Origin of the sequence: Micromonospora sp. WMMA2032, from assembly GCF_002688545.1 — a bacterium.
GTDB lineage: Bacteria > Actinomycetota > Actinomycetes > Mycobacteriales > Micromonosporaceae > Micromonospora > Micromonospora sediminicola.
Map to the genome: position 1 here is coordinate 681479 of NZ_CP024052.1, position 55902 is coordinate 737380.

52 protein-coding genes, 2 pseudogenes and 1 riboswitch (2 of these 55 only partly in view) are annotated in these 55902 nt (G+C 75.3%); of the genes and pseudogenes, 27 read left to right on the forward strand and 27 right to left on the reverse strand.

The window, feature by feature from the left end; all coding sequences use genetic code 11:
* A protein-coding gene (gene htpG, locus CO540_RS03105) for a molecular chaperone HtpG (RefSeq protein WP_099160823.1) crosses the window boundary here: on the forward strand, positions 1–1217 show its 3' portion. The gene continues 676 nt to the left of window position 1, outside the view; the window shows 1217 of its 1893 coding nt (coding positions 677–1893); the start codon falls outside the window, past its left edge; it ends in the stop codon at positions 1215–1217.
* Positions 1218–1282: 65 nt separating this feature from the next.
* Here the strand turns inward: htpG and CO540_RS03110 are convergent, their stop codons facing one another.
* The 3 genes from CO540_RS03110 to CO540_RS03120 form a co-directional block, all read right to left on the reverse strand.
* Positions 1283–1981: an SDR family oxidoreductase gene (locus tag CO540_RS03110; RefSeq protein WP_099160824.1), complete on the reverse strand. Its 699-nt coding sequence runs from the start codon at positions 1979–1981 to the stop codon at positions 1283–1285.
* Between the two features lie 32 nt (positions 1982–2013).
* Positions 2014–2490 (reverse strand): helix-turn-helix domain-containing protein, encoded by a 477-nt coding sequence (locus CO540_RS03115; RefSeq protein ID WP_099160825.1) that lies wholly within the window; start codon positions 2488–2490, stop codon positions 2014–2016.
* A gap of 76 nt (positions 2491–2566) precedes the next feature.
* Positions 2567–4129, reverse strand: coding sequence for an LLM class flavin-dependent oxidoreductase (locus CO540_RS03120; RefSeq protein ID WP_099160826.1), 1563 nt, complete (start codon positions 4127–4129; stop codon positions 2567–2569).
* A gap of 216 nt (positions 4130–4345) precedes the next feature.
* Positions 4346–4511, forward strand: a riboswitch (cyclic di-AMP (ydaO/yuaA leader).
* A 3-nt stretch (positions 4512–4514) separates the two neighbouring features.
* Here CO540_RS03120 and CO540_RS03125 point away from each other — a divergent pair.
* A complete protein-coding gene (locus CO540_RS03125; protein WP_099160827.1) occupies positions 4515–5138 on the forward strand; it encodes a transglycosylase family protein in 624 nt (207 codons plus the stop codon).
* Between the two features lie 171 nt (positions 5139–5309).
* On the forward strand, positions 5310–5759 hold the full coding sequence (locus CO540_RS03130; RefSeq protein ID WP_091574263.1) for a YbaB/EbfC family nucleoid-associated protein: 450 nt from the start codon (positions 5310–5312) through the stop codon (positions 5757–5759).
* A 66-nt stretch (positions 5760–5825) separates the two neighbouring features.
* Here the strand turns inward: CO540_RS03130 and CO540_RS03135 are convergent, their stop codons facing one another.
* The 4 genes from CO540_RS03135 to CO540_RS03150 all read right to left on the reverse strand — a co-directional run bounded on the left by CO540_RS03135 (position 5826) and on the right by CO540_RS03150 (position 12710).
* Positions 5826–7889 carry a M4 family metallopeptidase gene (locus CO540_RS03135; RefSeq protein ID WP_099160828.1) on the reverse strand — a complete coding sequence of 688 codons (2064 nt, stop codon included), beginning with the start codon at positions 7887–7889 and terminating at the stop codon, positions 5826–5828.
* 373 nt (positions 7890–8262) lie between these two features.
* Entirely contained in the window at positions 8263–10503 is a 2241-nt protein-coding gene (locus CO540_RS03140; protein WP_253866400.1) for a transglycosylase domain-containing protein, read from the reverse strand.
* Positions 10504–10763: 260 nt separating this feature from the next.
* Complete coding sequence (locus CO540_RS03145; protein ID WP_099160830.1) at positions 10764–11423, reverse strand: hypothetical protein; 660 nt, start codon at positions 11421–11423, stop codon at positions 10764–10766.
* A 141-nt stretch (positions 11424–11564) separates the two neighbouring features.
* Positions 11565–12710, reverse strand: coding sequence for a hypothetical protein (locus CO540_RS03150; protein ID WP_099160831.1), 1146 nt, complete (start codon positions 12708–12710; stop codon positions 11565–11567).
* A 153-nt stretch (positions 12711–12863) separates the two neighbouring features.
* Between CO540_RS03150 and CO540_RS03155 the strand changes: the two genes are divergently transcribed.
* From CO540_RS03155 to CO540_RS03185, 8 genes are all read left to right on the forward strand, one after another.
* Entirely contained in the window at positions 12864–13799 is a 936-nt protein-coding gene (locus CO540_RS03155) for a diacylglycerol kinase family protein (RefSeq protein WP_099164566.1), read from the forward strand.
* A 42-nt stretch (positions 13800–13841) separates the two neighbouring features.
* Positions 13842–14612 carry a nucleotidyltransferase gene (locus CO540_RS03160; RefSeq protein ID WP_099160832.1) on the forward strand — a complete coding sequence of 257 codons (771 nt, stop codon included), beginning with the start codon at positions 13842–13844 and terminating at the stop codon, positions 14610–14612.
* 46 nt (positions 14613–14658) lie between these two features.
* A complete protein-coding gene (locus tag CO540_RS03165) occupies positions 14659–15627 on the forward strand; it encodes an ATP-binding cassette domain-containing protein (protein ID WP_099160833.1) in 969 nt (322 codons plus the stop codon).
* The gene (locus CO540_RS03170; RefSeq protein WP_099160834.1) at positions 15620–16420 is read left to right on the forward strand and encodes an ABC-2 family transporter protein; all 801 of its coding nucleotides are present in this window, start codon (positions 15620–15622) and stop codon (positions 16418–16420) included. The genes CO540_RS03165 and CO540_RS03170 overlap by 8 nt, the downstream gene beginning before the upstream one ends.
* Positions 16417–17205, forward strand: a complete 789-nt coding sequence (locus CO540_RS03175; RefSeq protein ID WP_091574271.1) for an ABC transporter permease — start codon at positions 16417–16419, stop codon at positions 17203–17205. The genes CO540_RS03170 and CO540_RS03175 overlap by 4 nt, the downstream gene beginning before the upstream one ends.
* 61 nt (positions 17206–17266) lie before the next feature.
* Positions 17267–19723 (forward strand): FAD-binding and (Fe-S)-binding domain-containing protein, encoded by a 2457-nt coding sequence (locus CO540_RS03180; protein WP_253866402.1) that lies wholly within the window; start codon positions 17267–17269, stop codon positions 19721–19723.
* Positions 19606–20055: a hypothetical protein gene (locus CO540_RS30725; protein ID WP_253866404.1), complete on the forward strand. Its 450-nt coding sequence runs from the start codon at positions 19606–19608 to the stop codon at positions 20053–20055. The genes CO540_RS03180 and CO540_RS30725 overlap by 118 nt, the downstream gene beginning before the upstream one ends.
* On the forward strand, positions 20055–20477 hold the full coding sequence (locus CO540_RS03185) for a glutaredoxin domain-containing protein (protein ID WP_099160835.1): 423 nt from the start codon (positions 20055–20057) through the stop codon (positions 20475–20477). Before CO540_RS30725 ends, CO540_RS03185 begins: the two co-directional genes overlap by 1 nt.
* A 31-nt stretch (positions 20478–20508) precedes the next feature.
* Here the strand turns inward: CO540_RS03185 and CO540_RS03190 are convergent, their stop codons facing one another.
* Positions 20509–21540 (reverse strand): nitronate monooxygenase, encoded by a 1032-nt coding sequence (locus CO540_RS03190; RefSeq protein WP_253866406.1) that lies wholly within the window; start codon positions 21538–21540, stop codon positions 20509–20511.
* A 72-nt stretch (positions 21541–21612) separates the two neighbouring features.
* On the opposite strand from CO540_RS03190, the gene CO540_RS03195 reads away from it, so the two are divergent.
* Positions 21613–21993, forward strand: a complete 381-nt coding sequence (locus CO540_RS03195) for a VOC family protein (RefSeq protein ID WP_099160837.1) — start codon at positions 21613–21615, stop codon at positions 21991–21993.
* Positions 21994–22035: 42 nt separating this feature from the next.
* On the opposite strand, the pseudogene CO540_RS30730 reads toward CO540_RS03195, so the two are convergent.
* Together CO540_RS30730 and CO540_RS03205 are read right to left on the reverse strand one after the other, a co-directional pair.
* Positions 22036–25550 (reverse strand): annotated as a pseudogene (locus CO540_RS30730) (glycosyl hydrolase).
* Positions 25551–25817: 267 nt separating this feature from the next.
* Positions 25818–26129 (reverse strand): hypothetical protein, encoded by a 312-nt coding sequence (locus CO540_RS03205; RefSeq protein WP_253866408.1) that lies wholly within the window; start codon positions 26127–26129, stop codon positions 25818–25820.
* 95 nt (positions 26130–26224) lie between these two features.
* Here CO540_RS03205 and CO540_RS03210 point away from each other — a divergent pair, with 95 nt between their 5' ends.
* Together CO540_RS03210 and CO540_RS03215 are read left to right on the forward strand one after the other, a co-directional pair.
* Positions 26225–26845 carry an L-threonylcarbamoyladenylate synthase gene (locus CO540_RS03210; protein WP_098744704.1) on the forward strand — a complete coding sequence of 207 codons (621 nt, stop codon included), beginning with the start codon at positions 26225–26227 and terminating at the stop codon, positions 26843–26845.
* 76 nt (positions 26846–26921) lie between these two features.
* Positions 26922–28496, forward strand: a complete 1575-nt coding sequence (locus CO540_RS03215; RefSeq protein WP_172967781.1) for a Na+/H+ antiporter — start codon at positions 26922–26924, stop codon at positions 28494–28496.
* A 39-nt stretch (positions 28497–28535) separates the two neighbouring features.
* Here CO540_RS03215 and CO540_RS03220 read toward each other — a convergent pair whose 3' ends face one another.
* Positions 28536–29468, reverse strand: a complete 933-nt coding sequence (locus CO540_RS03220; protein WP_099160838.1) for a superoxide dismutase — start codon at positions 29466–29468, stop codon at positions 28536–28538.
* 132 nt (positions 29469–29600) lie between these two features.
* Here CO540_RS03220 and CO540_RS03225 point away from each other — a divergent pair, with 132 nt between their 5' ends.
* A complete protein-coding gene (locus CO540_RS03225; protein WP_099160839.1) occupies positions 29601–30443 on the forward strand; it encodes a S1 family peptidase in 843 nt (280 codons plus the stop codon).
* A gap of 10 nt (positions 30444–30453) precedes the next feature.
* On the opposite strand, the gene CO540_RS03230 is transcribed toward CO540_RS03225, so the two are convergent.
* Both CO540_RS03230 and CO540_RS03235 read right to left on the reverse strand, forming a co-directional pair.
* Positions 30454–30786 carry a putative quinol monooxygenase gene (locus CO540_RS03230; protein WP_099160840.1) on the reverse strand — a complete coding sequence of 111 codons (333 nt, stop codon included), beginning with the start codon at positions 30784–30786 and terminating at the stop codon, positions 30454–30456.
* Positions 30787–30824: 38 nt separating this feature from the next.
* Complete coding sequence (locus tag CO540_RS03235) at positions 30825–31793, reverse strand: hypothetical protein (RefSeq protein ID WP_157779046.1); 969 nt, start codon at positions 31791–31793, stop codon at positions 30825–30827.
* 173 nt (positions 31794–31966) lie between these two features.
* On the opposite strand from CO540_RS03235, the gene CO540_RS03240 reads away from it, so the two are divergent.
* The gene (locus CO540_RS03240; protein ID WP_098744709.1) at positions 31967–32272 is read left to right on the forward strand and encodes a DUF1330 domain-containing protein; all 306 of its coding nucleotides are present in this window, start codon (positions 31967–31969) and stop codon (positions 32270–32272) included.
* A gap of 21 nt (positions 32273–32293) precedes the next feature.
* Here the strand turns inward: CO540_RS03240 and CO540_RS03245 are convergent, their stop codons facing one another.
* A complete protein-coding gene (locus tag CO540_RS03245; protein ID WP_253866410.1) occupies positions 32294–33037 on the reverse strand; it encodes an N-acetyltransferase in 744 nt (247 codons plus the stop codon).
* A gap of 242 nt (positions 33038–33279) precedes the next feature.
* Here CO540_RS03245 and CO540_RS03250 point away from each other — a divergent pair, with 242 nt between their 5' ends.
* Positions 33280–34920: an ABC-F family ATP-binding cassette domain-containing protein gene (locus CO540_RS03250; protein ID WP_099160842.1), complete on the forward strand. Its 1641-nt coding sequence runs from the start codon at positions 33280–33282 to the stop codon at positions 34918–34920.
* Positions 34921–34930: 10 nt separating this feature from the next.
* Complete coding sequence (locus CO540_RS03255; RefSeq protein WP_099160843.1) at positions 34931–35353, forward strand: thioesterase family protein; 423 nt, start codon at positions 34931–34933, stop codon at positions 35351–35353.
* Positions 35354–35358: 5 nt separating this feature from the next.
* On the opposite strand, the gene CO540_RS03260 is transcribed toward CO540_RS03255, so the two are convergent.
* A complete protein-coding gene (locus tag CO540_RS03260) occupies positions 35359–36018 on the reverse strand; it encodes a response regulator transcription factor (RefSeq protein ID WP_099160844.1) in 660 nt (219 codons plus the stop codon).
* Positions 36006–37295, reverse strand: coding sequence for a histidine kinase (locus CO540_RS03265; protein WP_099160845.1), 1290 nt, complete (start codon positions 37293–37295; stop codon positions 36006–36008). Before CO540_RS03265 ends, CO540_RS03260 begins: the two co-directional genes overlap by 13 nt.
* A gap of 173 nt (positions 37296–37468) precedes the next feature.
* Between CO540_RS03265 and CO540_RS03270 the strand changes: the two genes are divergently transcribed.
* From CO540_RS03270 to CO540_RS03280, 3 genes are all read left to right on the forward strand, one after another.
* Positions 37469–37756, forward strand: coding sequence for a DUF1905 domain-containing protein (locus CO540_RS03270; RefSeq protein WP_099160846.1), 288 nt, complete (start codon positions 37469–37471; stop codon positions 37754–37756).
* Positions 37753–38526, forward strand: a complete 774-nt coding sequence (locus tag CO540_RS03275; protein WP_099160847.1) for an NAD-dependent protein deacylase — start codon at positions 37753–37755, stop codon at positions 38524–38526. The genes CO540_RS03270 and CO540_RS03275 overlap by 4 nt, the downstream gene beginning before the upstream one ends.
* Before the next feature lie 161 nt (positions 38527–38687).
* Positions 38688–39896 carry a low temperature requirement protein A gene (locus tag CO540_RS03280; RefSeq protein WP_099160848.1) on the forward strand — a complete coding sequence of 403 codons (1209 nt, stop codon included), beginning with the start codon at positions 38688–38690 and terminating at the stop codon, positions 39894–39896.
* Positions 39897–39899: 3 nt separating this feature from the next.
* On the opposite strand, the gene CO540_RS03285 is transcribed toward CO540_RS03280, so the two are convergent.
* Positions 39900–40445 carry a hypothetical protein gene (locus CO540_RS03285; RefSeq protein WP_091574291.1) on the reverse strand — a complete coding sequence of 182 codons (546 nt, stop codon included), beginning with the start codon at positions 40443–40445 and terminating at the stop codon, positions 39900–39902.
* Positions 40446–40517: 72 nt separating this feature from the next.
* Between CO540_RS03285 and CO540_RS03290 the strand changes: the two genes are divergently transcribed.
* Positions 40518–41108: a TetR/AcrR family transcriptional regulator gene (locus tag CO540_RS03290; RefSeq protein ID WP_099160849.1), complete on the forward strand. Its 591-nt coding sequence runs from the start codon at positions 40518–40520 to the stop codon at positions 41106–41108.
* Between the two features lie 64 nt (positions 41109–41172).
* Positions 41173–42102 (forward strand): diacylglycerol kinase family protein, encoded by a 930-nt coding sequence (locus tag CO540_RS03295; RefSeq protein WP_099160850.1) that lies wholly within the window; start codon positions 41173–41175, stop codon positions 42100–42102.
* Between the two features lie 4 nt (positions 42103–42106).
* On the opposite strand, the gene CO540_RS03300 is transcribed toward CO540_RS03295, so the two are convergent.
* The 3 genes from CO540_RS03300 to CO540_RS03310 all read right to left on the reverse strand — a co-directional run bounded on the left by CO540_RS03300 (position 42107) and on the right by CO540_RS03310 (position 43184).
* Positions 42107–42367 (reverse strand): hypothetical protein, encoded by a 261-nt coding sequence (locus CO540_RS03300; protein WP_091574294.1) that lies wholly within the window; start codon positions 42365–42367, stop codon positions 42107–42109.
* 10 nt (positions 42368–42377) lie between these two features.
* Positions 42378–42776: a DUF2267 domain-containing protein gene (locus CO540_RS03305; RefSeq protein ID WP_099160851.1), complete on the reverse strand. Its 399-nt coding sequence runs from the start codon at positions 42774–42776 to the stop codon at positions 42378–42380.
* Between the two features lie 66 nt (positions 42777–42842).
* Positions 42843–43184 carry a hypothetical protein gene (locus CO540_RS03310; protein ID WP_157779047.1) on the reverse strand — a complete coding sequence of 114 codons (342 nt, stop codon included), beginning with the start codon at positions 43182–43184 and terminating at the stop codon, positions 42843–42845.
* Between the two features lie 106 nt (positions 43185–43290).
* Between CO540_RS03310 and CO540_RS03315 the strand changes: the two genes are divergently transcribed.
* The 4 genes from CO540_RS03315 (at position 43291) to CO540_RS03330 (ending at position 46842) form a co-directional block, all read left to right on the forward strand.
* Complete coding sequence (locus CO540_RS03315; protein ID WP_098744723.1) at positions 43291–44043, forward strand: dienelactone hydrolase family protein; 753 nt, start codon at positions 43291–43293, stop codon at positions 44041–44043.
* 5 nt (positions 44044–44048) lie between these two features.
* Positions 44049–44693, forward strand: coding sequence for a maleylpyruvate isomerase family mycothiol-dependent enzyme (locus tag CO540_RS03320; protein ID WP_216642330.1), 645 nt, complete (start codon positions 44049–44051; stop codon positions 44691–44693).
* A gap of 57 nt (positions 44694–44750) precedes the next feature.
* Complete coding sequence (locus CO540_RS03325; protein WP_253866412.1) at positions 44751–46046, forward strand: aromatic acid exporter family protein; 1296 nt, start codon at positions 44751–44753, stop codon at positions 46044–46046.
* 82 nt (positions 46047–46128) lie between these two features.
* Positions 46129–46842, forward strand: coding sequence for an RraA family protein (locus tag CO540_RS03330; RefSeq protein WP_099160853.1), 714 nt, complete (start codon positions 46129–46131; stop codon positions 46840–46842).
* A gap of 6 nt (positions 46843–46848) precedes the next feature.
* On the opposite strand, the gene CO540_RS03335 is transcribed toward CO540_RS03330, so the two are convergent.
* The 7 genes and pseudogenes from CO540_RS03335 to CO540_RS03365 all read right to left on the reverse strand — a co-directional run.
* The gene (locus CO540_RS03335) at positions 46849–47475 is read right to left on the reverse strand and encodes a response regulator transcription factor (protein WP_091574299.1); all 627 of its coding nucleotides are present in this window, start codon (positions 47473–47475) and stop codon (positions 46849–46851) included.
* Complete coding sequence (locus tag CO540_RS03340) at positions 47472–48698, reverse strand: sensor histidine kinase (protein WP_099160854.1); 1227 nt, start codon at positions 48696–48698, stop codon at positions 47472–47474. Before CO540_RS03340 ends, CO540_RS03335 begins: the two co-directional genes overlap by 4 nt.
* Before the next feature lie 9 nt (positions 48699–48707).
* On the reverse strand, positions 48708–49160 hold the full coding sequence (locus tag CO540_RS03345) for an ABA4-like family protein (protein ID WP_091574301.1): 453 nt from the start codon (positions 49158–49160) through the stop codon (positions 48708–48710).
* Positions 49157–50089 (reverse strand): hypothetical protein, encoded by a 933-nt coding sequence (locus CO540_RS03350; protein WP_099160855.1) that lies wholly within the window; start codon positions 50087–50089, stop codon positions 49157–49159. Before CO540_RS03350 ends, CO540_RS03345 begins: the two co-directional genes overlap by 4 nt.
* A gap of 101 nt (positions 50090–50190) precedes the next feature.
* A complete protein-coding gene (dinB, locus tag CO540_RS03355; protein ID WP_099160856.1) occupies positions 50191–51378 on the reverse strand; it encodes a DNA polymerase IV in 1188 nt (395 codons plus the stop codon).
* A gap of 95 nt (positions 51379–51473) precedes the next feature.
* Positions 51474–54658, reverse strand: a pseudogene (locus tag CO540_RS03360) (penicillin acylase family protein).
* Positions 54659–54927: 269 nt separating this feature from the next.
* Positions 54928–55902, reverse strand: the 3' portion of a protein-coding gene (locus CO540_RS03365; protein WP_099160857.1) for an N-acetylmuramoyl-L-alanine amidase. Its footprint extends 159 nt past the window's final position; the window shows 975 of its 1134 coding nt (coding positions 160–1134); its start codon lies beyond the right edge, outside the window; the stop codon is at positions 54928–54930.

Here is a 55902-nt window from a genome sequence, read left to right on the forward strand (position 1 = left end):
CCGCCACCCGCGAGGAGCAGACGCTCAACTCGATGAAGGCGCTCTGGGCGCGCTCGCGCGACGAGGTGGACGAGGCCGAGTACAAGGAGTTCTACCGGCACGTCGCGCACGACTGGGCCGACCCCCTCGAGACCATCCACATGCGCGGCGAGGGCACGTTCGAGTACGAGGCGCTGCTCTTCCTGCCCTCGCACGCCCCGCTCGACCTGTTCGCCCCGCAGGGCCGTCGTGGCGTGCAGCTCTACGTCAAGCGCGTGTTCATCATGGACGACTGCGAGGCGCTGATCCCCAATTACCTGCGCTTCGTCAAGGGCGTGGTGGACGCACACGACCTGTCGCTGAACATCTCCCGGGAGATCCTGCAGCAGGACCGGCAGATCCGCGCGGTGCGCCGGCGGCTGGTCAAGAAGGTGCTCGGCACGCTCAAGGACATGTCGGCCGAGTCGTACCGCACGTTCTGGACCGAGTTCGGGCCGGTGGTCAAGGAGGGTCTGCTGGAGGACCCGGACAACACCGAGGCGCTGCTGGACCTGGTCCGCGCGGCCAGCACCCACGACCCGGCCGAGCCGACCACGCTGCGCGCGTACGTCGAGCGGATGAAGGACGGCCAGAGCGAGATCTACTACGCCACCGGCGAGAACCGGGCCACCATCGAGAACTCGCCGCACCTGGAGGCGTTCCGGGCCAAGGGTTACGAGGTGCTGATCCTCACCGACCCGGTGGACGAGGTGTGGGTCGAGCGGGTCGGTGCGTACGACGGGAAGACGCTGCGCTCGGTGGCCAAGGGCCAGGTCGACCTGGAGACCGAGGAGGAGAAGGAGAAGGCCGAGGCCGAGCGGCAGGAGTACGCCGACCTGCTCACCTTCCTCGGCGGCGCGCTCACCGACAGCGTCAAGGAGGTGCGGCTGTCCACCCGGCTGACCACCTCGCCGGCCTGCGTGGTGGGCGACGCGCACGACATGACGCCGACGCTGGAGAAGATGTATCGGGCGATGGGTCAGGAGGTGCCCCGGGTCAAGCGGATCCTGGAGCTGAACCCGACCCACCCGCTGGTCACCGGGCTGCGCAAGGCGCACGGCGAGGGTGGCGACACCGCCGCGCTGACCGAGACCGCCGAGCTGCTGTACGGCATGGCGCTGCTGGCCGAGGGCGGCGACCTCGTCGACCCGGCCCGCTTCACCCGGATCCTCGCCGACCGCCTCGCCCGCGGCCTGTAGGTGTAAGGAAGGGCCCCTTCTTATCGCTTCGTGCAGAGGAAGGGGCCCTTCTTAACACCGGACGCTCAGGGGAGGGCGGGGTAGAGGGCGGCCACGCCGCCGGACAGTCCGGCCTGGACCCGGCGGGCGACGTCGTCGGCCAGGATCTCGTAGCTGTCGGACTCGATGCCGTCGGCAGCCATCCGGGCGACCTCGACCGGGTCGGCCTTGGGCCCGGTGACCCGGGCGGCCATCTCGGTGTCCATGTAGCCGACGTGCAGGCCGGCGACCCGGACGCCCCGGCCGGCCAGCTCGACGCGCAGCGCGTTGGTCATAGACCATTCGGCGGCCTTCGCCGCCCCGTACGCGCCGACGCCGGGGAACGTGAACCAGGACAGGGCCGACAGGACGTTCAGGATCGTCCCGCCGCCGTTCGCCGCGATCCGGGGCGCGAACGCCCGCACCACCGACAGCGTGCCGAGGTAGTGCGTCTCCAGCTCCAGCCGGATCTGGTCGAGGTCGCCGTCGAGCAGGTCGGCGCCGGTGCTCACGCCGGCGTTGTTGACCAGCAGCGTCACGTCGCCGGCGCGCTGCGCGGCGGCGGCCACCGAGGCGGGGTCGGTGACGTCCAGGCGTAGCGGGGTGACGCCGGGCAGGTCGACGCCGTCCGGGTTGCGCGCGCCGGCCCAGACCGTGGCGCCCCGCGCCACGAGTTCCGCGGCCAGGCGTCGGCCGAAGCCGCGGTTCGCGCCGGTGACCAGGGCGGTGCTTCCAGCGATCTTCATGTCTCGCTCCGAGGATGCTCAGGGTGGGTGGATCAGGAGGTCCGCAGGCCCGGACCGGGCAGCACGGCCAGCTCGTCGGCCGGCACGTCGTGCCCGGCGTCGCAGCGCAGCCGGGCGTGCACGTCCGCCCCGCAGTCGTGGTGGGTGACCAGGACGGACGGGCCGACCTCGTCGGCGGCGTACGCGTCGCCCCACTGGCGGAGAGCGACGAGCACGGGCAGCAGGTCGCGGCCCTTGGCGGTGAGCACGTACTCGTCGCGGGTGCGCTGCCCGGGCTCCCGGTAGGGCCGCCGGTCGAGCAGGCCGTCGGCGACGAGCTGCTTGAGGCGGGCGGCGGCGACCGGCTCGCTCACGCCGACCCGGCGGGCGAAGTCGTCGAAGCGTCGGGTGCCGAACGACGCCTCGCGCAGCAGGAGCAGCGTGGTGCGGTTGCCGACCACCTCGAGCGCCCGGGCGATCGAGCAGTTGGCGGTGGACCAGGAGTCGCGCTGCGCGAGGAAGTCCGTCATGGGACCGACGCTACCGAGCTGACTTAGGAAAACAAAAGCCAGCTATCTCACGTCGCGGCCCGGGAATATCCGCCGGTCACAGCTGACCGGGGTAGAAGCCGTGCCGGGCCAGCGGCTCGACGATCTGGTGCTCCTCGTACGACAGATGGGACAGCAGCGTGTCGGTGAGCAGGTCCACCGCCTCCTGGAGCCCGGTGAAGTCACCCGGCCGGCCGATCAGCTCCACCAGCGCCCGGTCGACACCCTCCACCACGCCGTGGATCACCACGTGCTCCTCCTCCAGCCGGTCCAGCACCGCCGCCAGCCCGGCGTCGGCGCGGCGCAGGTGCGGGAAGACCGAGGCGTCCTCCAGGCCGTGGTGCTGGGTCACCACGGTGCAGTACGCCGCGCAGTACGCGCCCAGCGTCCAGTTGTTCTGCCGCAGGGTCATCTCGTTCAGCGCGGCCCGCGCCCCGCCCGGCGAGACCGCGCCCCGGGTGACCTGTTCCAGCAGGTCCCGCACCTGGGCCAGCTCCCGGCGCAGGTGGTCGTGCACGTCCACCAGATGTTGCCCCGCGGCCTGCGCGTGGGCCGGGTAGACGTGCCCGGCCGGCGCCGGCGGGGCGGTCGGACGGGTCGACTCGTCCCAGAGGCGGCGGGCGCTCAGGCGTACCCCCGGGTCGGGCGTGGGGGTGACCGCGAGGGTGGTCGGGACGCCGCCGGCGGCCTGCTCCCGCGCCACGGCGCGGGCGCCGCTGCCCGGCGTGGTGCGCTCGGCCGCGACCAGCTCCCGGACCGCCGGCGCCACCTCCTGGGCGAAGAGCTGGATGGCGCGCGGCTCGTCACTGCCCAGGACGAAGGTGGTGATGCCGTGCTCCAGGGTCAGCCCGGCCAGGTCCTCCACCCACCGCCGCGGCGGCCCGGCCAGGAACCCCGTGGACGCGCGGGTGAAACTGCCGGTCACGTTGAGCATCCGGCGGATCTCGCCGGGGTCCCGCCCGGCGGCCCGCGCGCCCTCGTCGACCAGCGCGTTGAGCGCGGGCAGCTCGTCGGGCCCCTTCGGCAGGTAGGCCAGCGACGGCAGCCAGCCGTCCGCGGCGCGACCGACCAGGCGCAGCATGCGCGGCTTGTACGCGCCCACCCAGATGCCCACCGGATGGGCCGGCGCCGGTCCGCGCTTCGCGCCGACCACCCGGTAGTGCTCCCCGGCGACGCGGATCATCCCGCGTCGGTCGGTGCCCCAGACCTCCCGGATGACCTGGATCGCCTCGTCGAGCGCGTCGACCGCCGCGCCGGGGGAGAGTCGCCGCCCGCCGGCCGCCTCGATCGCGTCCCAGAACGCGCCCGCGCCCAACCCCAGCTCGACCCGGCCGCCGGTGAGCAGGTCCAGGCTGGCCACGCTGCGGGCGAGCACCACCGGTTGGCGCAGCGGCAGGTTGAGCACGTTGCCGGCCAGTCCGATCCGGTCGGTGGCGGCGGCCACGTACGACATCAGCGTCCACGTGTCCAGGAAACCCGGCTGGTAGGGGTGGTCCTGGAAGGTGACCAGGTCCAGCCCGACCTGCTCGCAGAGCGAGGCGAGGGCCACCACCTGGTCCGGCCGTCCGGCGGTGGGGGTGAGGAAGCCGCCGAAGGCCAGCTCGTGTCCGTGCTCGGTCATCCGTGCCGCTCCTCGTGCGATCTTGCCGGTCCCGCCCACGGTAGCCCGGGGCCGGGGCGTCCGGGCGGGGCGTCCGGATCCGGCCCGGACGTCCCGCTACCACGTCGCCGCGTGCCGCGTGCCCGGTCGCCCGCCTGGGTGACGAACATCCCAAGAAGTGGGCGATCGCCCGGATTCGTCCTTAGCGTCGGTGGCGTCCGCAGTCGTGGACACCACGGGCCGGTAACGCCTAATCCCGCCGCCGGCCCGGCGGTAACCGAACCTCGGCGGGAGCGGGGGACCCAACGTTCCTCGGTGCACGTCACCTCGGGGTGAAGCCGCCAGCGGCGGCCGGGCTCCTCGGCCCGAACCCGACAGCTCACCTCGTCGGCGTGGAGGAATCCCCATGGCAACTGCATACGCAGCCCGTCGTACCGCCGTCGGTGTGGTCCTGGCCGGCGCCGCGGTCCTGTTCGCTCCGGCCGTCCCGGCGAGCGCCTCCGGTGTCAACTGGGACGCCGTCGCGCGGTGCGAGTCCGGCGGCAACTGGCACATCAACACCGGCAACGGCTACTACGGCGGGCTCCAGTTCTCGCGCGGCACCTGGAGCGGCCACGGCGGGAAGAAGTACGCCGCCCGGGCGGACCTGGCCAGCCGGTCGGAGCAGATCGCCGTCGCCGAGCGGGTCCTGGACGGGCAGGGCATCGGCGCCTGGCCGGTCTGTGGCCGCAAGGGCGGATCGGGCTCGTCCCCGAAGAAGGCGGCCGACCGTGCCGCGCCGAGGAAGGCGGACCGTCCCGCGCCGAGGAAGGCCACCGACCGGCCCACCACGACGAGGTCCACTGTGGGCCGACCGGCCGGGCGGGGCGGCGCCGGCACCTACCGGGTGCGCTCCGGCGACACGCTCTCCGGCATCGCCGTCGCGGCGCACGTCGCCGGGGGTTGGCGGGCGCTGCACGAGCGCAACCGCGCTGTCGTCGGCGACGATCCGGGCCTGATCTTCCCGGGTCAGCGACTGCGCCTGCGCTGAGCCGCCGAACGCCCGGCCGGGGCTCCGGCCGGGCGTTCGCGGTCGCGCGACACGCCGGACGCGCGGCGCCCGACCTGCTCGCTTGCGGGCGGGGCCGGCCGGTGACCGTGCTCCGTCGGTGCCGGTTGCTATGGTCACGATGCTCGGCTAAGACGTGAAGAAAGCGCGGATATGACCATCGACCCGTTCTCGGCCGCCGCGAGCCTCGACGAGCTCCTGAGCCGGACGCAGCAGGCGCTCGCGGCGATGCGGTCCCGGGCCGGCGTGCACCCCGACGGCGAGCCGGGCGAGTTGCTCCGGGCCGAGGGCGCCGCGGCCGACGGCCGCGTCCGGGCGGTCGCCGTCCAGGGTGGCCGACTGGACTCGGTCGCCGTCGACCCGGACCTGGCCGGCGAGCCGCTGGAGGTCCTCTGCGGACACGTCGTCGCCGCCGTCAACGCCGCGCTGGCCGAGCTGGACGCCCGGGTCAGCGACTCGGCCCGGGCCGACGCCGACGCCCTGGCGGCCCGCCTCGGCGGCCTGCCCGACCAGGCGGAGCTGTTCAGCCGCGCGATGCACGAGGTGGCCGCGCGGATCCCACGTGACCGGGGCGCCGCGTCCCGGGCCGGCCGCCCGGCCTGACCGGCCTGCCGACGCGACGAAGCGGCCGGCCGCCCGGAGGACGACGACCGGCCGCTCGCCCTACGGTCAGCTCAGGGTGACCGCGGTGTCGTCGACGACGAAGGACGTCTGCAGGGAGCTGTCCTCCACGCCGCTGAACGAGATGGTCGCCGTGGTGCCGGCCAGCGACGAGACGTCGAAGGATCGCTGCACGTAGCCGGTGGCCTTGTTCAGGTTGGAGTAGGTCGCCAGCGTGGTGCTGCCGGCCTTGACGGTGAGCTTGTCGTACGCGGTGGTCGTGGTCGACTCCGCGCTGTCGATGTGCAGCCAGAAGCTCAGCGTCGCGCGGCAGCCGGCCGGAACGGTCACCGACTGGCTCAGGGTGTCGGTGTGCGACGAGCCGTAGCCGTCGAGCCACGCCTTGTACGAGCCGCCGTGCGCGGCCTGGCCGCTGTCCGTGGTGATGACGCCGGACGAGGCGGTCCAGTTCACGGTGCCCGACTCGAAGCCGGGGTTGGCCAGCTTGTTGCCGGAGCAGCCGCCCGACGGCGGGGTGGTCGTGGTGGTCGGCGTCGGCGTCGGGGTGCCGCCGGCGCACGTCGGGTCACCGGACTGGGCCGGCACGCTGACCGCGTTCCAGGCCGCCTTGACCGCGTCGAACTCGGCGCAGCTGCCCGGGTAGAGGTTCTTCGCGGCCTGCAGCGTCCAGGTGCGGTACTTCAGGTACGACGAGGACGAGGTCTTCAGCAGCATCGCGTTGTACATGATCTTGATGGCCTTCTGGATCCCCAGGCCGGTCACGCTGCTGCCGTTGCAGGTCGAGCTGGACGGCTGCCCGTTGGTCGGGCTGCTGCCGTTGGCCAGCAGGTAGAACCAGTGGTTGCCGGGGCCGGCGGAGGCGTGCACCTCGCCGCCCGGGACGCTGCTGGAGTAGCAGTTCGGGTCGCCGAGCGCGGACGGGTTGTACATGTTGCGGATCGGGCCGGAGCCGACCAGGTTGATCTTCTCGCCGACCAGGAAGTCCGGCGCGTCGTAGCTGGACGGCTCGTTGGCGAACCACTCGGTGGCCGCGCCGAACGTGTCCGCCACGAACTCCTGGGTGCCGCCGCCGGAGATGCCGCCCGGGGTGTGGTCGTCGATGCCGTGGCCGATCTCGTGCGCCACCACGTCGAGCGAGCCGATCCACTGCCCGGCGGTGTTCTTGCCGATCTGCACCTGGGTGCCGTCGTAGTAGGCGTTCTGGTCGTTCAGGCCCACCCGGATCGGCCAGTAGCCGCCGTTGCCGTCGGCGCCGTTGCGGCCCAGCCACTGGCTGAGCATCTTGTGCTCGGTCTGCGCGGCGAACAGCGCGTCGACGCAGCCGGTCTCCTTGTTGGTGGCGGTGCCGTTGCCCCAGGCGTCGTCGGAGCCGCTGAACGTGGTGTTGTTCGCCGCGTCCTGGCAGCTCAGATTCGTGACGGTCGGGTCCTTCATGGAGTACGTGGTGCCCGACTTGGTGGTGTTGAGCGAGAGCGGACTCGGGCCGTTCCAGGCGCCGGTGCCGGTGCCGTGCACGATGTGCTCCTGCGTGCGCAGCACCGCCCCGGTGCGGGCGTCGACGTCGACGGTCAGGCGGCTCGGGCCCTCGGCGTCCGTGCCGCGCACGGTGGTCTCCCAGGCCAGCGTCGGGCTGGCGCCGAGCGTGTAGACGACGAGTGTGGTGCCCTCGACCGAGCTGACGGTCCGGAGCTGGGCGCGCGCCTTCTTCGCGCCCGCGGCCGGGGTCAGCGTGGGGGTGGTGGCGAGGGCGCCGATGGGCCGCTGCTGGGCGACGGAGGCGTACTTCAGGTTGCCGGCGGCGTCGGTGGCCAGCACGAAGTCGCCGCCGACCACCGGCAGGCCCTTGTAGGTGCGCTCGTAGGGCACGTACTGGGTGCCCTCGGAGGAGATGACCGGCTTCTGGACGAAGGCGTCGTCGGAACCGGCCTGGAGGTAGGCGGGGCGGTTCGCGACCAGCGCGCGGGCCGAGTCGGCGGCGGCCGCGCGGGCCTGCGCCGGGTTGGGGGCGGCGGGGCCCGGTGGGGCGGCCTGCACGGCTGCGGCGGTGCCGGCGGCGATCACGCCGGCCGCGACCGCGCCGGAGAGCGCGGCGAGGCGAGGTGAGAGCTTCACGAGGGTTCGCTCCTGTTCTGAGGCGCGCAGCACGGAGCCCGGTGGGGACGGGCGGCGCGGTGATGCGAGGCGGGGTGACGGTCGGTCACCGGAGCTGCCGGCGTGGCTCCGGGTCGACAGATCGACCGTCCGGGTCGCCGGGGGTCGACGACTCGTGGGTGCACGATCACACGCCGCCGGAGCCGGGATCAATGGGTGACCGGGGCAACCGACTTCCGCCGGACACCCGGCGGTAGGCCGGAATTCAGGAAGCCATGATCTTCAATAGCCCCTGATCAGGCCGAATATCGTCCGCAGTGGATGGATGCGGAGGCGTCATGCGTCTTTTGCCGTGGTGTGCGGATGGCGCACATAGGTTCGATCGTCCCCGGGGTCAGCGCGGTCCCCGGCTGCGCGTCGGCGATCCGGTCGGCGACGGCGACGGCGACGACGTCGGACGCGCGGTCGGCCGGCCGGTCGGGCGCGGGCTCGGACTCGACGGCGTCGGGCGGGGCGTCGCCGACGCCGACGCCGACGGGCTCGGCGCGGAGGTGGTCGGGGCCGGCGTCGACGGGGAGGGCTCCGGAGCATCCCCCGGGAAGCTCGGCTCCCGGAACCGGTACCGGTCCGGGTCGAGCTTCATCGCCTCGGTGGCCCGGGACATGAACTGCCGCCAGATCGGCGCGGCCCCGGTCGAGCCGTACACCTCGTAGCTGCCGCCCCGGGTCCGCAACGGCTTGCCGTCGGTGGTGCCCAGCCAGACGGCCGAGGCCAACGCGCCGGTCCAGCCGACCATCCAGGTGTGCACGTTCTGCGTGGTGCTCTGCCCCGCCTGCCAGGTGCCGGTCTTGCCGGCGGAGTCCCACCCGTTGTCCAGTCGGGCCGCCCGGACCCGACGCAACGTCCAGTCGAGCTGGTCGATCGCCTCCCGGTCCAGGCCGAGGTCGGTCTGGCGCACCTGCTCCGTCCACACCTCCTCGTCGCCCTTGGTCACCGAGCGGACGAAGTGGGCGTCGGCCCGCTTGCCGCCGGCGGCGAAGGTGGCCATCCCGTTGGCGTGGTCCTGCACCGTGATGCCGTACTGGCCGATGCCGACCTCGGTGGAGAACCGCTTCGCCACCTGGTCGGCCGGGTCGCCGCGCAGGTCGACGCGCTGCGGCTGCGGGTTGCCGCGCACGGTCTCCCACATCGACTCGACGCCGGCCCGCCGGGCCATGTCGATCACCCGGGCGGTGCCCAGCTTCTCGGTCAGCTCGAAGTAGGTGACGTTCAGCGAGGCGACGGTGGCCTCCCAGAGCGCGCAGTCCGGTTGGCAGGGCGCGTGCTCGGCGTTGCGGATCGGCCCGGCCGCGCTGCCCCGGGTGCGACCCGAGGCGGGGAACTCCTTGGTGTCCGGCGAGTCGAACCGCTGCTTCACCGAGATGCCGTCCCGCACGGCGGCGGCCAGGTCGTAGACCTTGAACGAGGAGCCCGGCGGGTGCTGCCCGAACCCGCGCGCCTGGCCCTTCTCGTCGTAGTACCAGCCCGCGTAGTCGGCGCCGGAGCCCCGGTCACCGCCGTAGTAGCCGAGCACCCGTCCGGTGCCCGGCTCCACCGCCACCAGCGCCGCCTGCCAGTTCTTCGGCTGCCCCCGCACCGCCTCCGGCGCGCTGTCCCGGCGGATGTCCGCCGACGCCTCCGCCGCGTCCTGCACCCGCTTGTCGACGGTGGTGACGATCCGGTAGCCACCGTCACGGATCACCTCGTCCGGCTTGCCCCGGAACGGCTCCGTCCGCCGCAGCTCGGCCAGCACGTGGTTGACCACCAGCCCGGTCGGTCGGTCCAGGTCGGACCGGCCGGCGTCCGGGTCGACCGGGCGCACCGTGTCCGGGTACGCGAGATCCGCCGCCTGCCGCGGCGTGAGATAGCCGAGCTTCACCATGCCGTCCCGGATGTAGTTCCACCGGTCGATCGAGTTCTGCTTCGCGGTCGCGTTGCGGGCCGGGTCGTAGCCCGGCGTGCCCTGCGGATCGGTCGGGTCCGCCTCCGGCTGCTTCACCATCGCGCACAACACCATCGCCTCGGCCTGGGTGAGCTGCTGCGCCGCCGGCGCGTCCCGGCGCACGGTCTTGCCGAAGAACGTCTGCGCGGCCGCCTCGATCCCGTACGCGCCCCGACCGAACGGCACCGTGTTCAGGTAGAAACCGAGGATCTCCTCCTTGCTGTACGTGTCGTCGAGCTTCCAGGCGATCACGGCCTCGCGCAGCTTCCGCGAGTAGGTCACCCCCCGCAGGTCCGCGGCGACCCGCGCGTACTGCTGGGTGAGGGTGGAGGCGCCCTGCCGCTGCCCGCCGGTGACGTTGGCCCAGGCCGCCCGGAGCACGCCCTTGACGTCGATGCCCTGGTTGGTCCAGAACGTGCGGTCCTCGGCGGCCACGATGGCCTGCTTGGCCGAGTCGTTCATCTCGTCGTACGGGACGATGGTGCGGTTCTGCGCGCCGAGCTTCGCCATCGGCGTGCGCCCGTCGGCGTAGAAGACGGTGGTCGACTCCGGCAGCTTCAGGTCGGTGGGCGTGGGGACGCTGTCGAAGTAGTAACCGCCTGCGACCAGGCCGCATCCGGCCAGCAGGGTGCAGATCGCCAGGAAGACCGCCACCCGCCGTCGTCGGCGTCCCGGCCGGGCCGGTGTGGCGCCGCCAGGTCCCCGGACCTCTCCGTTGTGCCGCACGCGACGCCTCCGAACTGATCGGCCGAATCGTGTCCCTGCCCGGCTCGCAGGCTAACCGAGCTGCGCCGACGGCACCGGCCTGCGGGCGTCGACCGGTGTGACGGCGGCCCGTCGCGGGACCGCGCGCCGGGCGGCACGGCGACGCGCGGGTCGGGGCGGCACGCCGCCGCCCCGACCCGCTCCGCCGGTCAGTGCGTCGCCCGTCCCGCCGCGCGGCCGTTGCGCCCCCGCCGGCCGATCCGGCGTACCGGCCAGCGGTCGTTGCCGCCCGGATGCGCCGGTGTCGGCCGCCACATCGACCGCAGTTCGGTGCCGTCCGGCGCCGGGAAGATCCCCCGGTCGAGATAGCCGAGCCGGCGCAGCAACGACCCGTACGGCTCGTCGTCCACCTGCGCGTACGTGGGCAGGCTCAGCGTGTCCATCCGGCGTTGCGCGCCGGCGAGCGCCTCCGCCGCCCCACCACCGGGCGCGGCGAGCAGCGCCAGGTGGTTGTGCGGCTCGACCGGCCGCCGCGCGGCCAGCTCGTCGTCGAGCCGGCGGAACCGGTCCACGTCCGGGCCGGCGGCCGCGCCGAGGCGGTCGACGTACCGGCGGGGCGGGGGGATCGGGCGGTAGCGGTGGAACCACACCGTGGCGGCGGTGCCGTCGGGCAGCAGGAACGCGTCGCCGAAGAGCAACGCGTGTTCGGTCCAGATCCGCGCCACGGCGGCGAGGACGGCGGAGCGGCGCGGCGCGTCGGGGACGAGCCACGCCGCCAGGGCGGTGGGGGAGAGGGCCTCGGCGACGAGGTCGGCGATCCGGCCGACGTCGCACCATCTGGCCCGGATGACGGGCATTGCTCCGGTCATGGTGGAACTCCTGGTCACCAGTGTGATCGAGGAAGGATGCCGGGCGCCGGAGTGTGGTCGACGGCGCCGCCGCGCGCGGTCGCGCGGCCCCGGGCGCGCACGCCCGGTCACCGGATCGAGGGTGTTGCCGGTGCGTGCCGGTCAGGCCGGGCGGGTGCCCGGACGCGACGAACGGGACGCCGGCAGGCGGTCGGCGGCCGGATGTCCGGACGGGTCGGCCAGGGGCGGGCAGGCCCAGACGGCGGCGTCGGCGTCCGCCGGGTCGCCGTGCCCGGCGCCGCCGGGGTGCACCGCGCCGTCCGGCGGCAGCGGCACGACCGGTGTCGGCGCGAGCTCGACCGGACCGGGCCGGGCGACGGTCGCCGCCGCGGAGCGGGCCGGAACCATGACGACGGTCGCGCCGCCGGGAGCAGCGGCCGGTGCCGCGACCCGGACGGCCATCGGCCCGCCCCGCCCGGCTCCGGGGGCCCGGCCGGGCGGAGCCGTCGCCGTGCCGGCCGGCGCGCCGGCGTCCGGTGGTCGTGCCCCCGGTGCCCCGGGCGCCCCGGGAGCGGCGGGCGGGGACGCGGGCGCCGACGGCGCGGGGGGATCGAGCAGGTCGGTGATCGGGTCGAGCGGGGCGAGCACCGGGTCCAGCGGTCGCAGCACCGGCTCCAGCACACGCCGGACCGGACCGAGGACCGGGCGCAGCGGGCGGACCACGGGGGCGAGCGCGTCGGCGACCGGCGGGAGCACGTCCGCCGCCACCGGGTCGGTGACCGGGCGCAACGCGTCCGCGACCGGGGTGAGCACGCGGGCCCGCACCGGCTCGGTGACCGGACGCAGGGCGTCCGCGACGGGGTCGAGCACCCGGTCCGGCGCGGGTTCGAGGCCCGGACCCGGAGCGCCGGCGGTCGGGGGGCGCGCCCGGTCGCGCGCCGGGTCCACCCGCGGGCGCGGCGCCCCGCGCACCGGACGGGCGCGCGCCGGTCGGTCGGCCGCCGGCCGGACCGCGGGCGACGTGGTCCGAGCCATCGGCGGCGGTGGCGGCCCGGGCGCCGGTGGCGGTGCCGCCGGATCGGTCGCCCGGACCTCGTCGGATCCGGACGGTGACACGCCCAGCACCGGACCCAGCGCGCCGGTGAGCAACCGGACGACGCCGGGCGGCGACGCGGGCGGTGGGCGCTCGGCGGCGTGGGCGGCGCCGGCGGCGGCGACCTCGTGCGCCGCCCAGACCGCGACGACGCCGCCGAGCAGCAGGCCGAGGCGCAGCGCCCAGCGTGCCGGCGGCCCGACCCGTCGCGTCATCCCCGCACCCCCGGGACCCGCGTGCAGCGACGCCGGTCACTGCCCGAACTCTACCGAACGTGGCGGTCCGGGCACAGCATGCCGCTGATCGGTTTCGGGCGCGTCCACCACCGACAGGCGTGGCGCGCGGCCGGTCCGGGTACCACCGTCGGCATGAGTACGAGCACGGCGGACCGCGCCGACACCGACACCGTGGCCGCCCCCGCCGGCGTGGTGGCGGTCGTCGCCCACCGGAAGAAGACGTTCGGCGGCGGCCTCGACGAGCTGCGCGCCCGGCTGGCCACCGCCGGCGTCGGGCGGCTGATCTGGCACGAGGTGCCGAAAAGCCGTAAGGCCCCGAAGCGGGTCCGCGCGGCGCTCGACGAGGGCGCCGACCTGGTGCTGGTCTGGGGCGGGGACGGCATGGTGCAGCGGTGCGCCGACACGCTGGCCGGCACCGGCGTGCCGATGGGCATCCTGCCCGCCGGCACCGCCAACCTCTTCGCCGCCAACCTCGGCATCCCCGCCGACCTGCCGGAGGCGGTGCGCATCGCGCTGCACGGCCGGCGGCGCCGGCTGGACCTGGGCCGGCTCAACGGGGAGCACTTCGCGGTGATGGCCGGCGCCGGCTTCGACGGCGACCTGATCCGCGACGCCGACCGCAAGCTCAAGGGCCGGTTCGGCCGGGTGGCGTACGTCTGGACCGCGCTGCGGCACGTGCGCGGCGAGTGCGTCCGCACCCGGATCCGGGTCGACGGCGCGGACTGGTTCGACGGCGAGGCGAGCTGCGTGCTGTTCGGCAACGTCGGCACCATCACCGGCGGCATTCCGGCCTTCGACGACGCCCGGCCCGACGACGGGGTGCTCGAGGTCGGCGTCGCCACCGCCAGCGGCGCCGTGGACTGGGCGCGCACGTTGGGCCGGATGGCCGCCGGCCGCTCCGACGACTCACCGTTCGTGCGGATCACCCGGGGCCGCAAGATCCGGGTCCGGTTCGCCGCGCCGAAGACGTACGAGCTGGACGGCGGCGCGCGGGGCACGGCGAAACGGCTGAAGGTCACGGTGGTCCCGGGCGGATTGACGGTCTGCTGCCCCGACCCGGTGGACTGACCCGGCCGGCGCCGGGCCGGACGCGCCGGGCAGGATGCGGGCATGCGCGACGACGTACGCGACTACCTCGCCGACCTGGTGCGGCGCTCCCGGGACGTGCTCGGCGACGACCTGGTCGGGGCGTACGCGGCCGGTTCGGTCGGGTTGGGCGCCTACCAGCCGGGCCGCAGCGACGTGGACGTGGCGCTGCTGGTCGCCGCGTCGCCGGCCGGGGCCGCCCGGCGGGCGCTGGTGGACCGGCTGCGGCACGAGGCGCTGCCCTGCCCGGCGCGTGGCCTGGAGCTGGTCGTCTACCGCCGCGACGTGGCCGCCTCCGGCACGCCGGAGCCCGGCTTCGAGGTGGAGCTGAACACCGGCGCCACCATGCCGTTCCGGGCCACCTACGACCCGGCCGACCGGCCCGCCGCCGACGGGCGGTTCTGGTACGCGCTCGACCGCAGCATCCTGCGTCAGTCCGGCCTGACCCTGCTGGGCCCGCCCGCCGCCGAGGTCTTCGCCGACCCGCCGCCGGCCGCGCTGCGGGCGCTGCTCGTCGACGCGCTGCGCTGGTGGCTGGCGCTGCCCACGCCGCCCGGGGACGCGCCCGCGCCGGGGGCCGAGGACGCGGTGCTCGGGGCCTGTCGCGCGCTGGTGCGCTGCCGCGACGGCGTCTGGCTGGGCAAGGTCGACGCCGGCCTGCGGGTGGCGGGCGACGACCCGGACGCAGCGCTGATCCGGGCCTGCGTCGCCGCCCGCCGGGGCGGCCCGCCCCCGTCCGGCCCGGCGGCCCGCGCGTTCCAGCGACGGGTGCTGGCGCAGCTGGAGAGTGGCTGACGAAATTCGATGTCGCCCGGGCCCGCCGGGTGGCTAGGGTCGGACGATGATCGAGGTGCGCGACCTCGCCAAGCACTTCCGGGTGCACCGGCGGCAGCCCGGCCTGGCGGCGTCGCTGCGATCCCTGGTCCACCGCGAGCACGTCACCGTCCGCGCGGTCGACGGGGTCGGCTTCACCATCCCCGCCGGTGAGGTGGTCGGCTTCCTCGGCCCCAACGGCGCCGGCAAGACCACCACGCTGAAGTGCCTCACCGGCCTGCTGCACCCCAGCGCCGGCACGGTCCGGGTGCTGGGGCACACCCCGCACCGCCGGGAGGCGGCGTTCCTGCGCCGCGTCTCGCTGGTGATGGGCCAGCGCAACGGCCTGTTCTGGGATCTGCCGGCGGCCGACGCGTTCGAGGTCAACCGGGCCGTCTACGGCCTCGCCGAGGGGCCGTACCGGGCCGCGCTCGACGAGCTGGTCGACCTGCTCGGCCTCGCCCCGCTGCTCGGTCGGCAGGTGCGCGTGCTGAGCCTCGGCGAGCGGATGCGCTGCGAGCTGGCCGGGGCGTTGCTGCACCGCCCGGACGTGCTCTTCCTCGACGAGCCGACCCTCGGCCTCGACGTCAACGGGCAGGCCGCGGTCCGCGCCTTCCTGCGCGACTACAACGCCCGCCACGGCGCGACCGTGCTGCTGACCAGCCACTACATGGGCGACGTGACCGCGCTGGCCCGCCGGGTGCTGGTCATCGACCGGGGCGCCCTGCGGTTCGACGGCGACCTCGCCGCGCTGGTCGAGGCGCACTCGCCGCACCGGCTGGTCCGGGTCACGCTGCGCGAGCCCGCCCCCGCCGGCGCCTGGGCCGGGCTCGGCGAGCCGGTCGACGTCGACGGCGCGGTCGTCACGCTGGCGGTGCCCCGGGCCGAGACGGCGGCGGTCGCCGCCCGACTGCTGGCCACCCTGCCGGTCGACGACGTGGCGATCGGGGACCCGCCGGTCGAGGAGATCATCCGGGCGGTCTTCGCCGGTGCGTGACACCCTCACCGCCTACCGGGCGCTGGCGCGCGGCGGCACGCTGGTGGCCGTCACCTACCGGGGGCGGCTGGTGCTGCGCGTGCTCACCGGCTTCTTCCCGCTGCTCATGATGGCGGTCTGGCTGACCGTGGTCGCCGAGGCGGGCCCGCCGGCCGGCTGGACCAGCGCCGACTTCCTCGCCTACTACGCGGCCGCGACGCTGATGGCGAACCTCTCCGGCGACCACGTGATCTGGCAGTGGGACGCCGACCTGCGCAGCGGCGACCTGTCGCTGCGGCTGCTGCGCCCGCTGCACCCGTTCCACCAGTACGCCGCCGCCGACCTCGGGCAGCGCCTGGTCACCCTGGTGGCGCTCGCGCCGGCCCTGGCGCTGGCCGCGGTGCTCAGCCCCGACCTGGACTACCCGGTCACCCCGGCCCGACTGGCCGCCGTCGCGGCCGCGACGGCGCTGGCGTACGCGTTGGGTCTGCTGACCGCGTCCACGTTCGCGTTGCTCGGCTTCTGGAGCACCCAGACCGCGAACGTGTGGCTGCTCTGGTGGGGGCTCGGCTCGTTCGCCTCCGGCTGGGTCGCCCCGCTGGAGCTGCTGCCGCCGTGGCTGCGCACCGCCGCGGTGGTGCTGCCCTTCCGCAGCATGATGGGCTTTCCGGTGGAGCTGGTGACCGGCCGGCTGGACGGTGGTGAGACCGCGCTCGGTTTCGCCGTCGGTCTCGGCTGGCTCGGGGTGTTCGCGCTGCTCTACCGGATCGGCTGGCGTCGGGCCGTACGCCGGCACCAGGCGGTGGCCGGGTGATCCGCCGGCAGCTGCGGGTGCTGCGGATCTGCTGGCGCGCGGCGGTCGCCGCCGACCTGGAGTACCGGTTGCAGTTCCTCTCCGCCGCCGCGTTGAGCGCGTTCTGGATGGTGTGGGCCGTGGCCGGGGCCTCGGTCTACTTCCGCTTCGCCGGGTCCGTGGCCGGTTGGACGCACGGCGAGGTGCTGGTCGTCATCGGCCTGTTCTTCACGCTCAACGGCCTGCGCCAGACGCTGCTGCAACCCAACCTGGAACTGATGAGCGACCACGTCCGCCGCGGCACCCTCGACTTCCTGCTCACCAAGCCGTTCGACGCCCAACTGCTGGTGAGCCTCGGACGGGTGCGGGTGACCAACCTGCTCGACCCGGCGCTGGGCCTGGTGCTCGTCACGGTGGGCGTGGTGCTGTCCGGGCGCGGGGTCTCGCCGGGCCGGCTGGCCGCCTTCCTGCTGCTGTTGGGCTGCGCCGCGGTGCTGCTGTACGCGCTGACCGTGCTGCTGATGGCGGCGACCGTGGTGCTGGTGGCGGCGGAGGACCTGGACCGGGTCTCGTTCGCCTTCGTCGAACTGTCCCGCTTCCCGGTCGACCTCTACCGCGACCCGGCCCGCACGCTGCTCACCGTCGTCCCGGTCGCGTTCCTCACCACGTACCCGGGTGCGGCCCTGCTGGGCCGGCTCGACGCCCGGATGCTGCCGGTCGCGGTGGCGGTGGCCGCCGGCGCGGTGGTGGTGGCCACCGGGGCGTGGCGGCGGGCGCTGCGGTCGTACGCCGGGGCGGGCGGCTGACCGGCGCGCCGCCGGGCCGCCCCCGCCGGTGACTAGGGTGGGCGGGGGAGGTGCGGTGATCATGGAGCTGAGCGCGGAGATCCGGGCCGGGCTGGAGTCGGTGGTGCCCGGCGGGGTGGCGACCCGGGCGGCGGACCGGCTGCGGCTGGCCCACGACGCGTCGCACTACCTGCTGCACCCCGGCGCGGTGGTCACCCCGACCGACGCCGGCCAGGTCGCCGCGCTGCTCGCGCAGAGCCGGCGCGGCGGCCTCCCGCTGACCTTCCGCTCCGGCGGCACCAGCCTCAGCGGCCAGGCGGTCACCGACCGGCTGCTGGTCGACGTCCGCCGGCACTTCCGCGACCTGACCGTGCTCGACGACGGGCGGCGGGTCCGGGTGCAGCCCGGCGTGGTGCTGCGCCAGGTCAACGCGCGGCTCGCGCCGTACGGCCGCAAGCTCGGCCCGGACCCGGCCAGCGAGTCCGCGTGCACCGTCGGCGGCGTGGTCGCCAACAACTCCAGCGGCATGACCTGCGGCACCGAGTTCAACACCTACCGGACGCTGGAGTCGCTGGTGCTGGTGCTGCCCAGCGGCACCGTGCTGGACACCGGCGCCCCGGACGCCGACGCCCGGCTGCGCGCCGCCGAGCCGGACCTGCACGCCGGGCTGCTGCGGCTGCGCGAGCGGGTGCGCGGCAACCCCGACTCGGTCCGCCGGGTCCGCGCCCAGTACGCCATGAAGAACACCATGGGGTACGGCGTGAACGCGTTCCTCGACCACGACGACCCGGTCGACCTGCTCACCCGGCTGGTGGTGGGCAGCGAGGGCACGCTCGCGTTCGTCGCGTCGGCCACGTTCCGCACCGTACCGGTGCAGCGGCACGCCGCGACCGGTCTGCTGGTCTTCGACTCGCTCGGCGCGGCGATGGCCACCATGCCGGAGCTGGTGGCCGCCGGGCCGGCGGCGGTCGAGCTGCTCGACGCCGCCGCGCTGCGGGTCGCCCAGCGGGACCCGCAGGCGGACGCCGCGCTGCGCGGCCTGGCCGTGCGCGGGCACGCCGCGTTGCTGGTCGAGTGGCAGGAGTCCGACCCGGAGGCGCTGGCCGGGCGGGTCGCCGCCGCCGAGCCGGTGCTGGCCGGCCTACCGCTGACCGCCCCGGCCCGGCTCAGCGGTGAGCCCGCCGCCCGCGCCGCGCTCTGGCACATCCGCAAGGGTCTCTACGCCGCGGTGGCCGGCGCCCGCCCGTCCGGGACCACCGCGCTGCTGGAGGACGTCGCCGTGCCGGTCGAGGCCCTCGCGGGCACCTGCGCCGCGTTGGCCGAGCTGTTCGACCGGCACCGCTACGCCGACAGCGTGATCTTCGGCCACGCCAAGGACGGCAACCTGCACTTCATGCTCAACGAGCGGTTCGCCGACGGCGAGGCCCCCACCCGCTACGCCGACTTCACCGAGGAGATGGTCGACCTGGTCCTCGGCCACGGCGGCACGCTGAAGGCCGAGCACGGCACCGGCCGGGTGATGGCCCCCTACGTGCGCCGCCAGTTCGGCGACGAGCTGTACGACGTGATGCGGCAGGTGAAGACGCTCTGCGACCCGGACGGCGTACTCAACCCCGGCGTGCTGCTCAGCGACGACCCGGAGATCCACCTGCGGCACCTGAAGACCGTGCCGACGGTGGAGGAGGAGGTGGACCGGTGCGTCGAGTGCGGCTACTGCGAGCCGGTCTGCCCCAGCCGCGACCTCACCACCACGCCCCGACAGCGGATCGTGCTGCGCCGCGAGATCGCCGCCGCCGAGGCCGCCGGCGACCGGGCGCTGGCCCGGGAGCTGACCGACGCGTACGACTACGACGCGGTGCAGACCTGCGCCGTGGACGGCATGTGCGCCACCGCCTGCCCGGTCCTGATCAACACGGGTGACCTGGTCAAGCGGCTGCGCGCCGAGGAGCACGGGCGGGCCACGCGCGCCGGCTGGCGGGGCGCGGCCCGACGCTGGGACGCCACCACCCGGGGCATGGCCCGGGGGCTGGACCTGGCCGGCGCGCTGCCGCCCGCGCTGCCCGAGGCGGCCACCCGGGCCGCCCGCGCCGTGCTCGGCGCCGACCGGGTGCCGCAGTGGCGGCGGGACCTGCCGCGCGGCGGCGAGCCCCGCCGCCCCCGGCCGGCGGACGAACCGGACGCCGTCTTCGTGCCGTCCTGCCTCGGCACGCTCTTCGCCCCCGCCGAGGGCGGCGTCGGCGTGGCCGCCGCGCTGCTCACGCTCGCCGAGCGGGCCGGCGTCGGCCTGCTCGTGCCGGACGGGATCGGCGACCTCTGCTGCGGCACCCCTGGTCGTCCAAGGGCCTCACCGACGGCTACCGCGCGCTGCGCGACCGGGTCCCGCCGGTGCTGCGCGCGGCCAGCCGCGACGGGACGCTGCCGGTGGTCAGCGACGCCGCCTCCTGCACCGAGGGCTTCGACCGGCTGCTCGCCGACGCCGGGGACCTGCGGGTGGTCGACGCCGTCGCCTACACCGCCACGGTGCTGCTGCCCCGGCTGACCGTGCGCCGCCGGCTGGGCTCGCTCGCGCTGCACCCGACCTGCTCGTCCACCCGGCTCGGCCTGGACGACGCGCTGCTCACGGTGGCCCGCGCGGTCGCCGACGAGGTGGTGGTCCCGGACGGCTGGCAGTGTTGCGGCTTCGCCGGCGACCGGGGCCTGCTGCACCCGGAGCTGACCGCGTCGGCCACCCGCGCCGAGGCCGCCGCCGTCACCGCGCGCCCCTTCGACGGGTACGCCTCGGTGAACCGCACCTGCGAGATCGGGCTGGCCCGGGCCACCGGGCAGCCGTACCGGCACCTGCTGGAGCTGCTGGCCGAGGTGACCGCCTGATGGGGCGCAGCTGGTGGCTCGCCGGCCTGATGCTCGTCGTCGGCGTGCTGGTGGGCGTCGCCCAGGAGGGTGTGGCGCCGTCGGTGCTGGGCTTCGCGGGCTTCGCCGTCCTGGCGGTGCTCTTCTCGCCGCTGGCCTTCCCCCGGTCGCTGAGCGCCGCGGAGGCACGCCGTCGCAGCGCGCGCGACGGCCGCCCGGTCGTCCACTGGCGTCCCGGCTGCACCTACTGCCTCCGGTTGCGCCTGCGACTGGGCCGGCACGCGGGGCGGGCGCACTGGGTGGACATCTGGCGCGACCCGGAGGCAGCGGCGGCGGTCCGGGCGGTCACCGGCGGCGACGAGACCGTCCCGACGGTGGTCCTGCCGGACCAGGCCGTGGTGAACCCCGACCCGGCCTGGCTGCGCGCGCGGCTCCGGGCCTGACGGCGGGGCCGGCCGGTGCCCGACGGCCGGGTCAGAGCGGGCGGGTCAGCTCCGCGACCAGGTCGGCGGCCGGCGCCGCCCGGGCACCGCGCCAGCCGGTGCCGGCCCACAGGTGCAGCCGGTCGGCGTCACCGGCCCCGGCGGCGGCGACCCGCAACGGCCGGGTCAGGTGGTGCAGCGCCGGATAGCCGAGCGGGGCCGCCGCGTCGTGCCGCTCGACGAAGCGGTTGCGCAGCGCCCGCGCGGGACGGCCGGTGAACGCGCGGGTGACCACGGTCCGGTCCCGGGCCGGGTCGACGAGCGCGTCCCGGTGGGTCCGCCCGGTGCCGCTCTCGTCCGCCAGCAGCAACAGCGTGCCGACCAGCACCCCGACCGCGCCGGCGGCGAGCGCGTCGGCGACGTCCCGCCCGCCGCCCACCCCGCCCGCGGCGAGGACCGGCAGCCCGGTGCGCCCGGCCACCTGCCGGACCAGGTCCGGCAGCGGACGCGGCGCGGGTGGGGCCGCCGGGGTGAACGTGCCGAGGTGTCCGCCGGCCGCCCCGCTCTGCGCCACCAGCCCGTCCACCCCGAGGTTGGCCGCGACCGCCGCCTCCTCCGGCCCGGTCACGGTGACCAGCACCCGGCTGCCGGCCCGGCGCAGGTCCCGGACCACGGCCGCCGGGGGTGGGCCGAACGTGAAGCTGACCACCGGCACCGGTTCGCGGCGCAGCAGGTCGAGCTTGGCGTCCCAGTGGTCGTCGTCGGCGACCCGGTCGACCGTCGCCAGGTCCAGGCCGTAGGGCGCGCCCTCGGGCGCGATCCGGCCCGCGTAGCGGCGGAACTCCGCCTCCGTGACCGGCACCGGGGTGGGCACGAAGACGTTCACCCCGAACGGGTGGCCGCCGGCCCGCAGCTCGGCGATCTCCGCCGCCACCGCCTCGGGGGTGCGGTAGCCGGCGGCGAGGAAGGCGAAGCCACCGGCCGTACCCACCGCCGTCGCGAGCCGGGTGGTGGACGGCCCGCCGGCCATCGGCGCCGCCACCACCGGCAGGTCCACCCCGAGCAGATCCCGAATTCCCGTCACCGCCCCAGTCTGCCGCCTCCGCCGCCCGGAACCGGGGCTGCCGGCGGGAGCGGTCGTGGTTAGGCTCGGGCGATGCATCGATCCCGGCTGTACGCCCTGATCATCGACGCGCCCCAGGAGTCCGCGGGAGCGGTCACCGCGTTCTGGTCCGCCGCGCTCGGCGCCGAGGTGCGCACCGACCCGAGCGAGCCCGAGTTCACCGGCCTGGCCGACGTGGTGCCGGGTCTGGTCACCGCCGTGCAGGCGGTGGACGACGCGCCCCGCCACCACCTCGACATCGAGACCGACGACGTGCCGGCCGAGGTCGAGCGGTTGCGGGGGTTGGGCGCCACGCCGGTCTCCCGGTGGCAGGACTGCCACGTGTTGCGGGCGCCGGGGGGTCACCTGGTCTGCGTGATCCCGGTGGCCAGCGACCCGGAGCTGTTCGCGTCGACCGCCACCCGCTGGCCGTGAGGCCGGCGCCCCGGCCGGTGAGGGCCGGGGCGCCGGAGCCGGTCAGGCGGTGTAGGGCAGGGTGACCGTCGAGCGGTCCCCGGTGCCCAGTGTGGTGGCGCCGGCGCCGATGGCGTTCCACACCTCCACGGTCACCGTGCCGCCGGCCAGGTCACCGAGCGTCCCGACGCCGGAGAGCAACCCCCGGGCCTGGGTGTAGTGCTCCCACCCGGGCACCGGGTCGGTGGCGAAGTACTGGTACGTCTCCACCCGGTCGGCGGTGCCGTCGCCGGTCAGGTCGTAGGAGACCCGGACGTGGGTGCCGTTGCCGACCGTCGTGCCCGCGTCCAGCAGCAGGTCGAACCGGGTCGCCCCGCCGGTGTAGCGGGCCGTCAGACCGGAGGCGGTGAACCGCAGCGGTTCCCCGCCGGTCGCCGGGACGGTCACCGTGGCCGAGGCGCCGGCCGCGCCGGCCAGGCCGGTCGGGCCGACCAGGTGACGTTCCGCGGTGAACCCGCCCGACGCCGGCGGCGTCGTGGTGGCGGTGCTCCCGGCGTACGGCAGCACCAGGCGGGACGCGTCACCGATGCCGAGCGTGGTGGGCCCGGCGCCGATGGCGTTCCACACCTCGATCCGGACCGTGCCGCCGGACAGGTCGCCCAGCGTGCCGGTGGCCGAGGTGAGGCCCTGCGTCTGGCGGTAGTGCTCCACACCGGTGACCGGGTCGGTGGCGTAGTACCGGTAGGTCTCCACCCGGTCGAAGCTGCCGTCGCCGGTGAGGTCGTACGAGACCCGGGCCTGGACCCCGTTACCGACCGCGGTGCCCGCGTCGACGGCCAGGTCGAACGCCGTGTTCCCGCCGGTGTACGTGCCGGTCAGCCCGGTGGCGGTGAAGACCTGCGCGTTGGCCGGCGCGCCGTCGTGGTTGCCGTTTGCCGCGGCCACCGTGACCGTGCCGGCCGGGCCGGCGGCGGCGCCCAGCGCCCCGCCGGAGCCCAGGTAGCGGGTCGGCTCCAGCGCCGGCGGCGGGGTGGTCGGGCTCGGGCTCGGGCTGGTCGGCGTCGGGCTCGGCGTGGTCGGCGTCGGGGTGGGCGTGGTCGGCGTCGGCGTGGGGGTGCTCGGCGTCGGGGTCGGCGTCGACGTCGGCGGGGGACCGGTCGGCACCGTCACGCCGCCGGTGGCGCTGCCCCCGCTCCAGGTGTACGCCCCGGAGGTGACCGTCTTCCCGGCCGGCACCGCCAGCGTGGTGCCGTCGGAGAACGTGACGGTCAGCGGCGCCGCGGTGATGTTCGACGCCACGTACGTGCGCTCGGTGCCCGTGCGGAACACCTTCGCCAGCGGGTGGTTCGCGGTGACCGAGGTGTCCACCGTGCCGAGCGCGGCGAGGTTGCGGATCCAGTGGAACGTGTGCGCCTTGCTCTCGCCCTCCTCGCTGGCGAAGGTGCTGTTGGCCCGGAAGTTGCGCAACGCCTGCTCGCCGTCGCCGAGGGCCAGGAACTCCCAGATGATGTCCTGCCACACCGTCGGTGGGCCGTTCTTGTTGGCGAGCAGCTCCGCGTAGTTGGCCTTGACGTACTCCGGGTGGTCGCCGAGGTAGAGGTGACCACCGGTGATCGGCAGCATGTTGATGCCCTGGATCATCTCCGGGGCCGAGGAGAACCAGGTGGCGTACGCGCCGCCGTCGCCCCACACCATGCCGACGGTCTTGTGGCCGAAGGCGGCCGGGAAGTTCTCGTCGTGCACGTCGAACCAGTACTCGGAGATGGCCGCCGACTGGGTGGTCCACAGGTAGACGCCGGCGTCGCGGACGGCGGTGTTCCGGTCGCCTGACCCCACTGGATGAGCGCGTTGGCGAAGTTCATGCCCTCCGAGGAGGACTCCTGGTTGTTGCCGGCGAAGAACGGCGCCAGGCCGGAGGCCCAGTCGTGGCCGGCGTAGATGTCGAAGTCCCGCAGGTAGGGGAACCGGTTGTCGGCGCGGTCGTAGTTGTTGGCGTCGCGGATGAGCAGGTCCACCATGCCGCCGTAGCGGGTGTCGTCGGCCCAGCCCGGGTCGAACTTGGCGACCGTGGCCGCGGCGGCGACGAAGTAGCCGTAGTGGAAGTGGTGGTCGTTGAGGTCCTCGTCGGAGCCGTACGAGGCGGGGTAGCCGATCAGCGTGCCCCAGTTGCGGTCGTAGTAGAACAGCTGGCCGGTCTCGCCGGAGCTCGCGGTGAGCCAGTTGGTCAGGCGCGCCTTCATGGCGGTCACCGCCGCGTCGCGCACGGCGGTGAGGCCGAGCTGGTCGGCGATCTCGGCGATCCGGGCGGCCCGGCCGAGGCCCTTGCCGGCCCAGTAGGTGTCCCGCCCGCTGATCCCCTCCGGGTTGGCCAGTTCGGCGTTGAGGTAGTTGGTGACGGTGGTCAGGTCCGCGCCCGTCGCGTCACCCACCGCCGGCACCTCCGGCAGCACGCCGGTGTAGCGCATCGAGGTGGTGAAGGACGGCACCCCGACCAGCACCCGCATGGCGCCGCGCGCGGAGACGTACGTGCCGGTGATCGGGGTGGCGCCGGTGAGGCTGCGCCACTGGTGCGGGTAGAGCGCCACCACCGTCTTCGTCTCGGTGCCCTCGCGGGGCGTGGTGGTGAACGCGTACGTGGTGCGCACCGTGCCGGCGGCCTGGTCGTACGCGTAGCTCATCCGGGTGCCGGTGACGTGCGCGTGGGCGTACCTGCCGTACTCGTCGGCGAGGGCGGCCTTGTCCGCGCCGCCGGGCAGCACGGCCACGGAGAAGTAGCCCTTGCCGGCGAGCGTCGAGCTGATGCCGGCGCCGTTGACGGTCCAGGTCGCGCCGGTCGGCGCGTACGCGACGTAGTCGTGGCCGTTGACGGTGAAGCCGATGGTGGCGCCGGAGTTGCGCCAGACCGTCGGCGTCGCGGTGGCGGTGAGCTGCGCGGCGCCGCCACCGGTGACGGTGTAGTAGCTGAACGGCAGCCCGTGGCCGATGGTGGCCCGCATGCTCCGGTTGCCGTCGCTCCAGTCGGCGGTGACCGTCCAGTCGGTCCAGTCGGCGGCCTTGACCACGGGCGCGGCGAGGCCGGCCACCCCGACCCGGACGTCCTCGGTGTACGGGTAGTGGAATTCGCCGACCCCGGTGGCGGTGCCGCTGATCGCCGGCGTGGTGGTGTACGACAGCCCGAGCCCGTTGTTCTCGGCCTTGAACGCCAGCGGGTGGGCCTGGAGGTTCTCGCTGGTCCCGCAGTTGTTGCGCTTCCAGATCAGCGACGACCACCAGTCGTTGGTGGGGATCGCGCCGGCCGGGGCGTCCGCGGTGGCGAAGATCCGCGGGTTGGTGCTGACGGTGCCGCAGCCCTTGGGCAGCACGGCGCCGGGCGGCAGCGTCTCGGTGTAGCTGCCCGCGCCGACGGTGCCGGCGGCGGCGGTGCCGCCGCCGCCGACCACGACGCCGAGCAGTCCGGCCGCGAGCACGGACACGGCGGCGAGGGCGACCACCCGACGGGGGCGTCGGCGGGCGGGGGACGGAACCGGTTCCGGCAGCGGTGCGGCGCCGGGGGAGAAGTCCCGCAGGGGGAGTGTCATGGAGGTCCCCTTCAGAGGAGAAGGCGGGGTACGGGTGGTGGTCCGATGGTCGAGAGAGCGCTCTCTTGAGAAGCGAGATTAGGTTCCGGTTACGCGTCCGTCAATGTCTCGTTACCGAAGAGAGCGCTCTCTCGACCTTCCCCGACGCCCCCCGGTGGACCTCCGAAACGCCTCTGACCAGGGACGACGGGAACAGCACGGCACCGCCCTCCGCCGTACCCGATGCGGCGGCGGAGGGCGGTGCGCGGCTTTTGCGAGTTGCGGCGCTCAGGCGGCGGTCGCGGCGAGCCGGTCCATACCGGACACCGGCGCCGGGACGACGCCCGGCTGCTCGCCGCCGCCGGTGCGGCGCGGCCCGGGCGCGACGGCCGACCGCGGCGTGCGGGCGGCGGTCAGGCCGAGCTGCGCGGCCTCCCAGGCGGCGCAGGGCCACGCGGCGCCGGCGCAGCTCGGGCTGGCGCACACCCGCTCCGCGTCGGGCTGGTGCGCGTCGGCCACCGCGGCGGCCAGATCCCACAGCAACGGATCGGTCACCTCGTCGGGACGGTCGGTGACGCGGTCTGTGCTGGCTTCGGACATGATCGGTCCCCCTGTCGTGAACGGCCCCCACCTGTTTCCGGAACCGGCCCCCGGCAAACCTGCGCCCGGTCCGCCGCGGGCATAGGCTGGCCGGCGTGGCGAGGTACTACGACCTGCATCCGGACAATCCCCAACCCCGGGTGATCCGGCAGGTGGTGAGTCTGCTGCGCGACGACGGGGTGATCGTCTACCCGACCGACTCCTGCTACGCGTTCGGCTGCCGGCTCGACAACCGGGCCGGCGTGGAGCGGATCCGGGAGATCCGGCGGCTCGACGACCGGCACCCGTTCACGCTGGTCTGCGCCGACTTCGCCCAGCTCGGCCAGTTCGTCAAGCTCAGCAACGCCGTCTTCCGGCAGGTGAAGTCCGTCATCCCGGGCAGCTACACGTTCATCCTCCCGGCGACCGCGGAGGTGCCCCGCCGGTTGCAGGACCCGCGCCGACGGGTGGTCGGGGCCCGGGTGCCGAGGCACACGGTGACCCAGGCGCTGCTCGCCGAACTGGGTGAGCCGCTGCTCTCCAGCACCCTGCTGCTGCCCGGTGAGGAGGAGCCGATGACCCAGGGCTGGGAGATCAAGGAGCGGCTCGACCACCTGGTCGACGCCGTGGTCGACGCCGGCGACTGCGGGCTCGAACCCACCACCGTCGTCGACCTGTCCGGCCCGGAGCCGGAGATCCTGCGCCGCGGCGCCGGCGACCCCGCCCGCTTCGAGTAGCGATCGGCCGGTTCCGCCCCGCCGGACCCGCCTCGTGCGGCACGGTGGACCCGGCGGACGGTGACGGGGGTACGGCGTGGACGCACTCGTGCTGATCACGGTGCTCGGCGTCACCGTGCTCGTCGGCACGACCATCGGCGGCCGCTACAGCGTCGCGCCGCCCGTGCTGCTCATCTCCATGGGCGCGCTGCTCGGGCTGCTGCCGCCGTTCGACAACGTGGTCCTCGAGCCCGAGGTCGTGCTGGTGCTGTTCCTCCCGGCGATCCTCTACCGGGAGAGCCTGGTGACCAGCCTCCGGGAGATCCGGGCCAACCTCGCGGTGATCGTGGGGCTGGCCGTCGCGCTGGTGATCATCACGATGGTCGCGGTCGCGTACGTGGCGCAGGCCCTGGGTGTCGAGCCGGCCGCCGCCTGGGTGCTCGGCGCGGTGCTGGCACCCACCGACGCCGCGGCCGTCGCCGGCCTGGCCAAGCGCATGCCGCGCGGCATCCTCACCACGCTGCGCGCGGAGAGCCTGGTCAACGACGGAACGGCGCTGGTCCTGTTCGCGGTGACGGTCGGGGTGATCGCGGGCGGGACGGTGCCCGGCCCGCTGGTGCTCACCGGAGAGTTCGTCGGCAAGTCGCTCGGCGGGGTGGCCGCCGGGCTGCTCGTCGGCGGGGTGGTGGTGCTGATCCGCAAGCACGTCGACGACCCGATGCGTGAGGGCGGCCTGAGCATCCTCACCCCGTTCGTCGCGTTCCTGCTCGCCGACGCGGTACGCGCCAGCGGGGTGCTCGCGGTGGTCGTCTCCGGGCTGCTGCTGTCCTACGCCGGTCCCCGGGTGATCCGGGCCCGCTCCCGGGTCACCGCGTACGCGTTCTGGGACCTCTCCACCTTCATGATCAACGGCAGTCTGTTCGTGCTGCTCGGCATGCAGGTGCCCCGCTCGTTGCGCAGCATCACCAGCCACTCGCCGACGGCCTCGCTGGGCATCGCGGTGCTGGTCGCCCTGGTCGTGGTGGTCACCAGGCTGGCCTGGGTGCACCTGTCGGTGACCGCGCTGCAGCGCCTCGACCGGCGGGAGTCGCGGCGGTCCCGTCACTTCGACGCCCGGATGCGGACCGCCGCCGGCTGGGCCGGCTTCCGCGGCGCGGTCTCCCTCGCCGCGGCGCTGGCCGTGCCGGTCACCATGCACGACGGGACCTCGGTGCGCGAACGTGACCTGATCATCTTCGTCACCGTGGTGGTGATCGTGCTGATCATGGTGGTGCAGGGCACCACGCTGCCGGCGGTCGTCACCTGGGCCGGGCTGATCGGCGACCGGGAACGCGACCACGAGGTGCGGTGGGCCCGGATCCGGGCCACCGAGGCGGCCCTGGAGGCGCTGCCCCAGGTCGCGGCCGAGCTGGGCGCCTCGTCGGACACCGTGGACCGGCTCCGGTCGGACTACGAGGACCACCTCGCCGACGTCCGGCGGCCGCCCGACGAGGCGACGGGGGAGGAGCGGGAGGCAACCCGCAGGTTGAAGCTGGAGTTGCTGGACCGCAAGCGGCGGGAGGTCACCCGGCTGCGCAACAGCAACCAGATCGACGACGCGGTGCTACGGCAACTCCAGGCCGGCGTCGACATCGAGGAGATCCGGCTGCTCGGCCCCGAGGTGGAGGACTGAGCCGGACGGCCGCGCCGGACCGGCGCGGCCGCCGGTGGCTCAGCGCCCGTCGATCGCGACCACCGAGTACGGCGTGGTCGGCGTCGGCGGCGTGGTGAAGCGGGCGTTGGGCAGGTAGAGCCGGCCCAGGGCGGCGGCGACCGTGGTCGGCACGTCGAAGTCCGGGTCGGTCAGGATCCGGCGCAGCGTGCCGGCGGTGCCGGCGCGGTTCAGCTCGACCAGCGCGACCTGGTTGAGCCGGTTCTGCACCACGACCAGCGCGCGGCCGAGCAGCAGCAGGCCGTCGCCGTTGGCGAAGCTCTGCCCCGGCACGTCGACGGCGGTGGTGACGCCGGTGGCCGGGTCGACCCGGAACAGGGTGCCGGTGTTCGACTGCACCACGATCAGCGCCCGCCCGTCCGGGGTGGGCGCGATGCCGTTCAGGTTGACGCCGGTGCCGCTCTGCTGGAAGTCGCCGGTGAGCTCGAGCGTGGTGAACCCGTCGGCCGGCGGCAGCGCGCCGCCGCGCCCCAGCGGCAGCCGGTAGAGCACCGGTCGGTTCGAGTCGGTGAACCAGGCGGCGTCCCGGGTGAGCACCACGTCGTTGACGAACGTGGGGGCGCTCGCGAACTGGTAGCGGGCGAGGACGGCGCCGGTCCGGGCGTCGACCACCCGGGCGTCCCCGGCGGTGCCGCCGGCCACGAAGAGCCGGCCCCGGGGGTCGATCTTCAGGCCCAGCGACGGGGTGCCGGTGGGCGGGCTGAGTCGGGCGCCGGCGCCGCTGACCAGGTCGGCGCGGTAGATCTCGCCGGTGGCCCGCGAGCCGAGGTAGGCGTACCGGCCGGCGGCCGCGATGCCCTCCGGCTGGAAGCCGTCCGGCAGCGCGAGAACGGTCGGCCGGCGGTCGTGGGCGGCGGCGGGGGTGGGGGCGACGGTGCTGACGAGCGCGGCGGTCAGGGCGACGCCGAGGGCGGCGCGGATGCGTCGGTTCACTGTGCACCTTCCGGGTCGACGGTGGGGCCGGAACCCGCCCCACTGTACGTTCGCCGACCGGCGCTTGAACGGATGCGGCTGAGGGTCGATGCTGAGTGACATCGACTGGCAACGATGAAAGAGGTGTCCCGGATGCGCCGACCCGCGCTCGTCGCCCTCGTCCTGACCGCCCTGCTGGCCGCCACCCCGGGCGCCACCCGGGCCGCCGCGGCCCCGCACCCCGACCCGGGGGCGCTCGCCGCGATCCGGACCGCCGGCACCGCCTGGGGGCACGACCCCGCCACCGGCCGCCCGGCCGTCACCGTCGACGACACGGTACGCGGGCCCGCGCTGGCCGCCGTGCGCCGCGACGCCGCGCGGGCCGGGGCGGTGCTGCGCCACGAGCCCGGCCGGCTGCGCACGCTCATCGCCGGCGGTCAGGCGATCTACGGCGGCGGCGGACGCTGCTCGCTCGGCGCGAACGTGCGCAGCGGCAGCACGTGGTACCTCGTCACCGCCGGGCACTGCACGAACCTCGCCGGCACCTGGTACGCCGACAGCGCCCGCACCACGGTGCTGGGCAGCCGTGCCGGCAGCAGCTTCCCCGGCAACGACTACGGCGTGGTGCGCTACACCGGCACGGTCGCGCACCCGAGCGCCGTGTACACCCACCCGGGCCAGGTCACCGTCTACGGCGCCGGCTCCGCGTACGTCGGGCAGGCGGTCTGCCGCAGCGGCACCACCACCGGCGTGCGCTGCGGCACGGTGACCGGGCTGAACCAGACCGTCAACTACGCCGAGGGCAGCGTCAGCGGGCTGATCCGCACGAACATCTGCGCCGAGCCCGGCGACAGCGGCGGCCCGCTCTACGTCGCCGCCACCGGCACGGTCCTCGGGATCCTCTCCGGCGGCAGCGGCAACTGCACCAGCGGCGGGACCAGCTACTACCAGCCCATTCTGGAGATCCTCGCCGCGTACGGCCTGACCATCCCCTGACCGGCGCGGCTCACTCGTCGCCGGGCACGGCCATCTCGCCCAGGCGGGACCAGTCCTGCTGCGGCACGGTCGCGTTGACGATCCCCGGCGTCTCGGCCAGGTGCGGCGGCAGCGTGCGCTGCGCCTCGCGGAAGTGCGCCGACTGCACGTGCGCCGCGCCGGCCGCGTCGTCGCGGAACGCCTCGACCAGCACGTACTCGGTCGGGTCGTCGAGACTGCGGGACCAGTCGAACCACAGGCAGCCGGGCTCGGCCCGGGTCGCCTCGGTGAAGTCGGCGGCGATCCGCGGCCAGGCGTCGGCGTCCTCCGGGCGGACCCGGAACTTGGCGGTGATGAAGATCATGGCCTCAGGCTACCCAGGTCGGGCGGCCGACGCGCGGGTCAGCCCTTCGTCGCCGACCCCAGCAGCTCGGCCGCCCGGCGGTCCGCGAAGGCGGTGACCGCCTGCTGCCCGGCGCCGAACACGATGGCCACCCCGAGCAGCGCGGCGGTGCTGTTCACGGTCGTCTCGACCAGACCGCCGATCACCAGCATGATGCCGACGACCGCCACCAGCGGGCCGATGGCGAGCTTCAACAGGCCCTGCTGGAACGGCAGTTTGTAGGGCAGCCCGCCGGACCGGGACGTGATCATCGAGGGCAGGGCGCTGATGAACGCGCCGAGCGCCCCGGCGATCAGCACGAAGAACAGCAACCGCCAGGCCGGCACGCCGGCGGCGTCGACCGGCGCCTTGAGCAGCCGCACGTCGTGGCTGCGCCACTGCACCAGCACCACCAGGACCTCCGCGACCAGCGCGAACACGGACAGCCCGAGCATCCGGTTGCGCAGCCGGCGCACCGACTCGTGGAACTCGTCCGACACCGAGTGGTAGCGCAGCAGCAACGCCTGCGCCTTCGCCCGGATCAGGGCGGGCGTCGCCGCGTCGGCCACCGGGTCGAGGTCGGTGAGCACCTTGTCGTCGGCGGCGAGGAACTGCGCCGCCGCGCCCCGGTACGCGCCCAGCAGGCCGACCAGCTCCTCCGGGGTCCGCAGCTCCACCATGGCCCGCTCGACCGAGTGGACGGTCTGCCAGGCGTACTCCAGGTTGCCGCCGCGCAGCCACTCGACCACGCCGCTGCGGCCGAGCACCGCCTCCACCCCGGACAGTTGGGCACGCAGCGCGGCGGCCCGGTCGGGATCGCGCGCCGCCAACGCGGTGAGCTGCTGGTACAGGTCGTCGAGCTTGGTGCGGACCCGGACCTGCCACACCGCGGTGGGCACCCCGCCGCCCGGCGGGACGACCGGGTGGCTCTCCGGCGCCTTCCCGGGTTGCTCCGGTACGGCCTCGGGCTGGGTCTCCTGGTCGATCATCGCGTCCACCTTCCCCCACGCCGCGGGCTGCCCGCGCGGCCCCTGCGACCAGTATCCGCAGGTCAGGGCCACGATGGCCAGAGCACTTCGGACATCTGACGCCGGTGCGCGGACGGTCGACCCGGTCCCCACGGAGGACACCGTCGACGTCTACCGATCGGTAGCCTGACCCGGTGACCGTCTACGCCCTCGCGCAGCTCACCGTTCACGACCGGGCGCGCTACGACCGGTACGTCGCCGCCTTCCTGCCGGTGCTGGCCCGCCACGGCGGCCGGCTGCTCGCCGCCGACACCGCCCCCCGGGTGGTGGAGGGCGAGTGGCCGCACGACAAGGTGGTCCTCATGTCCTTCGACAACCGTGAGGACTTCGAGCGCTGGTCCACCTCGCCGGAGTACCGCGCGATCTCCCGCGACCGGGAGGCCGCCACCGAGGGGGTGGTGCTCCTGCTCGACGGCATCGGCCACGCCTGGCCGGCCTGAGCCCGCGCGGTGCGGCCGGTCTCAGAGCCGGTGCCGCACCCACACGTTGGCCTCCACGTACGCCGCGTGGTCGTGCGCGACGTCCACCAGCACCGGCGCCAGCGCGCCGGGCACGTGCACCGGGCCGCTGGTGTCGAACGGCAGGCCGGTCCAGCGCCGCCAGTCGGCCAGCGTGCCGGTGACCGCCATCGACCTCGGCGCGACCCGCTCGACGACGCCGCCGGCCCGCACGTGCACCCGCAGCCACGGGTCCTCCGGCAGCCCGTCCGGGCGCCGGCGCGCCGCGTACTCGGCCATCGGCACGTCCGGGACGGCTGCCTTGCCGCTGGGTCGCACCGGCGCCACCAGCGTGTCGAAGCCGTGCCGCGCGACGGTGGCCCGCATGGCGGCGAGCATCAGCGCGGACACGCCTTCGCCACGTCGGTCCGGGCGGACGCAGATCTCCAACGCCGAGACCAGGTTGGGGCTGGACCCGGTGAGCCGGCCGAGCGTGGCCCGCTGGATCATCCGGTCCCAGCCGCCGTCGGGCAGCTCGTCCTCGGTCCAGCGCAGCGGCACCGCGTACGCCCGGGCGACGACGCGGTCCGGCTCGGCCGGGTCCACGGCGGCGAAGACGAACTCGGGATAGAGCTCGTCGGCGACGGCGTAGTAGACCGAGCCCATCGGGTCCCAGAGCATGAACGGCGGCCAGGCGCCGTCGAAGCCGTCGTCGAGCAGCGGCGCGAGGTCGGGACGCTCGGCCAGGGTCATGATCGTCAGAGTCACGGCGGGCACGGTAGGCGGTCGCGGCGGAACTCGCACGCCGGTTTCCCGCTGGTGGGCTATGGTGGTCGGGTCCCGTCGAGGAGTGGAGTGATCATGGCAGGTGACGACGACATCTCCGGGTGAGAGCCCCGGAGGGCCGCCGACGCGCAACCCGCGCCGTCGCCGCGGCCCCCTTCGTCGTCCCCCTGTCTCCCGCCGAGCGCCGTGTCGCGCTCCGGCGTTCCTTCCCTCCGAGGTCGATCATGTCCGACGCCTACGTCGTCAGCTCCGCGCTCTCCTTCTCCTGGCCGGACCAGACTCCGGTCTTCACCGACCTGTCCTTCTCCGTGCCCGCCGGCCGCACCGGCCTGGTGGCGCCCAACGGCACCGGCAAGACCACGCTGCTGCGGCTGATCGCCGGCGAGCTGCGCCCGAGCGCCGGCACGGTCACCGTGCGGGGCGTGCTCGGCTACCTGCCCCAGCACCTGCCCTTCGCCGTCGAACAGACCGTCGCCCAGGTCCTCGGCGTCGACCGGGCCATCGCCGCGCTGCACGCCATCGAGGGCGGCGACGCCCGGGAGGAGCACTTCACCGCCGTCGGCGACGACTGGGACGTGGAGGAACGCACCCACGCCGAGCTGGACCGGCTGGGCCTGGGCGAGATCGCGCTGGACCGCCGCCTGGGCACGCTCAGCGGCGGTCAGGTGATCTCGCTCGGCCTGGCCGCGCAGCTGCTGCGCCGCCCGGACGTGCTGCTGCTCGACGAACCGACGAACAACCTCGACGAGGACGCCCGGGACCGGCTGACCTCGGTGCTGCGCGGCTGGTCCGGTTGCCTGCTGGTGGTCAGCCACGACCGGGCGCTGCTCGACGAGATGGACCGGATCGCCGCGCTCGAACCCGACGAGATCCGCTGGTACGGCGGCAACTACACCGCCTACGAGCAGGCCGTACGCGCCGAGCGGGAGGTCGCCGAGCGGCAGGTCCGCAGCGCCGAGCAGGACCTGAGGCGGCAGAAGCGGGAGCTGCAACAGGCCCGGGAACGGGCCGCCCGCCGCGCCTCCACCGCCGCGCGGAACCTGCCCGACGCCGGGCTGGCCCGGATCGTCGCCGGCGGCCTGAAGCGGGACGCCCAGGTGTCGGCCGGCCGCGCCGCCGAGACGCACGCGGCGCGCGTCGGTGACGCCCAGAGCCGGCTGGACCAGGCCAGCCGGGCCGCCCGCCAGGACGACCGGATCGTCATCGACCTGCCTGACACCACCGTCCCCGCCGGCCGGACCGTCTTCCACGGCGAGCGGCTGCGCGCCGGATACGACGGACGTCAGGTGTTCGGCGGCGACGGGATCGACCTGAGCATCCGGGGGCCGGAGCGGATCGCGCTCACCGGACCCAACGGCGCCGGCAAGTCCACCCTGCTGCGCCTGGTCCACGGCGACCAGCCGCCGGTCTCCGGCACCGCGACCCGGGTCGAGGGCCGGGTGGCCTACCTGTCGCAGCGGCTGGACCTGCTCGACCCGGAGCGGACGGTCGCCGAGAACCTGGCCGTGTTCGCGCCCGGGCTCGCCGACGCCGAGCGGATGAACCTGTTGGCCCGGTTCCTGTTCCGCGGTGACCGGGCGCACCTGCCGGTGCGGGTGCTCTCCGGCGGGGAGCTGCTGCGGGCCACGCTGGCCTGCGTGCTGAACGCCTCGCCCGCGCCCCAACTGCTGCTGCTCGACGAGCCCACCAACAACCTCGACCTGGACAGCGTCGCGCAACTGGAGAGCGCGCTCGGCGCGTACCGGGGGGCCCTGCTCGTGGTCAGCCACGACCCCCGCTTCCTCGCCGCCATCGGCGTGGACCGCTGGCTGCGGCTGGCCGACGGCACGCTGGTCGAGACCGCCGCGCCGGAGGTCGCTGACTAGGCTGCCGACCATGGCAGATCCGTTCCGGGTCCGCGTCACCGTGCGCGGCTACGAGCTGGACACCCAGGGGCACCTCAACCAGGCCGTCTACCTGCAGTACGCCGAGCACGCCCGGTGGGAGTGCCTGCGCGCCGCCGGCGTCGCCCAGGACCGGCTGATCGCCGGCGGCGTCGGGCCGGTCGCCCTGGAGGTGACCGTGCGCTACCTGCGGGAGCTGCGCGGCGGCGACGAGGTCGACGTGACCTGCGAGTTCCGCTGGGGCGAGGGCAAGACGTTCCAGATCGTGCAGGACTTCACCCGCCCCGACGAGACCCCGGTCGCCTCGGTGACCGGGGTCGGCGGGCTGCTCGACCTGACCGCCCGGCGGCTGGTGCCCGACCCGCGCGAGCGGTTCCGGGCGCTGGCCACCGACCCGACCCCGATGGGCCTGTGAGCCGCTCAGCTCCCGGCGCGCAGGTAGGCGAGCACGGCCAGCACCCGGCGGTTGGTGTCCTCGTCCGGCGGCAGGTCGAGCTTGGCCAGGATGTTGCCGACGTGCTTGCCGACCGCCGCCTCGGTGACGTGCAGGCGGGCCGCGATCGCCGCGTTGGAGTGGCCCTCCGCGACCAGCCCCAGCACCTCGCGCTCCCGCCGGGACAGCGCGTCCAGCGGGTCGCGCGGGCGGCGCAGCAGGTGCCGCACCACGTCCGGGTCGACGGCGGTGCCGCCGGCCACCACCCGGCGCAGCGTGTCGGCGAACTCGGCGACGTCGGCGACCCGGTCCTTGAGCAGGTAGCCGACGCGCCGGCCGTCGCCGCTGTCCAGCAGCGCGGCCGCGTACCCGCTCTGCACGTGCTGGCTGAGCACCACGACGGCGAGGTCGGGGCGTTCGGCGCGGAGCGTGACGGCCGCGCGCAGGCCGTCGTCGCGGCGCTCCGGCGGCATCCGGATGTCGGTCACCAGCAGGTCCGGGCGGTGGGTGCGGGCCGCGTCGAACAGTGCCGGGGCCGAACCGACGGCCGCCACCACCGCGAAGTCGAACCGGGTCAGCAGCCCGACCAGCCCCTCGCGGAGCAGGACCTCGTCCTCGGCCAGGACGACCCGGGTCACGGACGGCACGGCAGCTCCACCCGCACGAGGGTAGGTCCGCCGGTCGGGCTGGCCAGCAGCAGCCTGCCGTCCGCGGCGGCCACCCGGTCCGCCAGCCCGGTCAACCCGGTGCCGCGGTCCGGGTCGGCGCCGCCGCGCCCGTCGTCCTCGACCTCCACCACCAGCCCCCGGTCGTCGCGGGTCAGCCGCACCTCGGCGCGCGTCGCCCCGGCGTGCCGTGCCACGTTGCCCAGCGCCTCGGAGACCACGTACCAGGCGGTGGTCTCGACCGGCTCCGGCACCGGGCGGGCCAGGTCCGCCCGGACGGCGACCGGCACGACCGACCGGGCCGCCAGCTCGCCCACCGCGCCGGCCAGACCGAGTTCGGTGAGCTGCGGCGGCCGGATGCCCTGCACGATCCCGCGTAGCGTCACCATCAGCTCCTTGGCCTGCTCGTGCGCCACGGCGAGCGGTCCGGCGGCGGGGGAGTCCTCCGGCACGTCGAGACGGGCCAGCCCGAGTTGCAGGGTGAGGGCGGTCAGCCGCGGCTGCGCCCCGTCGTGCACGTCCCGCCCGATCCGCCGGCGCTCGGCCTCGTAGGCGCCCACCAGGCGCGCCCGCGACCGGGTCACCTCGCGCAGCGCCGCCCCGTCGGGCGCGGCGTCCAGCAACCACCGGGCCACCGCCGCCTGGCCCGCGACCAGCAGGCCGGCCAGGTAGAGCAACGCCGGGGCCGCGAGCACACCGGCGACCGCCCACGGGACGGCCTCGGTCGGCGAGTCGATGGTCACCCGGACCAGCACGATCCGCTCCTGGCCGCCGGCCAGCCAGGGTCCGGCGACCAGCGCGAGGTCGAGCAGCACGAGCAGCGCGTACGTCCCGTACGCCAGCGGCACGACGGTGCCCAGCCAGGCGACGTACGCGACCTCCCGCCACCCGGCGCCGCCGGTGAAGCGGGCGGCCGGGCCACGCCACCGCGGCCCGACCACCGGCCGGTCGTCGACCAGGCCGAGCCGCCACCGCTCGAACGCCGCCACCGGCGCGCTGACCAGCGGGGCCACGCCCAGGCCGGCCACCGTCACGGCGGCGAGCACGGTCAGCGCCGCGACGTCGACCGGCCGGTCCCGTCGTAGCGCGCCGACCACCAGGAGCAGCGGTCCGGCGAGCACGCCGGCCGCCACCGCCAGGACACCGGCGACCGGCACGGTCGTCAGGGCGTACGACAGGGCACGCCACGGCCAGGCGGAGAGCGGGTAACGCCGGCGGCGCAGGGCCCCGGCCAGGTGCGACGGTCGGTCCACGGTCATGCCGTGACGCTAGCCAGGCGGCGTCGCCCCGGCCCAGCCGTCCAGGCCCCCGGTCCGGGGTATGCCCAGACCCACCCCGGACCGGCCCGGCACACCCCGTGCGCGGGCACCGGCGCCGGCGCTGGACTCGACGGATGACCGGAACGGTCGGGGTCGGCCCCTATCCTGACCGGATGGAGCTGGCGTTCAGCGGAGAGGTCTGGTTCTGGCGCGGCCCGGCGCCGTACCACTTCGTCACCGTGCCCGACGAGCAGAGCGCGGCCATCGAGGCCGCCTCGGCGTCGGTCACCTACGGCTGGGGGATGATCCCGGTGGCCGTCCGGATCGGGGACACCGACTGGCGGACCTCGCTGTGGCCGAAGGACGGGCGGTACGTGGTGCCGCTGCGGGTCGCGGCGCGCCGGGCCGAGGGCATCGAGGTGGGCGACCGGGTGGACGTGCGGTTGACGGTGGACGTGTGACCGGCCCGGAGCTGGCGGAGGCGGGCCGGCTGCTCGCCGCCGCGACCCGTCCGGTGGTCTTCACCGGTGCCGGCATGTCCGCGGAGAGCGGCGTCCCGACGTTCCGCGACGCCCAGACCGGCCTCTGGCAGCGGTACGACCCGGCGGAGCTGGCCACACCCGCCGCGTTCCGCGCCGACCCGGCCCTGGTCTGGGGCTGGTACGAGGGCCGCCGGCACGGCGTGCGCCGGGCCGAGCCGAACGCCGGCCACCGGGCGGTGGCCGCGATCCAGGCGCGGCTGCCGGAGACCGTGGTGATCACGCAGAACGTCGACGACCTGCACGAGCGCGGTGGCGCCGCCGCCCCGGTCCGCCTGCACGGCAGCCTGTTCGCGCCCCGCTGCGCGGCCTGCGACCACCCCGCGCCGCTGCCCGACGACGCCCCGGAGCCGCCGGCCGGGCGGCTGGACCCGCCCGCCTGTGCCCGCTGCGCCGCCCCGGTCCGTCCGGGGGTGGTGTGGTTCGGCGAGGCGTTGCCCGAGGCGGCGCTGGCCGCGGCGGTCGAGGCGGCCGCCCGGTGCGACCTGCTGCTCACCGTGGGCACCTCCGCGCTGGTGCACCCCGCCGCCGAGGTCCCGCTGGTGGCGGCCCGCCTCGGCGCCCCGGTGGTGCAGGTGAACCCGGTCGAGACGCCACTGGACGCGGTCTGCGCGGTCAACCTGCGCGGCCCGGCCGGCGAGGTGCTGCCGGCGCTGGTGCGCGCCGCCTGGCCGGGGGACGTCGGGCGCTGAACGGTCCGCCGGTCCCGGGTCGACCGGATCGGTCCCGCCCAGGCCCGGCGGCCCGGTGCCGTTGCGGGTCGGGGCTCGGTGCGATCGGCGGAATCCCGTCGTCGCCCGCGCCGGGCCGCCTACCGTCGGCGGGGACGGCGCGGCGGCGAGGGGGGCGGACGGTGGGACCGGACGGGACGCGACGGCGCCCCGGCCGACCGCGTCCGCCCCGGCCGGCGGCGAGCGACCGGCGGGTCACCCCGTTCGAGATCTTCTTCGACCTGGTCTTCGTCTTCGCGCTCACCCGGATCATGGCGCTGGTCGGGCCGCACCCGGAACCGGCCGGCATGGCGCAGGGGCTGCTCCTGCTCGTGCTGCTCTGGTTGGCCTGGTCGTCGTACACCTGGTTGGGCAACCACACCCGGGCCGACGTCGGGGTGGTGCGCGGCGGCTTCCTGGTCGCGATGGCCGCGCTGTTCCTGGCCGCGCTGGTCATGCCGCAGGCGTGGACGTCCGGCCCGGGTCTGGACGGGCCGCTGCTCGTCGCGCTCGCCTACGTGCTGCTGCGGGCGGTGCACCTGGCGCTGTTCCACTGGGCGGCGGCCGACGACCCGGCGCTGCGGGCGCGGATCCGGTTCTTCGCCCTGGCCAGCGTCGCCGGGTGGGTGCCGCTGCTGCTCGGCGCCCTGCTGGAGGGCGCCGCGCACGCGGCCCTGTGGGTGCTGGGGTTCGTCGTCGAGGTGGCCGGGCAGCGCCTGTCCTACGCCCGCCGGGGCAGTTGGCCGCTGCGCAGCCCGACACACTTCGCCGAGCGGCACAGCCTCGTGCTGATCATCGCGCTGGGGGAGTCGGTGGTCGCCGCCGGCATGGGGGCCGGCGCCACGGCGACCGAACTGCCGGTGCTGGGCGTGGCACTGGTCGGCTTCGTGGTCACCGTGACCCTGTGGTGGCTCTACTTCCACCGGACCGCCCCGGCGGCGACCCGCGTGCTCGCCGAGGCGCCGGCGCAGCGCCGGGACCGGATCGCCGCCGACGCCTACAGCCAGACCCACCTGCTGCTGGTGGCCGGCGTCATCTACCTGGCGCTCGGCGTCGAACAGGTCCTGGCGCACGTCGCCGAGGCCGAGCCCGGGTCGCGGCTGAACCGGTCCGCGGCCGTGGCCCTGTACGGCGGCGCGGCGCTCTACCTGGCCGGGCGGCTGCTCTTCCGCCGCCTCACCGGGCAGGCCGTCGGGCCGGCGCGCGTCGCCGTCACCGTGGCGACCGCGCTCCTGTCACCGCTCGGGGTGGTGCTGCCGCCGGCCGCGGCGCTGCTGGTGCTGGCCGCGCTGCTGGTGACCGCCGTCGGCCTGGACCGGCTCGACGGCGCGCCCGCCGGCCGCGCGGGGTGAGGCTCAGGCGCCGCGCGGCGCCCGCTTGGGGAACACCGTGTACGCCACCGGCCAGAACACCAGCCAGGCGGCCATGGCCAGGGTGAGCCGCCCGGCCCAGGCCCACAGCTCCTCGGTCCGCTCGGCGTCGCCGACCAGCGCGATGCCGCCCAGCAGCACGGCGCAGGCGACCGCCCAGCCGAGCATGCCCTTGCCCCACTCCCGCCACTCGTGCCGGGCCCGGGCCATCCCGTAGCGCGGGGCCCGGCGCGGTGGCGGGCCGCCGGCGAACCGGTGGGCGAAGCGCTCGTCGGCCCAGCGCACCATGCTGTGCCCGAACGCGACCGAGAAGCCGAGGTACGCGGCGGCGAGGCCGTGCGCGAAGGTGGCGGTGCCCCCGCGGCGCAGGTCGATCATCGTGGCGGCGAGCAGCACGAGGTCGACCGCGGGCACCGCGAGGAGCAGGGCGGCGCCCAGGCGGGGCCGGCGCAGCGGGTAGCGGGCGACCAGCCCGGCGGCCAGGACCACCCAGAACGCCACCTCGCAGGCGACGATCACTCCGACCAGCATGGGCCCTCCCTGTTTTAGTACGCTGTGCGACAACCGTAGCAACCGCCGTCCACCGATTCGCCGGAGGGGCCCGTGCCCAAGATCGTCGACCACCACGCCCGCCGGGCCGAACTGGCCGCGGCGATGTGGCGGGTCGTCTACCGCGACGGCGTCGGCGCGGCCACCGTCCGCAGCATCGCCGCCGAGGCCGGCTGGTCACCCAGCGCCCTGCGGCACTACTTCGCCACCCAGACCGAGCTGCTGGTCTTCGCCATGGAACACGTGATGGCCGAGGCGGCCGGACGGTTCACCGCCGAGGCCCGCACCGGCCCGCCCCGGGAGGTCGCCCAGCGGATGCTGGAGGAGTTGCTGCCGCTGGACCGGCAGCGGGTGCGGGAGGCCGAGGTGTGGCTCCTGCTCGCCGCGCGGGCCCAGGTCGACCCCGCCGCCCGGGAGCGGATGACCGAGGCCGACGAGGGCGTACGACGCGCCGCCGAACTGGCCGTCACGCTGCTCGGCGGCGGGCAGCCGGCCGACGACGCGGCGACCGCCCGGCTGCACGCCCTGCTCGACGGCCTGACGCTGCACGCGCTGCTGCACCCCGACCGGATGCCGCCGCACCGGATCCGCGACCTGCTCGCCGCGCACCTCGACCAGCTCGCCGCCGCGGGCGCACCGTCCTGAGTCGCCGATCCGTGTCGGGCCCGGCGCCGGTCACCGGCACCGACGGCCGGATAGGGTCGCAACCGTGCGGACCAAGCAGGAGCTGTCCACGGCGATCCGGGAACGACGGCGGGCGGCGCTGGTCGTCAACGCCCACTCCCGCCGGGGTCGCCGGCTCTACGACGGCGTCCACGCGCGGCTGCGCGCGGCCGGTTTCGAGTTGCTCGGCGCGTACCCCGTGGACCGGCCGGGTGACCTGGACCGGGTGCTCGCCGAGGCGGCCGACCTCGGCCCGGACCTGCTCGTCACCGGCGGCGGCGACGGCACGGTCGGTGCGGCGGCCCGGCTGCTCGCCCACCGCGACATCGCGCTGGGCCTGCTGCCACTGGGCACCACCAACAACTTCGCCCGCACCGTCGGCGTCCCACTCGACCTGGACGCGGCGATCGGCGTGCTCACCGGCGGCAAGGTGATCGACGTCGACCTGGGCCTGATCGGCGACACCCGGTTCACCAACCATGTCGGGATCGGACTGTCGGCCGACATCATGCTGACCGCGCCGCCCCGGCTCAAGCGCGCCGTGGGCCGGCTCGCCTACCCGCTGACCGCGCTCGGGCTGCTGGCCCGGCACCGGCCGCTGCGCGTGACCGTCCGCGCCGAGGGGCGCGACCACACGTTCCGCACCCACCAGGTGTACGTGGCCAACGGCGGGTTCCACGCCGGCCGGCCGATCACCGCCGACGCCACCGCCGACGACCGGCTCCTGGTCGCGTACCCGGTCGGTGGGCCGAGCCGGCGCGGGCTGCTGCGCGAGACGGCGCGCAACGCGGCCGCCGGCCACCGCCGCACGCTCGGCGACGAGCCGTTCCTGGCCGTCCGCCAGCTCTGGCTGGAGACCGACCGGCCGGCCCGGATCGAGGTGGACGGCGAGCCGTACGGGCAGACGCCGGTCCGCATCGGGCTGGACCCGAACGCGCTGCGGCTGATGGCCGCGGCGGACAGCCCGGACCACTGACCGGTCAGGCCCAGCGCTCCTCGTCGGGCAGCGGGATCTCCTGGTTCTGCTCCACGGCGTCGGCCGCGGTGAGGTCGTCGCGCACCGACTCGCCCAGGCCGGCGCGGTCGCTCGGCGGGCGCAGGACGCCCTGCTCGGCCAGGTCCGCCTCGGTCGCCTCGGGCACCGCGTCCCCGACCCGGTCGGGCGGGCCGACCAGCGTCTCGTCCTGCCGCTGTTCCTGCGCGTCGGCCTCGGGCGGGCGACGCAGCGCGTCCTCGCTCATCGCGCCCCCGTCACGCCGTGCGCCGCACGTACGGGGCGCTCTGGTCGGCCACCTCGCCGTACTCGGCGGGGAGCTGGGCCACGGCCTGGGCGTAGGCGGCCGGGTCGACGGCGTCGCGCAGGACGTCGAAGACGGCGGTCACGCCGTCGCGGGCCGCGTCCACGTCGACGTCCGCGCGTTCGCTCACCCGCTCCACGAACACGTCCAGCCCGAACGGCTCCGCCGCCTCGGCCGGTCCGAACGCGTACGCCCGCAGCGCCTCCGGGAGCCGGTCGGCGAGGTCGCGGGCCTCCCCGCCGTCGATCCGCTCGGCCAGCGTGGTCAACGTGGCCCGGGTGACCGCGGTGGCCTGCTCCGCGGACGTCCCGCAACGCTCCGCCACCGCGCCGATGAACTGGTCCTGGTCCATCTCGCCGCCTCCCTCTGCCGGGACAGCGGGATTCCCGCGCTCGGGCGCCGCAAACGGCGGGCGCGCTCAGGCGACCCGGGGCACGGGCAGGGTCGGCAGGGCCTCCCGCCGGACGGCGCCGGTGATCTCACCGGTGCGCGCCACGGCCGGGTCGGTGGGCGCGTCCACCGCCGGCGCGGTGCCGCCGGGACGCCCGTCGGCGTCGTCCCGCATCGCGGTGAGCAGCGCGAGGAACCGCTCCACGTCGGCCTCGGCCAGCCGGAACGAGCCGCGGCACCGCGGACCGCTCCACAGCGACAGCACCACCGCCCCGCGGTCGGGGTGGTAGCTGACCCGCAGCGTCCGGTCCTCGCCGCGCAGATCGGTGAACAGGTCACCGAAGCCGGGCATCGGTCGCACCTCTCCCATCGATCCAGCATGCCCGAGCGCCGCCGCGACCGGAAGGCCCGAGGTGCCGCGCTCCCCGGCCGGGAGTAGCGTGCGTCGCGGAACCCGCAGCGAGGAGGTCCGGCCCGTGCAGCCGACGAACGTGGACGTGCCCACCGCCGACGGGACGGCGGACGCCTACCTGGCCCGACCGGACTCCGGCGGCCCCTTCCCGGGCGTCCTGCTCTTCATGGACGCGTTCGGGTTGCGGCCCCGGCTGGCCGAGATGGCCGCCACGATCGCCGCCCGCGGCTACGTGGTGCTGGCGCCCAACCTGTTCCACCGCTCCGGCCGATCCCCGCTGGTCGACCTCTCCGCCCTCGCCGACGACAGCCGCCGCGGCGAGCTGTTCGAGCGGCTCGGCCCGATGATGGCCGCGCTGACGCCGGACGCCGTGGCCCGGGACACCGCCGCCTACCTCGACTTCCTCGCCGCGCAGCCGGACGTCGCGCCCGGCCCGGCGGCGATCACCGGTTACTGCATGGGCGGCACGAACGCGCTGCGCGCGATCGAGGCCCACCCGGACCGGATCGCCGCGGTGGCCGCCTTCCACGCCGGCCGGGTGGTCACCGACGCCCCGGACAGTCCGCACCTGGGCGTCGGCGCGGTGACCGGCGAGCTGTACTTCGGCCACGCCGACCAGGACGCCTCGATGACCGCCGAGCAGATCGAGACGCTGGAGAAGGCCCTGGACGCGGCCGGTGTCACCTACCGTTCCGAGGTCTACCCGGGCGCCCGGCACGGCTACACCCAGGCGGACACCCCGATGTACGACGCGCGGGCCACCGACCGGCACTGGGCCGCGCTGTTCGACCTGCTCGACCGCACGTTCCGCGGCTGACCGCGGTGACCGGCCACGGTGGCGCCGACCCGCGCCTGCTGCCGATGATCGCGGCCGAGCGACGCCGCACGGCCGATCTGGTCGACGCGCTCACCCCGGCCCAGCTGGACACGCCCAGTCTCTGCGGCGCGTGGACCGTACGCGAGGTCGTCGGGCACCTGGTGTCGCCGCTGGTCGAGAAGCCGTGGCGGCTGGTGCCGGTGCTGGTCGGGGCCGGCTTCCGGCCGCACGTGGCCAACGCCCGACTGGCCCGGCGGGTGGCGCGTCGGCCGCCCGCCGAACTGGCCGCCGCGTTGCGCGAACACGCCGGGCACCGGTTCCGTCCGCCCGTGGTCGGCTGGCTCGGCCAGCTCACCGACCTCCAGGTGCACGGGCAGGACATCCGCCACCCGCTCGGCCTCCCCGCCGACCTGGACCCGGACCGCCTGCGGGTCTCGCTGGACTTCCTCACCGGCGGCCGGGCGGTCGGTTTCGTCGACCGTCGCCGGGTCGCCGGGCTGCGCTTCGAGGCGACCGACCTCGGCTGGTCGGCGGGGCAGGGACCGGTGGTCCGCGGCACCGGCGCGGCGCTCCTGCTGGCGCTGACCGGCCGCCGGGCGGCGCTGGCCGACCTCACCGGCGACGGGGCGGCCACGCTCGGCGCCCCCTGATCCACGCCGGCCCACCCGCGCGACGATTCGCAGGGCCGGCGGCGGGTAACCGCCGCCATGACCGACCGCCGTGCGGACACCGTGCGCTCGCCCCTGGACCGGGCCGTCGAGCGGAGCGCTCACGCCCTGGCCCGGGCCCGCGCCGAGGGCGGCAGCGCCGGCCGGGTCCGGCTGCGCCAGCTGGAGGTCACCGCGGTGATCGCCGTGCAGGCCGGGCTGGCCGCCGCGCTCGCCGCGCTGCTCGCCCAGTGGCTGCTCGGTCCCGGCGCGCACGTCTTCGCGCCCGCCGCCGCGGTCGGCACCATCGCCACCGCCATCGGCCAGCGCGCCCGCCGCACCTTCGAGCTGCTGGTCGGCGTCGGCCTCGGCATCGTGGTCGGCGACCTGCTGCGCTACCTGCTCGGTTCCGGTTCCTGGCAGACCGGCCTGGTCGTCGCCCTGGCCATCGCGACGGCGTTGCTGGTGGCCGGGCGCGGTGGCGCGTTGGTCGGCCAGGCCGGCGGTACGGCGGTGCTGATCGCCACGCTCGCCCCGGTCCAGCCCGGTCTGGAACTACCCCGGATCTTCGACGCCCTGGTCGGCGGTCTGGTCGGCCTGTTCGTGGTGGCGCTGCTGCTGCCGGTCAACCCGATCCGGGTGCTGGACCGGGCCACCGAACCGGTGATCGCCCGGCTGACCGCCCAGCTCGACGCCGTGGCCCGGGCCCTGACCCGGCGGGACGCCGACGCCGCGCAGCGCGCCCTGGAGGACCTGCGCGGGTTGGAACCCGACGTCGGGCGGCTCAACGAGGCGCTCAGCGGGGCCGAGGAGGTGGTCACCATCGCGCCGGTCCGGTGGCACCGCCGGGCCCAGTACCACCGCTATGCCGACGCCGTCGCGCATCTCGAACGGCTGATCCTGTACGCGCGGTCGGTGGCCCGCCGCTCGGCCACCGCCCTGCAGTACGACGAGCCGGTTCCGCCGGCGCTGCCGGACGCCGTGGGGCGTCTCGGCGACGCGGTCCGCGAGCTGCACCGGGCGTGCCGGGTCGGCGCCGACTTCACCCGCACCCGGCAGCTGGTGGAGGAGGGCGCCGCGCTGGCCGGGCGCGCGTGGGGGCAGGGCGTACGCACGTTCGGCGAGGCGATGATCAGCGACCTGCGTACGGCCGACAGCGAGCTGTTGCGCGCCACCGGTTGCGGCGCGGAGGAGGCGAACCGGGCCGTGCGCCGGGCGGCCGGCGCCGGAGAGGCCGAGGTGCGCCCACCGGCGCGGGCCCGGATGCGCCGGCGAGTGCGGGCCGACGGGCGGGGCGTCCCCGGCCGCGCCGGCGTGCCCCGCCGTCCGCCGAGCCGGGCCTCGGGCGCCGCCTGACGCTCCCGGCCCGTCGGTCGGGCAGGCCACCGGACGGGAACTGGCGCCTGCCCGCGCCGGTCCGGCTGGCTAGCGTCGGGCCATGGACACCGATCACCGCCCCCCGGTCGACCGTCTCACCGGGTTGACCACCGCCCACGTCGCCGACGCGTGCCTGCGGGCCGGGGTGGCCGTCCGCTGCGCCCCGGCCGCGCTCCGGCCGGCGCTGCCCGGGCGGCGGCTGGCCGGCCCGGTACGCCCGGCCCGGCACTCCGGCAGCGTCGACGTGTTCCTGGAGGCGATCGACCGGGCGTCGCCGGGGGAGGTGCTGGTGGTGGACGACGGCGGGCGCACCGACCGGGCCTGCGTCGGGGACCTGGTGGTGCGGGAGGCACACGCCGCCGGCCTCGCCGGCCTGGTGGTGTGGGGGCTGCACCGGGACGCCGGCGACCTGGCGGCCGTCGGGCTGCCCGTGTTCAGCCTGGGCGCCGTCCCGACCGGGCCGCTGGAGCTGGACCCGCGACCGACCGGGGCGCTGGACGCGGCCCGGGTCGGTCCGTGGACGGTGGATCCGGGCGACCTGGTGCTGGCCGACGACGACGGGGTGCTCTTCGTGCCCGCCGACCGCGCCGTCGAGCTGGCCGACCTGGCCCGGTCCATCCGGGACACCGAGCGGCGGCAGGCCGACCGGATCCGGGTCGGCGAGACACTGCGCACGCAGCTCGGGTTCGACGACTACCTGACCGCCCGGGCGGCCGACCCGACGCTGACGTTCCGGGCCCACCTGCGAACGGTGGGCGGCGCGATCGAGGAGTGACCCGGCTCAGCCGCCGCGCGCCCACAGCGCGAGGCGTACCCGGTTGGGACTGCCGGTCTTCGTCATCAGGCTGGTGATGTGGGTCTTCACCGTGGTCACGCCGATGTGCAGCCGGTCGGCGATCTCGGTGTTGGACAGCCCTTCGGCGACCAGGTCCAGCACGTCCCGCTCCCGGCCGGTCAGGTCGGCCGCGTGCCGGGGCGCGCCGGCCCGGGCGTGCACCGCCCGCCGGACCAGCCGCCGCAGCACCTCGGGGCTGAACGGGCTGTCCCCGGCGGCGGCGCGGCGGACCCCGTCGAGCAGGTCGGCCGGGGGCGCGTCCTTGAGCAGGAAGCCGCAGGCGCCGGCGGTCAACGCCGGATAGAGGTGGTCGTCGTCGCCGAACGTGGTGAGCACCATGATCCGGGTGGCCGGCCGGTCGGCCAGGATCCGGCTGGTCGCGGTGATCCCGTCGACCCCGGGCATCCGCAGGTCCATCACCACCACGTCCGGTCGCAGCCGGGCGGCGAGGGCGACCGCCTCCCGGCCGTTGTCGGCCTCGCCGACCACCTCGAGGTCGGGCTGGGCGTCGCAGAGCATCCGCAGCCCGGCCCGGATGAGGTGCTGGTCGTCGACCAGCAGCACCCGGATCACGCCGGCTCCGGCGTGACCGGACGCGGCCGGGGCGCCGCGCCGGGCGTCCGGTCCGGCGCGGCCGGCGGCAGAACCGTGCGGACCCGCCAGCCCTCGCCGGTCGGACCGGCCTCCAGCCGCCCGCCCAGCACCTCGACCCGCTCCCGCATGCCGACGATGCCGTGACCGCCGCCGGCCGGCACCACGGCCGACGCCGCGCCCCGCCCGTCGTCGGAGACCGCCCAGTGCACCGCCCCGTCGACCACGGTGACGGTGAACCGCGCCCGGGCCGCCGCGCCCGCGTGTTTGGCCACGTTGGTCAACGCCTCCTGGGTCAGTCGCAGCACCGCCTGGCTCCGGACCGCGTCCAGCGTGCCGACGGCCGGGTCCACGTCGGCCTCCACGGTGACCCCGGCCTGACGGGCCCGGTCCACCGCCGCGCCGAGCGCGGCCGGCAGCGCGGCCGGCTCGATCGCGGTCAGCGCCGCGTCGCCGCGGACGCCGTCGGGGTCTCGCAGCACCGCCACCAGCCGCCGCAGGTCGGTCAGGGCCGCCGTGCCGGTGCGGTGCACGTCGTCGAAGACCTCACCGACCCGCGGGTCGAGGTCGGTCAGCACGTGCCGGGCCACCCCGACCCGCAGCACCATCGACGCGACGTGGTGGGCGAGCACGTCGTGCAGCTCCCGGGCGATGGCGGCGCGTTCGTCGGCGCGCGCGGCGCGGCTCTCCGACTCGTGCCGGCGCTGCTCCGCCGCCGCCCGCTCCTCGGCCTGCCGCGCCAGCTCCCGGGTGGTCCGCACGACCAGGCCGAGCAGCAGCGGCAGGCCGACGGTGACGGCCAGCCCGAACACCCCGGTGAGGGCCTGCCGGATCGGGTCGCCGATCACGTGGCTCAGGTCGATCGCGGCCACCAGGCCGGCCGCGAGCCAGAACGTCCGGGGTCGGGCGGCCCGCATGGTCAGCTCCAGCAGCGCCCAGCTCGCGCCGACCTGGTTGATCGTCACGTCGTCGACCAACGGCAGCGCCGCGACCAGCAGCGCGGACTGGAGCAGCAGGTTCAGCAGCGGCCGGCGGTGGCACAGCAGCGCCACCGTGAACGCCGCGAGCGCGAGCAGCCACTGCGTCGCCGTCGGGGCGGGCCGGCCGTGCGCGCCGACGACCAGGTAGCCGACGCCGCTGAGATCCAGCAGCAGCATCCGCGCGAGCGTGTCGCGCGCGTCGAACAACCGACCGACCCAGCCCACGACGTCAGCCTAGGCAACCGGCGCGGCCGGGGCCACCACGCCCACCGACGCCCGCCACCGGGCGCGCAGTCCGAGGTGGACGGCCAGGCCGAGCGGGCCCAGCAGGACCGTCAGCACCAGCACCGGCGCGAGCACCGCCGCCGGTACGCCACGGTCCCGGGCGTCCTGCCAGATCCACCGTCCCACGAACAGGTCGAAGCCGATCATGTGGGCCCAGGCGGCCGCCGCTCCGTCGGCGGTGCCGAGCAGCTCCCGCAGGCCGTCCAGCGTGGGCGCGGTGACCACCGGCAGCACCGCGCCGAGCGCCGGCAGCACCAGGACCGCGTAGACCAGCAGGACCGGCGCCACGATCAGCGGCGAGCCGACGATCCGCGCGGTCCACGACCAGCGGGGCGCCAGGATCATCAGCGCCCAGAACGGTGCGGCGAGGGCGAAGGTCAGGCCGAACAGCGTGGCGCTCATCCGACCAGCACCACCCCGGCGCGGCGGGACCGGCGGCCCAGGACTAGGCAGACCGCCGTCGCGGTGGCGAGCGCCAGCACCGCCGCCACGGTCAGGGTCAGCGCGTCCGGGCGCAGCAGCGGCTGCCCGCGCAACGCCTGCCCGGTGAGCAGCAGCGTGACCCCGGCGTACGCGACGCCGCCGACGAGCACCAGCCGGGCCCGGGTCAGCTCGTCCAGCCGCGCGCCGAGGAACCGGTCCAGCAGGATCGCCAGCAGGGGCAGCGCCTGCAACGCGTGCAGCCCGACGAAGTGGCCGACGCGCAGGTCGCCGCCGGTGGTGCTCCAGCCGACCAGAGGCAGCCCGGGGCCACCGTCGGGCACGCCGACGCTGTGCGCGCCGGTGATCCCGGCCGGCGCCCCGGCCGGGCGCTGCGCCACCATCGGGAACGCCACGAGCATGCCGAGCAGGGACACACCGAGGCCGAGGCGGACGGCGTACCCGCCGGCCCGGTCCGGCGTGGCGCGGCGCAGCAGCACCACCGCGAGCACCGCCTGAGCGAGGAACAGCACCATGATGGCCGCGCCCATGACGTCGAACAGCGCCTCGTTCAGCGGCGTCGTGCCGTTGAAGTGGCTGGTCGTGCCGCGCAGCACCTGGCCGACGATGACGACCATCTCCAGCACCGACATGGCCACGATCACCGTGGCCGCCCGCTCGGCCAGGCGGCTGCGTCGCGGCAGCAGCGAGAGCATCCAGGCGAGGGTGACGCCGTAGAGCACGAACGAGATCGCGAACTTCAGCGGCTTGAGCCAGGCGGGCGCGCCGGTGAGCACCCGGGGGTCGGCCACCAGACCGATCGCGGCGACGACGGTGAGCACCGCCATCGCGGACACGAGGAGCATCAGGGGGCGGTGCCAGCGGACCGCCCGGTTCACCACGGTAGTCATGCCTGTAGATGCTGGTGGCCGGTGACGCCCGTCGCGCCCGACCGGCGGCCGAGGTCGCGGCCGCGGGTCCGACCCGCGCCTCCTACCGGGGTAGGAGACGCTCAGTCGGGCAACCGGGGCATCTCGACGCAGGGGTCGCGGCCGAGCAGCACCCCGCGTGTCAGCGCCCGGGAGCCGAAGCGGTCCCGGACGGCGTCGACCGCGGCGTCCAGGGCGGGCCCCGGTTCGGCGGTGAACGGCAGCGTGAGCTGCGTGTGCCCGCCGTCCAGGTTGCCCACCGAGACGCCGAGCAGGGTGATGCCGCGCAGCGCGATCTGCGGCAGCGCGGCGCGCAGCAGCGTGCGGGCGGCGGCCCGCAGCGGCGCGGTCTGCGCGGTCGGCTCGTCCAGGGTGTGCGACCGGGTGGCCCGGGTGTAGTCGCCGAAGCGCAGCCGCAGCGTCACCGTGCGGCCGGTGCGTCGGGCGGCGCGCATCCGCCCGGTAACCCGGTCGACCAGCCCGGCCAGCACGGCGTCGAGCTCGGCGGGGGAGTGCGGCTCCCGGCCCAGTGCGTGCTGCGCGCCCATCGAGGAGCGGCGGCGCCCCACCTGCACGGCACGCGGGTCGCGGTTGTGCGCGAGAGCGTGCAGGTGCCGCCCGGCGCCGCCGCCGAGCAGCGACACCAGCGCCGGTTCGTCGAGGCGGGCCACCTGGCCCACGGTGCGCAGGCCGCGCTCGCGCAGCCGGGCGGCGGTGACCGGGCCGACGCCCCACAGCCGCTCGACCGGCAGCGGGTGCAGGAAGGCCAGCTCCCGCCCCGGCTCGACGACCAGCAGACCGTCGGGCTTGGCCACGCCGCTGGCCACCTTGGCCAGGAACTTCGTGCGGGCCACCCCGACCGTGATCGGCAGGCCGACCTCCCGGCGGACCCGGCGGCGCAGCGCGGCGGCGATGTCGGCCGGCGGGCCGACCAGACGCCGCAGGCCGCCCACGTCGAGGAACGCCTCGTCGATGCTGAGGCCCTCGACCAGGGGGGTGGTGTCGCGGAAGATCTCGAACACCGCCCGGCTGGCCGTCGTGTACGCGGCCATCCGGGGCGGAACCACGACCGCATCCGGGCAGAGCCGCCGCGCCTGCCGGCCACCCATCGCGCTGCGCACGCCCCGGGCCTTCGCCTCGTAGCTGCAGGCGAGCACCACCCCGCCGCCGACGATCACCGGACGGCCGCGCAGCGCGGGGTCGTCGCGCTGCTCGACCGAGGCGTAGAACGCGTCCAGGTCGGCGTGCAGGATGGTGGCCTCGCTCGACACCGGCCCATCTTCGCACACCTGTTCGACTCGTGGCGGCTGACCTGCCCGGACAGCGGCCGGCCGGCGGAGGAAACCCCGCCGGCCGGCCGTCGGCGTCACCGCCCGTAGACCTCGAACTCGTAGAGCGAGAAGCCGTACGAGGTGGCCCGCTTGACCCCGTACACCCGCACGTAGCGGGCGCTGACCGGGGCGAAGGTGGCGTTGTCGACGCCGCCGTTGCCGGTGGTGGTGGCGAACACCGGCGTCCAGGAGCTGCCGTCGCCGGAGACCTCGATCCGGTACGAGGTGGCGTAGGCGGACTCCCAGCGCAGCACCGCCCGGCTGACGGTGCGGGCCGACCCGAGGTCCACCCGCAGCCACTGGTTGTCGTTGTAGCTGCTGGCCCACCGGCTGCTCAGGCTGCCGTCGACCGCCTTGGCCGGGGTGTAGCTGGTCAGGAACTGGGTGCTCGACGCGCTGGCCGGGCGGCCCTGGGCCAGGTTGGCGACGTCGTCGCCCCGGCGCGCCGGGAACGAGACGACCTGCTGGTAGGTGGGACGGTTCTGCCAGGCGATCAGCGGATGGGTGATGCCGCCGAGGCCGGACTGGGCGATCGAGTCGGCGCACCACTGGTCGCCGGCGCCGCAGGACTTGTCGCCGGGGTAGACCGTGGTGGCCGGCACCGAGGCGGCCTGGCCCAGCGTGTCGAGCAGGGCCTGCCGGCACGCGCCGAGGTTGCCGTTGCCGCAGTACGCGCGGCCCGGCCCGCCGGCCACCGGGTCGCCGAGCACGGTGCGGACGTCCTTGTCGACGTAGCCCCACCAGCCGTACTGGAACGACGAGCCCTTGTGTGCCTGACCCTGTAGGGCCCAGCTCGCCGCGCCGTCGCGCCCGCCGTTCTGGCCGCCCGACGGCGCCTCGTTCACCTCGATGGCGTCGACCAGCGCCGCGTACAGGTCGGGCCCGAGGCCGGGACGGAACTCGGCCGAGGCGAGCAGCGGCCACCAGGCGTCGAAGATCCGGATCGCCTCGGCGTGCTGGTAGACCTTCGAGCCGGGGGAGGTCTCCACCCGGCGGGCGCCGGCCTGCTGCCAGGCCCGCAGCTTGCCCACCGCGTCGGCCAGCGTCGGGTCGGTGACCGGCGTGCTGTCGAGCACCCGCAGCAGGTCGCCGAGGACCTGCTGGCCGCGCAGGTCGGTCACCGCCGCGTCCGCCATGATCTTGACGACGTCGGCGCGGCCGACCTTGCGCTGGGCGATCGCGGCGCGCACCGGGCCGTCGAGCAGCTGACCCCGGTGCACCGAGCCGAAGCTGAAGTTGCCGTCGGCCGCGCCGAAGTCCCGCGCCTGCTTGTTGTTCCAGCTGACGTAGTAGTCCTGGTTGACCGACCGGGGGTGGGCCGACGCCGGGGTGTAGGTGGCGTCGTTGGTGTCCGGGTTCCAGCCGACCCACTCGTACGCCGGCTCGGCCTTCGCCGGCAGGTTCGGGTCGGTGACCGACGACCGGACCGGGTTCGCGCCGGAGTTGTAGTACGCCGCCTCGGTGGAGTTGACGTAGAACCAGTTGAACGCGTAGCCGACGCTTGCCGCGGACGCCTGGAACGCCGCCGCGCTGCCCATCGCCGCCGGGTCGTTGAACGCCTGGAAGCCGATCGCCGAGTCGGCCTCGTGCCGGTAGGTCGAGCGCAGCTTGGTGAACGCGGTCGGCTGCCCGTTCACCAGCCCCCGGTACGCGACCAGTCCGTACTTCGTACGCAGCGCGCGCAGCGTGTACGAACCGGCCGGGGTGGAGTCGGCCAACGTGGGCGACCAGGAGTTGCGCTGCTCCAGCGCCTCCATGGCGAGGCACTGCCCGTGGTAGAGGTAGCGGTTGGACCGCAGCGTCGGGGCGGTGCCGTCGGTGGTGCACAGCGGCACCGCGTACGTGTCGGTGAGGTCCTGGGAGGCGGAGGTGGCGCTCCACGCGTAGTCCTGGCCGCGGCCGAGCAGCACGTAGAGGTTCAGCCCGGCGAACGCGGCGCCGCGCGCGCTGATGCCCGGGCCCTGCAACTCCTGGAGCATGAGCAGCTGCGGCGCGAAGTAGCCGGTCTGCGGGCCGAACACGGCGACCGGGTTGCCGGTGGTGGTGTGCCGACCGGAGACCACGACCGCGTTGGACATGCCGTGCGCGCGCAGGTTGGCCAGGCCGCCGAGCAGGTCCTTGGTGGCGGTGCTGGCGCCGGTGCGCGCGGCGGCCCCGCCGGTGGCGTCGTAGGCGAGCGGCTCGGCGACCACCGTGCCGGCGTCGGGGAGCACCGCGCTGGTCGCGCCCGGCGGCGTCGCCCCGTACGGGAAGCTCTGCCCGTCGTGCAGGGTGAGCACGGTCTCCGGGTCGTTCTGCGACCGGAACGCCGCCCACACCTTGTCGCCCTCGGTGGCGCCGTACTTGGCCCGGGCGGCCACCCGGACCAGCGCGGACTGGATCTCGCTGCCACCGCCGCCGCCGAACAGCCCGCCGATCACGCCGGCGGTGGCGATCAGGTCGGTCATGGTGAAGTGCTTCGGCTTGCCGGCGCCGGCGAGCACGTACTCACCCGGGTAGTTGTCGTCGGCGATCGACTTGTCGATGTAGGCGTTGATGCCGGCGATGTAGTCGACCACGTCGGTGTAGAGCTGCTGGCCCCGGGTGCCCCTGGTGCGCAGCGCGTCCACCTGGGCCTGCAGGTCCGCCTCGGTGTAGGGCGAGTTGGCCCAGACGCTCTGCTCCAGCTCCCGGTTGCCGGGGGCGCCGCCGGCGAACGAGGTGACGTTGCCGCGGCCGACGTGCCGCAGCAGGTCCATCACCCACAGCCGGTCCTGGGCTCCGGCGTAGCCGGCGCCGAACATGGTGCCGGCGCGGGTGGTGCCGGTGATGTGCGGGACGCCGGTGGCCCTGTCCCGCACGATGGTGACGTCCGCGCGCGGTGAGACGGTGCTCTCGACCTGCGCGGCCGGTACGCCGAACGAGGCGTCGTTGTAGAAGTGGGCGATCTGCTCGTCGGTCAGCCCGGCGTAGTTGTAGACCAGGTTCGCGTACTCGTCGAGCTGGTCGCTGGAGTGCGCCGGGCGGGTGCCGAGCGCCTGGTGCGCCAGGATGGCGACCAGTGTGGCGTTGCCGTTCTGCCCGGGGGCAGGATGTCGGCGCACTGGCCGAGGCAGTAGTCGTTGGGGGCGAACGTGCTGGCGGCCAGCGCCGGTGACGGCGGGGTGACGGTCAGGACGCTCGCGGTCAGGGCGGCGGCGGTGAACGCCGCGAGGCGGGCACGGAGAGCGGGACGGGGCATGGCGATCCTCCGGGGACGCGGAGTCGGGCCGAACGGTACGCCCGGCTTCCGGTGCCGACGTCTCGCCCTCCGCGCCCGGGCGTTCCACCCGGAGGTGAGAATGACTCATATCTATCTCCGGGCAATGATCGGCGGAGGACCGCCGCCCGGGATACCCGTCGTTCACTACCCGCGAATGCCGACGTTTCGCCCGCCGGCTGTCCACGCCGGACACGGCGGTGGGGGGTGGCGCCGTTGCCACCCCCCACCGCTCTCCCGCCGGTGCGCCGTCAGTGCTTGTGGAACGACTGGCGCACCACACCCCCCACCAGGGCGCACCAGGTGGTGGTGCTGAGCTTGCCGGTGGGCGGCAGCCCGTGCAGGCGCTGCAGGTCCTTGACCGCGGTGCGGGTGGCGTGGTCGTACTCGCCCGTCGGGAGGACCTCCGCGTAGCCCTTGGAGTTCAGCATGAACTGCGCCGCGGTCACCGGGACGCCGCTGTCGCGCTGGTCCAGCTCCGGCGCGAGCGTCTCCCAGGTCGGCGCGGTGAGCGTGGCGTCGACGTCGACCGGGATGCCGTTGCGCGCCTGCCAGTCCTGCACCGCCGCCACGGTGGCGGCGTCGAACACGCCGGTGACCGGCACGGCGTAGCCCCGGAACGTGAGCAGGTGCTGCGCGACCTGGACCACCGGACCGCCGACGAAGCGCCAGATGTCCGGCCACCGTCGCGCCGGCACGTCGCCCAGGCGGGTGCCGAGCCTGTGGAAGACCTGGCGGCGCAGCGCGGGGAACTCGCGGTAGAACATCGCGCCCGGGCACTGGGTGGCGCGGAAGTCCCAGTGGCCGAAGATGTCGTGCGCGTGCAGGCCGTACTGTCGGCAGATCGCGGTGCACAGCCGCACCAGCCCGGCGATCAGCTCCTCGGGCGGCGTCTCGGTGACGTAGGTGCCCTCGTTCTCGATGCCGATGGCCCGGCCGTTCTCACCCGGGCAGTGCGCGGCGATCATCTGCCGGTCGCCGGCCTGGAGCCGCTCCAGGCTGCCGTGCCGTCCCTCCAGGACGTGGCCGCCCCGGCTCACCGTGAAGTGCTGCCCGGTGTCGGACCAGCCGTTGCCGTCCATGTGCAGGTCCTGGCAGTCGCGGGCGAGCTGCTTGGCGTGTTCCTCGGAGTAGTCGGTGACGTTCGGGAACGCCATGTGGTGCACGATGATCTTGTTGGTCGGGATGGCGCTGACCGACAGCGGGTCCGCCGGCGGCCGGGCCGC

What these genes read in the sequence shown, in the direction of transcription:
- CO540_RS03110 (WP_099160824.1), bottom strand. Translation starts at nt 1,981, where the DNA reads ATGAAGATCGCTGGAAGCACCGCCCTGGTCACCGGCGCGAACCGCGGC.
- CO540_RS03115 (WP_099160825.1), bottom strand. Translation starts at nt 2,490, where the DNA reads ATGACGGACTTCCTCGCGCAGCGCGACTCCTGGTCCACCGCCAACTGC.
- CO540_RS03120 (WP_099160826.1), bottom strand. Translation starts at nt 4,129, where the DNA reads ATGACCGAGCACGGACACGAGCTGGCCTTCGGCGGCTTCCTCACCCCC.
- CO540_RS03125 (WP_099160827.1), top strand. Translation starts at nt 4,515, where the DNA reads ATGGCAACTGCATACGCAGCCCGTCGTACCGCCGTCGGTGTGGTCCTG.
- CO540_RS03130 (WP_091574263.1), top strand. Translation starts at nt 5,310, where the DNA reads ATGACCATCGACCCGTTCTCGGCCGCCGCGAGCCTCGACGAGCTCCTG.
- CO540_RS03145 (WP_099160830.1), bottom strand. Translation starts at nt 11,423, where the DNA reads ATGACCGGAGCAATGCCCGTCATCCGGGCCAGATGGTGCGACGTCGGC.
- CO540_RS03150 (WP_099160831.1), bottom strand. Translation starts at nt 12,710, where the DNA reads ATGACGCGACGGGTCGGGCCGCCGGCACGCTGGGCGCTGCGCCTCGGC.
- CO540_RS03155 (WP_099164566.1), top strand. Translation starts at nt 12,864, where the DNA reads ATGAGTACGAGCACGGCGGACCGCGCCGACACCGACACCGTGGCCGCC.
- CO540_RS03160 (WP_099160832.1), top strand. Translation starts at nt 13,842, where the DNA reads ATGCGCGACGACGTACGCGACTACCTCGCCGACCTGGTGCGGCGCTCC.
- CO540_RS03165 (WP_099160833.1), top strand. Translation starts at nt 14,659, where the DNA reads ATGATCGAGGTGCGCGACCTCGCCAAGCACTTCCGGGTGCACCGGCGG.
- CO540_RS03180 (WP_253866402.1), top strand. Translation starts at nt 17,267, where the DNA reads ATGGAGCTGAGCGCGGAGATCCGGGCCGGGCTGGAGTCGGTGGTGCCC.
- CO540_RS03185 (WP_099160835.1), top strand. Translation starts at nt 20,055, where the DNA reads ATGGGGCGCAGCTGGTGGCTCGCCGGCCTGATGCTCGTCGTCGGCGTG.
- CO540_RS03195 (WP_099160837.1), top strand. Translation starts at nt 21,613, where the DNA reads ATGCATCGATCCCGGCTGTACGCCCTGATCATCGACGCGCCCCAGGAG.
- CO540_RS03205 (WP_253866408.1), bottom strand. Translation starts at nt 26,129, where the DNA reads ATGTCCGAAGCCAGCACAGACCGCGTCACCGACCGTCCCGACGAGGTG.
- CO540_RS03225 (WP_099160839.1), top strand. Translation starts at nt 29,601, where the DNA reads ATGCGCCGACCCGCGCTCGTCGCCCTCGTCCTGACCGCCCTGCTGGCC.
- CO540_RS03230 (WP_099160840.1), bottom strand. Translation starts at nt 30,786, where the DNA reads ATGATCTTCATCACCGCCAAGTTCCGGGTCCGCCCGGAGGACGCCGAC.
- CO540_RS03235 (WP_157779046.1), bottom strand. Translation starts at nt 31,793, where the DNA reads ATGATCGACCAGGAGACCCAGCCCGAGGCCGTACCGGAGCAACCCGGG.
- CO540_RS03250 (WP_099160842.1), top strand. Translation starts at nt 33,280, where the DNA reads ATGTCCGACGCCTACGTCGTCAGCTCCGCGCTCTCCTTCTCCTGGCCG.
- CO540_RS03255 (WP_099160843.1), top strand. Translation starts at nt 34,931, where the DNA reads ATGGCAGATCCGTTCCGGGTCCGCGTCACCGTGCGCGGCTACGAGCTG.
- CO540_RS03265 (WP_099160845.1), bottom strand. Translation starts at nt 37,295, where the DNA reads ATGACCGTGGACCGACCGTCGCACCTGGCCGGGGCCCTGCGCCGCCGG.
- CO540_RS03270 (WP_099160846.1), top strand. Translation starts at nt 37,469, where the DNA reads ATGGAGCTGGCGTTCAGCGGAGAGGTCTGGTTCTGGCGCGGCCCGGCG.
- CO540_RS03285 (WP_091574291.1), bottom strand. Translation starts at nt 40,445, where the DNA reads ATGCTGGTCGGAGTGATCGTCGCCTGCGAGGTGGCGTTCTGGGTGGTC.
- CO540_RS03300 (WP_091574294.1), bottom strand. Translation starts at nt 42,367, where the DNA reads ATGAGCGAGGACGCGCTGCGTCGCCCGCCCGAGGCCGACGCGCAGGAA.
- CO540_RS03305 (WP_099160851.1), bottom strand. Translation starts at nt 42,776, where the DNA reads ATGGACCAGGACCAGTTCATCGGCGCGGTGGCGGAGCGTTGCGGGACG.
- CO540_RS03310 (WP_157779047.1), bottom strand. Translation starts at nt 43,184, where the DNA reads ATGGGAGAGGTGCGACCGATGCCCGGCTTCGGTGACCTGTTCACCGAT.
- CO540_RS03325 (WP_253866412.1), top strand. Translation starts at nt 44,751, where the DNA reads ATGACCGACCGCCGTGCGGACACCGTGCGCTCGCCCCTGGACCGGGCC.
- CO540_RS03330 (WP_099160853.1), top strand. Translation starts at nt 46,129, where the DNA reads ATGGACACCGATCACCGCCCCCCGGTCGACCGTCTCACCGGGTTGACC.
- CO540_RS03345 (WP_091574301.1), bottom strand. Translation starts at nt 49,160, where the DNA reads ATGAGCGCCACGCTGTTCGGCCTGACCTTCGCCCTCGCCGCACCGTTC.
- CO540_RS03350 (WP_099160855.1), bottom strand. Translation starts at nt 50,089, where the DNA reads ATGACTACCGTGGTGAACCGGGCGGTCCGCTGGCACCGCCCCCTGATG.